Origin of the sequence: Neisseria sp. HMSC058F07 (genome assembly GCF_001810035.1) — a bacterium.
Taxonomy (GTDB): domain Bacteria; phylum Pseudomonadota; class Gammaproteobacteria; order Burkholderiales; family Neisseriaceae; genus Neisseria; species Neisseria perflava.
In genome coordinates, this window is record NZ_KV799706.1 from 73,211 (window position 1) to 130,881 (window position 57,671).

Genomic DNA, 57,671 nt, shown 5'->3' on the forward strand with positions numbered 1-57,671 from the left:
AAGGCCGTCTGAAAGTTTTCAGACGGCCTTGCTGATTATCGGGCCAAAAGAGCGGCCTGCTGGTGTTGAACCAATTCAGCAATGCCTTTATGCGCGAGGGCAATGAGTTTGCCCAATTCTTCGATGCTGAAGGGTGCGCCTTCGGCTGTGCCTTGGATTTCGATGATTTTGCCGGATGCGGTCATGATGATGTTAACGTCGCTGTCGCAGCCTGAATCTTCTGGATAGTCCAAGTCCAAAAGCGGTACACCGCCCACCACGCCGGCGGAAACGGCGGCAACGGCTTCACGGATGGGGTTTTCGCTGATAAGGCCGTTTGAAAGGAGTTTGTCTACGGCGATTTGCAGGGCAACGTAGGCACCAGTAATGGAGGCGGTACGCGTGCCGCCGTCGGCTTGGATGACGTCGCAGTCAATCAGGATTTGGCGTTCGCCGAGTTTTTCCATATCGACGACGGCGCGTAGAGAGCGGCCAATCAAGCGTTGGATTTCTTGTGTGCGTCCGGATTGTTTGCCCGCGGCGGCCTCGCGGCGCATACGGGAGGCGGTGGAAGCCGGCAACATACCGTATTCGGCCGTTACCCAGCCTTGTTCTTTACCGCGCAGGAACGGTGGGACATTTTCGTCGATGGAGGCAGTGCAAATCACTTTGGTGTTGCCGCACTCAATAAGGCAGGAGCCATCGGCATGGGGGAGGAAATTGGGGGTAATTTTGATGTCGCGCAGGCTGTCGGCGGCGCGGCCGGTGCGGGTGTAGTTACTCATGATGAACCTTTGGGGGGAATAAAAAATAGGTTGCCTTGAATTATAGAGGAATTTGGCACCAAAGGCCGTCTGAAAATCGTCGGTCGGGTGTGTTATAGTGTCCATACTTTCACTCGTATTTGGAAACGGAGTAAAACCATGGCTACAAGACGAACTATTCAAATCCACAGCATGACCGGCTTTGCCAATGCCGCAGGCGAATGCGGAGGCAAGCGGATTAATTTGGAAATCCGCGCGGTCAACCATCGTTATTTGGATGTTCAATTCCGTATGCCGGAAGAATTGCGTTATTTGGAAGGCGCGTTGCGCGAGCAGATTGCCGCGGCTGTGGCGCGCGGTAAATTGGAATGCCGCATCCAGCTGCAGGATGCCTCCTCGGGCGGACAGACTTTGGAGGTCAATCAGGATTTGGTTGCCCAACTGGCGCATTTGAACAAAGAATGGCGCAAGGAACACAATTTCGGCAAGCTGAGCGTGGCAGACGTTTTGCGTTTCCCCGGCGTTTTGGCAGGCCAGGGCGAAGATGCCGAGGCTTTGGCCAAAGGCGTTAAAGATTTATTGACCAGCGCTTTGAAAGAGTTTACAGCCGCCCGCAAACGCGAAGGCAAAAAACTGGGTGAGCACCTGCTGCAACGCCTGGATGGCATGGAAGAGATTGTGGACGCTTTGAACGAATTGTTCCCCAGCCTTCTGCAAGCGCATATGGATAAAGTCAAAACCCGTTTGGCAGAAGCCGTCGGCAATATCGACAACGACCGCTTGCAACAGGAATTTGCTTTATTCATCCAAAAATCCGATGTGGATGAGGAATTCAGCCGTTTGCGCACCCATATCGCCGAAGTACGCCGTATCGTTACCGAAGGCAAGGGCAGCGTAGGCAAACGTTTGGATTTCCTGATGCAGGAGTTGAACCGCGAAGCCAACACTTTGGGCAGCAAAGCCATCGCCGCCGAATGCACGCAAGCGTCGGTTGAACTGAAAGTCTTAATCGAACAAATGCGCGAACAGGTTCAAAATATCGAATAAATCGATAATGAACGGATAAAACAAGGCCGTCTGAAAAGGTTTCAGATGGCCTTTGTGTTGATATTGGGTGGAGTTAGTGTGGTTTGTTTTTAAACATTATTGGATGATGGATTTCCTGTTTCGTTACTGTCATTGCGCACAAGAGTTAATATGTGTTAAATTATGGCAATTATTGTCATGATAAAAACATACAAAGGAGTAAAATATGAACTTTCTGACCGCTATCAGTCGGCAAATGACCCGCTTCACCGCCTTGATTATCGTCCTTGCCTCCATTATCGCCTTTATCGAACCTGCTACGTTTTCATGGGTAAAAGGCGATACTCAAGTCGTTGTACTCGGTATCATCATGCTCGGTATGGGCATGACTTTAGGCAAAGAAGATTATCAAATTCTGGCGCAACGTCCGCTCGATATTTTTATCGGCGCCATCGCCCAATACACGATTATGCCCCTGCTCGCTATCGGTATTGCCAGAGCCTTTGACCTCTCGCCTGGATTAACGCTGGGTCTGGTTTTGGTCGGCACCTGCCCGGGCGGTGTTTCGTCCAATATCATGAGTTTTTTGGCTAAAGGCGATGTCGCCTTTTCAGTCGGTATGACCACCGTCTCCACCGTCCTTGCGCCTGTGATGACGCCGCTGTGGATGACTTATTTGGTCGGACAAACCGTCGAAATGGACGGCTGGGGTATGTTCAAATTTATGTTGCTCGTTACCTTGTTGCCTGTGGTTATCGGTTCTGCCGCCAATATATTGCTGCATAAAAAACACTGGTTTGAAGACGTGCGCGCGATTATGCCTGCTGTTGCCGTTGTCGCGTTTGCCTGCATCGTCGGCGGCGTTGCTGCCGTTCACGGCCACCGCTTTGCTGAATCCGCCTTCGTTATGGTACTCGCCATCGCTACCCACAACATCGGTGGCTACATCCTCGGCTATTACAGCGGCGCACTGACCGGCATGAACACCGCCAAAAAACGCACTCTTGCCATCGAAGTCGGCGTACAAAATGCCGGACTTGCCACCGGTTTGAGTGCTAAATTTTTCCCCGGTAATGCCGAATCTGCCGTTGCCGCCGCCGTTGCCTGCGTTTGGCACTCTGTGTCAGGAACGGTTTTGGGCAATTTGTTTGCCTGGTGGGACAAGCGTAAGCAATAAGCTGTAAACATTGCCAGATAGCAAAAGGCCGTCTGAAATATTTCAGACGGCCTTTTGATTGCCTTTTATTATCAATGCGCTTTATGCGTCGTGCTGTACACGATTTTGTCCGTTAAAGCCATGGCGAGGGCGGAAATCAGGAAGCAGATGTGGGTAATACATTGCCACATGATTTGTTTTTCCGACAGATTGGCGGCGTTGAGGAAGGTTTGCAGCAGATGGATGGAGGAAATGCTGATGATGGACATCGACAGCTTAACCTTCAAAACCGAAGCATTGACATGGCTGAGCCATTCGGGCTGGTCGGGATGTTCGTCAACGTGAAGGCGGGAGACGAAGGTCTCGTAGCCGCCGACAATGACCATGGTCAGCAGGTTGGCAATCATCACAACATCAATCAGGTTCAATACGGCGATCATGATGGTGTTTTCATCCATGATGCTGAAATTGGATACCAAGTGCCACAAGGATTTGAGGAACTTACAGGCATAAATGACTTGGGCGATAATCAAGCCTATATAAATCGGCAGTTGCAGCCAGCGGCTGGCAAAAATGAAATGCGCGAAGATGCCCATTCGGTCGTGGGCTGTGCGTTTGGTCGGGGTGGAATGTTCCATAAAATGTGTTGTGTGTAGGAAAGATAAGGGGCGGCATTTTAATGGAAAAATTTTTAAGCCGCAATTTGAGCGGTTGAATTTAAAAAGAAAGGCCGTCTGAAAACAGGATATCGTTCCTTGTTTTTCAGACGGCCTTGTAGGTTGTCAGGACAGGCAAATACGCGCAAAATCGCTTTGCTTTTTAGAGATGGACATTATGCTTGCAGATTCGTTTTTTTATTATCTGGTGTTGGTCGGCTTTGCCGCAGGGCTGATGGATGCGGCGGTTGGCGGAGGCGGGCTATTGCAGATTCCCGGATTATTCAACCTATTGCCAAACGCTACACCTGTGGCCTCGGTAATGGGTGTCAATAAATTTGCTTCCTGCTGCGGCACGCTGACTGCGACGGGGCAATACCTGCGCCGAATCCCCGTGCCGTGGAAAATGCTGCTGCCTGCCGCGGTGTTGGCATTTGTCGCTTCATATTTGGGCGCGAAAACGGTGGTGTATTTCCCCGTGCAATACATGAAACCGACGATGTTGGTCATCATGATTGCCATGTGTCTGTACACTTTTTTGAAAAAAGACTTGGGACAGACGGTGCGCACTGAAAAGCTGACGCGCCGCGAAACTTTATGGGGCTTATTTTTCGGCGCGTTAATCGGGTTTTACGACGGCGTGTTCGGGCCGGGAACGGGCAGCCTGCTGGCTTTTGTGTTCGTCCGCTTTTACGGCTATGATTTTTTAGCGGCTAACGCCTCGGCAAAGGTCATCAATTCGACCACCAATCTTGCTGCGCTGACGTTTTTTATTCCGCAAGGCCATGTTGTGTGGGCATGGGCGATACCGTTGGCGGTGGCGAATTTGTGCGGCGGCGTGGTCGGCGCGCGCTTGGCAATGCGCGGCGGAACCAGGCTGCTGCGTTATGGGTTTATGTTGCTGCTGTGCCTGACCATCGGAAAGTTTGCTTGGGATTTATTGGGTTGATATCGAATGAAAAAAAGGCCGTCTGAAAGTTTCAGACGGCCTTTGCGTTTTACAGTTTAACCGAATGCTCGCGCGTTTCGTGGAACACGATGTCCGGCCAGCGTTCCTGCGTCAGGTTTAAGTTGACGCGGTTAGGCGCAAGGTAGGCGAGGTTGCCGCCTGCGTCTATCGCCAGATTGCCTGCGTTAGCTTTTTCAAATTCCGCCAGCTTTTTCTTGTCTTCGCACGATACCCAGCGCGCCGACCAGATGGATGCGCTGTCGAACACGGCTTCTACGCCGTATTCGTTGGCCAGCCGCGAGGTAACGACTTCAAACTGCAACACGCCGACCGCGCCCAAAATCAAATCTGCGCCGCTCATCGGTTTGAAGACTTGTACCGCGCCTTCTTCGCCGAGTTGCTGCAAACCTTTTTGCAGTTGCTTGATTTTCAGCGGATTTTTGATGCGGACGCTGCGGAACAGTTCGGGTGCGAAGAAGGGAATGCCGGTAAATGCCAGTTGTTCGCCTTCGGAGAAGCTGTCGCCGATTTGGATGTTGCCGTGGTTCGGGATGCCGATGATGTCGCCGGCGTAGGCTTCTTCCACCAGCTCGCGGTCGTGCGACATGAAGGTTACCACGCTGGAGGCGGCGATTTCGCGGTTGATGCGCAGATGTTTCATCTTCATGCCGCGCTCGAATTTACCGGAGCAGACGCGCAAGAAGGCGATGCGGTCGCGGTGTTTCGGGTCCATATTGGCTTGGATTTTAAAGATAAATCCGGAAAACTTCGGCTCATCTGGCTCGACCATGCGTACGGTCGCATCGCGCGGTTTCGGCGCAGGCGCCCATTCAATCAATGAATTGAGGATTTCCTGAATACCGAAGTTGTTAATTGCCGAACCGAAGAACACGGGCGTGAGTTCGCCGGCGAGGAATTCGTCGAGATTGAACTCGTTGGAAGCCGCCTGTACCAATTCGATTTCGTCGCGCAACTGTTGGATTTCCAACGGAAAGCGTTGTTCCAATTCGGGATTGTCGATGCCTTTGATGATGTCGAACTCGTGCGGCAGGCGTTCACCGCCCGCTTCAAAGAGATAGATTTCGTCGTTCAGGATGTGGTACACGCCTTTGAAGTTTTTGCCCATGCCGATTGGCCAAGTTACGGGCGCGCAGCGGATTTGCAGGATGTTTTCTACTTCGTCCAAGAGTTCCAGCGAATCGCGCACTTCGCGGTCGTATTTGTTCATGAACGTAACAATCGGCGTATTGCGCAGGCGGCAGACGTTCAAGAGTTTGATGGTTTGCGCTTCCACGCCTTTTGCCGCGTCGATGACCATCAAGGCGCTGTCGACGGCGGTCAATACGCGGTAGGTATCTTCGGAGAAATCTTGGTGTCCCGGCGTGTCCAAGAGGTTGACGGTATGGTCTTTGTAGTCGAACTGCATCACGCTTGATGCCACGGAAATGCCACGCTGCTTCTCGATTTCCATCCAGTCGGAGGTGGCGAATTTGCCGGTTTTCTTGCCTTTTACCGTACCCGCGCTCTGAATCGCGCCTGAAAACAGCAACAGTTTTTCGGTCAGCGTGGTTTTACCCGCGTCAGGGTGGGAGATGATGGCAAACGTGCGGCGGCGGCGCACTTGGTCGAGGATTTCTTGGGACATGGTTTTCTTTGCAAAAAGTTTCAGGCCGCTTTTTCAGACGGCCTGAAGGGTATGGGTGTTGGAAAACAGGCTAAAATAAGGGCGTGTGCGACACGCCCTGCAATAGATTGAAAGATGCGGAATTGTACAAAAAAATGCTTGATAATTCAATGTTTGCACCAAACCAAAGGCCGTCTGAAAAGTTTCAGACGGCCTTGTGCTATGAATCGATGATTAAATATCCATCGGTTTCCATTCCGCGCCTTTTACCGGCGGCAGCCATGATTGCGTACCGCTGGAGGCAAATCCCCACAAGGTGTCGGGGAGGCCGTAATGGTCGGCGCGTGTCGGGTCGAGTTGCGTTTCGATTTCAGCTTCGCGGCCTTCGCGGATTTGCGTGGCGATGTGCGGATTAATCATCACGGTTTTGCCCAAGGCGATAAATTCTGCCCAGCCGGTTTCATAGGCGGCCAAAATTTGGTCGGCGGTAAACAGGTTGCCCACGCCGATAAGCGGCAGTTTGCCGTTGATGCGTTCGTGGATAAACTGCATACGGGTTTGGGCGGTATCGCCGCCGCGACGGATTTTTTTATCAAATTCCCACAGGGAAACGTGCAGATATTGCAGCGGTTTTTGTACCAATGCGTCAATCAGTGCGCCGGTTTCGGTCATGGTTAAGCCGTCTTCGCCCGGCTCTTCGGGGGAGAAGCGGTAGCCGATAATGAAATCGTCGCGCTGGTGTTTTTCTCGGACGGCAACCACGGCATCGACAACGGCCAGCGGGAAGCGCATTCTGTTTTCCAAGCTGCCGCCCCATTGGTCGTTGCGGCGGTTGCTTTGGGCAGAGTAAAACTGTTGGATTAAATAGCCGTTCGCACCGTGGATTTCCACGCCGTCAAAACCGGCACGAAGCGCCAAATCGGCGGCTTGCGCATAAGAGGCGATGAGTGCTTCGACTTCTTCTGCGGTCGCTTCGCGTGCGTGTTCGGCTTCGTTGGCGGAAGCGCTGATTTTGTCGAGACCGTCCAAAAGGTCATCAATGGCTTTGGAACCGCCGTGATGGATTTGCAAAATCGCTTTTGTGCCTTGTTGTCGCAGGATTTGTGCGGTTTCTTTCAGGCTGTCGAGGCAGTGTTCGCCTGTGGCTTCAGGTTGGCCGTGAAAGGCTTTGCCGTCTTTTTGAACCAAAGTGGCGGCCGTGATAAACAGGCCCATATCGCCTGCGCGGTTGCTGAGGAAGGTACGCTCTTGGTCGCTGATTAAACCGTCGGTTTGTGAACCGAAATGGGTCATGGGGGCGACGGCAAGGCGGTTTTTGATGGTTACGCCGTTATTGAGGGTGTATGTTTGAAAGAGTGGGGCGTATTTTGGATTCATGAGATTTTGCTCTTGATAAGTGAATGGTTGGCAGAGGATTGGGCCATTCGGGAATTTATCAAGTAAACAGGCCGTCTGAAAAGTTTCAGACGGCCTGTTTATTCTTTAAGCCTTAGGATTAAAGATTAGGATTAACAATGATTTTTACTGCGGATTCATTGTTGTGGATCAAGCGCTCGAAGCCTTCGGAAATCAATTCGTCCAGTTTGATGCGTTGGGTGATGAAAGGCTCAAGGTTGATTTTGCCTTCTTCAACCAATTTGATGGTTTCGGCGTGGTCGTTGCAGTAGGCGATGGTGCCGCGCACGTCCAGCTCTTTCATCACAACGCTGTGGACGTTGATGGTAGCGGGGTGGCTCCAAATGGATACGATGACGACTTTCGCAGTCGGACGGCATGCTTCGACCATGGTGTCCAGCACTTTGTTGACGCTGGTGCATTCGAATGCAACGTCTACGCCTTCGCCGTTGGTCAGTTTTTTCACTTCTTCAACGACATCGACTTCGGATGGGTCGAGGATGTAGTCGGCCACGCCGGCTTCGCGTGCTTTGTCTTTACGCGCTTTGCTCAATTCGGTGATGATGACTTTGATGCCTTTGGCTTTCAGTACGGCAGCCAACAGCAAACCGATTGGGCCTGCGCCGCCGACCAATGCGACGTCGCCTTCTTTCGCGCCACTGCGTACATAAGCATGGTGGCCGACAGACAGAGGCTCAATCAAAGCAGCTTGGTCCAATGGGATTTTGTCGGAAATAGGGTGTACCCAACGGCGTTTAACGGCAATTTTTTCAGACAAGCCGCCACCGCAGCCGCCCAAGCCGATGAAGTTCATGTCTTTGGAGAGGTGGTAGTTGCTGCCTTCGCCGGTCGGTACGTCGTCGCGGATGATGTAGGGTTCGACAACAACGTGTTGACCGACTTTGATGTCGTCCACGCCTTCGCCTACGGCATAAACCACGCCGGAGAACTCGTGACCCATGGTGACTGGCGCAGACTCGCCGGAGATTGGGTGCGGATGGCCGCAAGGCGGAATGAAAATCGGGCCTTCCATGAATTCATGCAGGTCTGTACCGCAGATACCGCACCAAGCAACATTGATGCCGACAGTACCCGGAGCTACGGTTGGCTCGGGAATGTCTTCGATGCGGATGTCGCCTTTGTTATAAAAACGTGCTGCTTTCATTGTAACGCTCCTTTTTTAAAGTGGAGGCCGTCTGAAAAAGACGGTCAATTGGGGAAAGGGAAGCAGTGTGGCGTGTGAAATGTTTTTATTGATATGTTTTATGTTTGTTATTTTACTACTGATAATATGGAAATGGTTTGTCTTTGCTCAAATTAAAGTTTGTAAATGAAAAAAAAGGCCTTCTGAAATGGATAATCTGTTTTCAGACGGCCTGGGCAATAGTTTGAATGCGTTATGGTGTAGGATTGTTACTTTTGCCGCGCTTCAGATGCTTTTGGTAGGCGATGACGTAATCGGCCTTGCTTAAGCCCGCCAATACGCGGATGTGGGCGGCGGCGGATTTGGACATGGATTCCAAGGTATAGCCGCCTTCCAGCACGGAAACAACACGTCCTTGGCAGCTTGCCGTTGCTTGGACGATTTTGTGCGTCAGCCAGGCAAAATCGGCTTCATGCAGGTTCAGACGGCCTGTTTCGTCTTGTTTATGCCCGTCAAAACCTGCCGAAAGCAACACCAACTCGGGGCGGAAGGCCGTGAGCTTGGGCAGCCATTGTTCGCGGATGGTCGTGCGGAAGATACGGCTGCCTGTGCCTGGTTTGAGGGGCGTATGCAGCATATTTTTATTGCCGGCGTATTGTTCCGCCTGAGGGAAGGGAAAGATATCGGTTTCAAACAGGTTGAAAAACATCACGCGCGGATCGTCTTGGAGAATCTCCGCCGTTCCATCGCCGAAGTGGACGTCGAAATCGATGACGGCGATGCGTTGCAAGCGGTATTGGGCAATGGCGTGCATCACGCCGGTGGCGGTGTTGTTGATCAGGCAAAATCCGCCGGCGCTGTTGCTGTGGGCATGGTGGCCTGGCGGGCGGATGGCGCAAAAAGCATGCCAGGCTTTTTTATTCATCACCATATCGACTGCCTTGACAACGGCTCCGGCCGCAAAACGGGCGGCTTGAAGGGAGTCGTGGCAGATGACCGTATCGTCATCGATGCGGTGGATTTTGCCGGGGAGCGGCTGGGCGGCTTCCAACTCGTGCAGATAGTTGCGCGAGTGGACCAATGCCAGCTGCGCATCTTTGATTTCCGGTGCTTCGGTGGTTTGCAGGCGACGCCAAATGCCTTCTTGTTTTAAGGCAGTTTGAATGGAGCTGATGCGTTCGGGCCTGTCGGGATGGTTAGGCCCCGGCTGGTGCTGTAGGAATATCGGATGCGAAATCCATACGGTGCGGGCGTTTTTGCCAAACAAACGGCGTAGGCGGGTGCTGATGCGCCAAAGGATTTTTTTGAACATGGAACAGTATGTGTCGGACAAGTCGTAAAGACTGCTAAATATGGTTAATAAATACGGAAATACTTGGAAATTTTTCAGACGACCTTTAGAATAGCTCAATTTTACAGTCCAACCAATGTATTTGATTGCAGTGTGCAGTTTTTTACTTAATCTAAAACTTGAAAGAACGGATATATTATGAATCAAGCAGTGGCTCAATTTGCCCCTTTAGTGCTGATCATGGTGGTGTTCTACTTCCTGATTATGCGTCCTCAACAAAAGAAATTCAAAGCGCACCAAGCGATGTTGGCCGCTTTGAAAGTCGGCGATAAAGTCGTTTTGGCGGCAGGCTTCAAAGGCCGCGTGACCAAAGTCGGCGAGCAATTCTACACTGTCGACATCGGTCAAGGTGCGAAAATCGAAGTGGAAGTTGAGCGCAACGCGATTGCCGCGAAAGCCGAATAATCCGTTTTTTTGCAAAAAGCCGCCTCATTTTCCGAGCGCGGCTGTTTGCCTTTATAAATAAAGCAAAGGTTTACCATGAACCGTTATCCTTTATGGAAATACCTGCTGATTGCGTTCACGATTGTGGTTGCGGCTGTTTACTCGCTGCCCAACCTTTTCGGTGAAACGCCTGCCGTACAGGTATCGACCAACCGACAAGCCATCGTTATCAATGAGCAAACCCAGTCTAAAGTGGATGCCGCGCTGAAACAGGCAGGTATTCAGACTGATGGTATGTTCATCGTCGACAACTCGCTGAAAGTGCGTTTCAAAGATACCGAAACGCAACTGAAAGCGCGCGACGTCATCGAAAATACTTTGGGCGAGGGCTATATTACCGCGCTCAACCTGTTGGCAGACAGCCCTGAGTGGATGGCGAAAATCAAAGCCAATCCGATGTTCCTGGGTCTGGACTTGCGCGGCGGCGTGCATTTCACCATGCAGGTGGACATGAAAGCCGCGATGCAGAAAACGTTTGAACGTTATTCCGGCGATATCCGCCGCGAATTGCGCCGCGAAAAAATCCGTACCGGCACGGTGCATCAGACTGAAAACGGTCTGACCGTGCCTTTGCAAGATGCTGCCGATGTACAAAAAGCCTTGCCTCAGTTGCAAAAATTGTTCCCTGAAGCCACGCTGCTGCCGGACGGTAACAATATCGTGCTGACTTTGTCTGAAGAGGCAATCAATAAAGTACGTTCTGATGCAGTTAAACAAAATATCAATACGTTGCACAACCGTGTGAACGAATTGGGCGTAGCCGAACCGGTTATCCAACAATCCGGCCTTGACCGCATTGTCGTACAGCTGCCGGGCGTGCAAGATACTGCCAAAGCAAAAGATATTATCGGTCGTACTGCGACTTTGGAAGTGCGTATGGTGGAAGACGATCCGATCAAACTGCAAGAAGCTTTGAACGGCAATGTGCCGACCGGTTACGAATTGCTGTCAAGCGGTGGCGATCATCCGGAAACTATCTTGGTCAACAAACAAGTTGAACTAACCGGCGACAACATCAACGATGCGCAACCTAGCTTTGACCAAATGGGCGCGCCTGCCGTGAGCCTGAGCCTGGATAGTGCGGGCGGCAGCATTTTTGGCGAATTGACTTCGGCCAATGTGGGTAAACGTATGGCTATGGTGTTGATCGACCAAGGTAAATCCGAAGTCGTGACCGCGCCTGTCATCCGAGCCGCCATTACCGGTGGCCGCGTGGAGATTTCCGGCAGCATGACGACAGCCGAAGCCAACGATACTTCATTGTTGCTGCGCGCCGGTTCGCTGGCCGCGCCGATGCAGATTGTCGAAGAACGTACCATCGGCCCGTCTTTGGGTAAAGAAAACATTGAAAAAGGTTTCCACTCTACCTTGTGGGGCTTTGCCGCTGTTGCTGCATTCATGGTGATTTACTATCGCTTGATGGGTTTCTTCTCTACCATTGCCTTGAGTACCAATATCTTGTTTTTGGTGGGTATTTTGTCTGCCATGCAGGCAACGCTGACCTTGCCGGGTATTGCCGCCTTGGCTTTGACCTTGGGTATGGCGATTGACTCCAACGTGTTGATTAATGAACGTATCCGTGAGGAACTGCGTGCCGGTGTCGTACCACAGCAGGCCATCAACCTCGGTTTCCAACACGCTTGGGCAACCATTGTCGATTCCAACTTGACCTCCCTGATTGCCGGTATCGCTTTGTTGGTATTCGGTTCCGGCCCGGTACGCGGTTTTGCGGTTGTACACTGTATCGGTATTCTGACTTCGATGTATTCATCCGTGGTCGTGTTCCGTGCTTTGGTCAACCTGTGGTACGGCCGTCGCCGCAAATTGCAAAATATTTCCATCGGTTCGGTATGGAAGCCGAAAGCTGAAATGGCAGAAGGCAAGGAGTAAAACATGGAATTATTTAAAATCAAACGTGATATTCCGTTTATGAGCTACGGCAAACTGACGACTTTTATTTCGTTGGTTACGTTTATCGCCGCCGTGTTCTTTTTGGTAACCAAAGGCCTGAATTTCTCCGTCGAATTTACAGGCGGTACGGTGATGGAAGTCCAATATCAGCAGGGCGTGGATGTGAATAAAACGCGCGAACGCCTCGATACGCTGAAAATGGGTGATGTACAGGTTCAGGCCTTGGGTACGAATAAACACATTATGATTCGCCTGCCGAACAAAGAAGGCGTAACGTCTGCACAGCTGTCCAACCAAGTGATGGATTTGCTGAAAAAAGACAACCCTGACGTTACCTTGCGCCAAGTCGAATTCATCGGCCCTCAGGTTGGTGAAGAATTGGTTACCAATGGTTTGATGGCATTGGGCTTCGTGGTGGCAGGTATTATTATTTACTTGTCCATGCGTTTTGAGTGGCGTTTTGCAGTATCCGCGATTATTGCGAATATGCACGATATCGTGATTATTCTCGGCTGTTTCGCCTTCTTCCAATGGGAATTCTCATTGACTGTCTTGGCAGGTATCTTGGCTGTTTTGGGTTATTCCGTAAACGAATCTGTGGTGGTATTTGACCGTATTCGCGAAAACTTCCGCAAGCCGCATATGCGCGGCCACACTGTGCCGGAAGTCATCGACAACGCGATTACTGCAACCATGAGCCGTACCATCATTACCCACGGTTCGACCGAGGCAATGGTTGTTTCTATGCTGGTGTTTGGCGGTGCAGCCTTGCACGGTTTCTCTATGGCGCTGACTATCGGTATCGTGTTCGGTATTTACTCTTCCGTATTGGTTGCCAGCCCGCTCTTGCTGATGTTTGGCTTGAGTCGTGAGAACATTGCCAAAGAAGTGAAGAAAAAAGAAGAAGTTGTAGTTTAATCGCTGCAATGCTGCGATAAAGGCCGTCTGAAAATTGATTGAATCAGTTTTCAGACGGCCTTTTGTATTTAAATTTCAGAATATTTTGTTTTAATGAAACAGGAGGGGATAAATGTGAAAGAAAAAGAAAAAATAGGAACAATATAATTTTGTGATGAATCAAGTTTATTGTCTGATATTCCCTTAATTGCTTGTCAGTCCCAATATTTTAAAACATAATACTTTTGCCCCCGATGCTGGAGTTTTACTACAAGTACATGATTTGCAAAAATCTGTCGGGTGTGCAGACCCTGCCAATCAACCTCAAAAAAGGAAGGCCAAGAATGAAAGTAACCAGTTTCGGCGAAGTGCTGTGGGACGATTTTCCAAACGGAAAGGTATTGGGTGGTGCACCCCTAAATGTTGCTGTCCGTTTGCAGTCTTTGGGTATCGATGCTGTCATCATCAGTCGTCGCGGCGATGATGCCGATGGCGAGGAATTGCTACGTCAAATTCAAAGTAAAAACGTCAATACTGATTATTTGCAGGTTTGTCACGAATGTGCGACCAGCTTGGTGAAAGTACACTTGGACAAGTCTGGCAGTGCGTCTTATGAGATTGTTTATCCTTGCGCGTGGGACAGGATTGCGGTTGATGATGCGGCAATCAAACGTGTGGCAGAATCAGATGCTTTCGTTTTTGGCAGCTTGGCAACCCGCGATGAAGTTTCGCGTAAAAGCTTGGCGGTTTTGCTGAAAGAAGCCAAATTCAAAATTTTTGACGTTAATCTGCGTAAGCCTCATTACGATATTGACCGCTTGCTTGAGACCATGAAACAGTCCGATATGGTCAAACTCAATGATGATGAGCTGTATGAGTTGGCTGCGGCTTACGGTTCTCCTTATCACAGTATCGAACAAAATATCGGCTACCTCGTTGAGCTGACCGGCGTCAAAATCTTGTGTGTGACTTTGGGTAGTCATGGCGCGGTTTTGTATAAGGACGGCGAGTTGTACCGTCATTGCGGTTTCCGCGTCAAAGTGGTGGATACTGTCGGCTCCGGCGACAGCTTTCTTGGTGGTTTGACTTACAAGCTGCTCAATAATGCGCCTCCTCAAGAAGCCATTGCTTTTGCTTGTGCGCTGGGTGCATTGGTGGCTTCACGTCATGGCGCGACGGCGGATATTTCTTTGGAAGAAGTTGAAGCGTTTATGAATCCTGCTTGATATTTTGACAAGAGACATAAAAAGGCCGTCTGAAAACCATTAAATCAGGTTTTTCAGACGGCCTTAGTATTTTCAGGCTTTACCAATAAGTTGTAAAACATTCTAAGTTGGTATTTTTCGGGCCGCTTCCTTCTTCGGTCGGCGAACCAATCATCATCAGGCCGATGATTTTGTCTTTGTCGGCACACTCAAATGCTTCGCGCAACAATGGGCTGTTGACCCACATGCCCGTAATCCAAACATTGTCGAAGCCTTGAGCAGAAGCAGCCAGTTGTAAAGCATAGGCGGCGCAGCCTGCAGTCAGCATTTGCTCCCATTCAGGTTTGGGTTTCGCCACTTCACGGTTTGGCGCAAATGTAACGCCAATAATCATAGGCGCCATGTTGCCGACGCGTTCGGCCTTTTTCATGGCATCATCACCGAAGTTGAGTTCGGTAACGGTCTTGCCCAAAAGCTCGCGGAAACGTTGTAAGCCGGCCTCGCTTTGAATTACAGTAAAGCGGTAAGGGCGCATATTGCCGTGATCAGGTACTTGTGTTGCCGCTTGCAGCATTTGTTCCAGTTGCTCGGCATTGGGTGCAGGAGCAGTCAGTTTTTTGGAAGAGCGACGAGTGGTGAGGAGATTTAAGGCATCCATTTTTATTCTTTCTTGTGAATTCGAATGAGAATAATTATATAGCAGAACGATAAATAAATCAGCAAAGGACTAAGGCCGTCTGAATTAAGGTTTCAGACGGCCTTTGAGTTTTACAGGATACCGTTGTTTTGTGTATTTTCAGTAATCAGTGCTTTGCTGATTTCATCGGCGGTGTAGCTCTTACCGTTTCCGAATACAAAGCTGTCGACATTATTGTTGGCAATGTCATGGATGGTCAGGGTGTCGCCTGTATCTTTGATGGTTAAGACCCAATCATCGCCGGTTTTCAACTGTAAATCTTTCAGCGTCAGCCCTTCTTTGAAAAGGACTTGGGTATCGCTGCCACCATACGGATTAAAGGTGTCGTTGCCGCTGTTTCTGCCAAACATGATAACGGTGTTGTCGGCACCCGGGTCGGTAATGGTATCGTTGCCGCCGGCCGTATCAACGATGTTGATGCCTCGGCCCAAAGTAATGGTTTCATCGCTTCGGTTGCCCCTGTATTCGACAACAGAAGTGTAATGCGACAAATCTAAATCGCTGTTGTCGCTATCGGCGTGGATGGTGTGATTGAAGTTGTTGTACACATCACGGTTGAGTTCTTCAACGGGTTGGCCTGTGTATTGGACGATGTTTTTGTTGCCGATCATGTGCGGGATAGACAGTTTGAAGTGGTTGATCAGCTCGCCTGTGCTGTATGAGGTATTGCCGTCAAACTGAAACTCGGAAATCGCACCATAAATACCGCTTTGGTTTTTGATGGTTAAAACATCGTCCGTGCCTTTAATGCGGATATGCCAAGTATCGCCATCCAACAGGGGGGGGGATACAAATTGGTTGCTGTCGGGTATGTCGGCAATCCCGGTTTTGTCGTAACCTTTTTCAACGGTAATTTCGAGGTCGTCAAGGGTAATGCCGCCGGTAAATTTAACGACATTAGCGTTGAGTCTGTGTAGGCTTGCCTCGCTATCAAAACCGAAGTTGTAGTCGAAAATGGTGTCGTGGCCGTAACCTTTTCCGAAAACATAGGTGTCGTTGTGTTCTCCGCCTTCCAGATAATCATTGCCTGCGCCGCCGTCGAGTAAGTCGGTGCCTACATGGGCATAGAGTTTGTCGTTACCGTTGCCGCCGTAGAGTTTATCGTCGGAAGCGGGTTCGTTGCCGTAATAGGTTTCGCTGTGTTCGCGCAAGATGTCATCGCCGTCGTGGCCATAGAGGATGTCGCGGCCGTCGTTGCCGCCGTCGATTTCATTGTTGCCTGCATTGCCATGCAAAGTGTCGTCGCCGTTTGTGCCGACAAAGTTAATGTTTTTGGCTTTCAGCGCTTGGAAGGCTTGTTGGAACTGTGCGGCAGTGTAAGTTTGGTCGCTGAACTGGAAACGGTCGATGGAAATGCTGCCATCAGCACCGATTTGGTTTTGAATCAAGGCTGAACCTTGATCCGAAGTAATTTCCCAGCTTTGGCTGCCATCATCGTTATGAATGGTCTTCAGGTTGAGCTTGGCATTGTTCAGGCCGTCTGAAAACTTGAGGGTATTGATGCCTTGGTTGTCGATAATGGTATCGTTGTCGCCGTAGATATAGGTATCGTTTCCGGCGCCGCCTTTCAGAATGTCTTTGCCGTTGCCGCCCATCAAAATATCGTTGCCAGCATCACCGTTGATGAGATCGTTACCGTCGCCGCCATCCAGATAATCGTTGCCGTCGCCGCCGTTGAGGTTGTCGTTGCCGCCCATGCCGTAAACGGTATCATCACCGCGTCCGCTGTTGAGGCGGTTGCGGCCTTCGTTACCGGTCAGGATGTTATTGCTGTTGTTGCCGGCGGCAAAAATATTGGCCGAGCCGGTCAAGGTAACATTTTCGACGTGGGTGGCGGCAGTATGGGAAATGCTGCTGAATACGGTGTCTTCGCCGCCGCCAGCCTGTTCGATAACCACGTCTTTTGTGTTATCAACATAGTAAGTGTCATTGCCGTCCCTGCCTTCCATAATGTCGGCACCGGCCTTGCCGTCGATAATATCATCGCCGGATGTGCCAATCAGGTGGTCATTGCCGTCGCTACCATCGATGGTCTTACCGCTTTCGGTATATTCAGTCAGGGAAATATCGAAATATTTGGCAAAGCTGTTTACATCCAGTTTTTGTGTGCCGATGATGAATTGGGAGACTGCCGGTGTTGTACCGTTTTGAGTGTATTGGTTTTTGATGGTTAAAACGGCGTTGCTGTTTTTCACGGCAATCAGCCAGTCTTGACCGCCGGTTTCGTTGTTTCGGGCTTCAACGGTTAAATCGTTAAGGCTTAGGTCGGTATGAAAGCGGATGCTGTTGTGGCCTTGATTGTCGATGATGGTGTCTTGCTCGCTTTTGGCAGAGAAAAGGTAGGTGTCGTCACCTTCGCCACCTTCAAGCACATCGTTGCCTGCTTCGCCATTTAGGGTGTCATTGCCTGTTTCGCCGAAAAGACAGTCGTTGCCTTCGCCGCCGTTGATGAAATCGTTGCCGCCGCCGCCGTAAACGATGTCGTCACCGCAACCGCTGTTGAGGCGGTTGCGGCCTTCATTGCCGATGAGGATGTTGTTACTGTTGTTGCCTGCGCCGAAGATGTTGGCTGTACCGGTCAAAACAAGGTTTTCAACGTGGTTTGGAAGGGTATAGCTGACGTTGCTGTAAACCGTATCATCGCCTCCATTTGGGTTTTCAATGATTTTATCGTCGCTGCGGGTTACATAATAAACGTCATCTCTCGAAGTACCTGTTGTTGCTTGTGCAAGGGCGGAAGGTTGTAATTGCTCTAAATGTCGTAATTCAAATTGCGCATTGCGAATGCGCATTGCTTTTTCGATTGTCATGATATTTTCTTTAGATATTGATGAGAGTAACAAGGAAGTAAACGTATCCGGCATATGGCCGGTATTGCTTAATTTGTATTGTGTTTAGGCTGTATATACTAGTGCCGAAATTTGAGAAAAACAACTGAAACGTTAAGATATGACAATATATAGAGAGCCTTATCAGGCTTAGTTTGCCGTCTATTCTTTTGCCAAATGGCTTTGCCTTGTGCGGCTGTTTTGTTTCTTATATACCACACATCAATTTCCATAGTTTCAAACTATGAATGGTTGTAAAAAGGCCGTCTGAAAAAAAGAAGCAGGTTTCGCATTGCAAAACCTGCTTCTGATTTTTCAGACGGCCTGTCTGATTACAGAGTACGGGCAACTTCGACGATGTCGAAACATTCGAGTTGGTCGCCTTCCATAATCTCGTTGTAGCCTTTGAGCATCAGACCACACTCGAAGCCCATGCGGACTTCTTTGACGTCGTCTTTGTAGCGTTTCAAAGAAGACAGTTCGCCGGTATGGATAACCACGTTGTTGCGGATGAGGCGGACATGGGAATCGCGTTTGACCACGCCGTCGGTAACCATACAGCCTGCAATATTGCCGACTTTGGATACGCTGATAACCTGACGGATTTCGACCGTGCCGGTTACTTGCTCTTTCTCTTCCGGAGAGAGCATACCACTCATGGCGGCTTTCACGTCGTCAATGGCATCATAAATGATGTTGTAGTAACGGATTTCCACGTTTTCATTCTCAGCTAGTTTGCGTGCGGAAGCATCTGCACGGACGTTAAAGCCGATGATGAATGCGCCGGAAGCAATGGCCAAGTTGACATCAGATTCGGTAATGCCGCCCACGCCGCTGTGCAACACGTTCACTTTCACTTCGTCGGTGGACAGTTTTTTCAGGCTGCCCGCCAAAGCTTCGTAAGAACCTTGTACGTCTGCCTTAATGATGACAGACAAGGATTGGGCTTGGTTTTCGCCCATGTTGTTGAACATGTTTTCCAGTTTCGCGGCCTGTTGTTTGGCCAAGCGCACGTCGCGGTATTTGCCTTGACGGAAGAGGGCGATTTCGCGCGCTTTTTTCTCGTCGGCCAATACCATTGCATCTTCGCCTGCGTTCGGTACGTCGGATAAGCCGAGGATTTCGACAGGGATAGACGGGCCGGCTTCATTGATGGCTTTGCCGTTTTCGTCAACCATTGCACGGATTTTACCGAATGCAGTACCGGCCAGCAGCATATCGCCTTTTTTCAGCGTACCGCTTTGAACCAGTAATGTGGCAACCGCGCCACGACCTTTGTCCAAACGTGCCTCAACGATGATACCTTTGGCAGGTGCATCGACTGGGGCAGTCAGTTCCAAAACTTCGGCTTCGAGCAAGACGGCTTCGAGCAATGCATCGATGTTCAGACCTTTTTTAGCGGAAACGTCGATAAACTGTACATCGCCGCCCCATTCGTCAGGCACGACTTCGTGCGCAGTCAGCTCTTGGCGGATACGCTCAGGGTTGGCAGCCTCTTTATCGATTTTGTTGACGGCAACCACCATAGGCACGCCCGCAGCTTTAGCGTGGGCAATTGCCTCGATGGTTTGCGGCATCACGCCGTCGTCGGCTGCTACCACAAGAATCACGATATCGGTTGCTTTCGCACCGCGCGCACGCATGGCGGTAAATGCTTCGTGACCCGGAGTATCCAAGAAGGTAATCACGCCGCGTGGAGTTTCAACGTGGTATGCACCGATGTGTTGGGTAATGCCGCCCGCTTCGCCTTGTACCACTTTGGCGCGGCGGATGTAGTCCAGCAGGGAAGTTTTACCGTGGTCAACGTGACCCATCACGGTAACAACCGGCGGACGCGGTAATGCTTCGGCTTCTACTGCTTCAACGCCTTCATCCAAGAATGCTTCAGGATCGTCGGCGGCGGCAGGTTTGCCGATGTGGCCGAGTTCTTCCACCACAATCAGGGCAGTGTCTTGGTCGATAGATTGGTTGATGGTTACCATCATGCCCATTTTCATCAGGGCTTTCACCACTTCGACGCCTTTAACGGCCATTTTGTGTGCCAAGTCAGCAACGGTAATGGTTTCAGGTACCAAAACTTCGTGTACGACAGGTTCGGTCGGCGCTTGGAAGGCATGTTGGTTTGGCTCAAGTTTGAGTTTTTTGCCTTTTTTACCGCCGCGTACGCGCTCGTCGTCGCCATTGCGCGCATTGTTGCGGTCACGGCCGCCTTTTCCGCCTTTGCCTTTGGCATTACGGCCTTGGTTTTCTTCGTCACGCTCACGACGGTCTTCTTTTTTACCGCGCGCGTTATGTTCGGATTTGCCTTCGCCGGATGCCGCTTTTGCTTTCTCGGCAGGTTTGCTGCGTTCGCCTGATTTGGCTTCTTTAGTAGGTTTTGAGTCTTGATCGGCCTGTTGTTTCATGGCTTCACGGCGTGCTTGACGCTCTTGTTTTTCTTTCAACAAGGCTTCTTGATGCGCACGCAGGGCGGCGGCACGACGAGCCTCTTCATCGCGTTGAGCCTGTTCTTCCACGCTGACGACAGGTTGCGGTACGGCAGGAGCGGCAGGTTTGGCTGCCTTTTTCGCTTCTTTGCCTTTGCCACCTTTGTCTTGTTTGGCTTTGGCAGGTTTTTTGGCTTCGGCTGGTTTTTCAGCTTCAACGGATTTTTCAGACGGCTTGTTGTCTGCTTGAGCTTCAACTTTTGCTTCGGCCTTGGCTTCTACGGCTTCAACCGGTTTGGCTTCTTCTTTTTGGGCTTCGGCAGGTTTACCTTCTGCTTTTGGTGCGGCTTTGGCTGCTTTCAGTCTGGCTGCTTCAGCCTCTGCTTTGGCACGGGCTTCGGCTTTGGCGGCAGCTTCTGCTTCAGCTTTGGCTTTTTCTTCGGCAGCTTGGGCGGCTGCTTTTTCTGCTTCGGCTTTTTGGTTTTCCGCTGCTACTTTGGCTTTGGCTTCCGCTGCCAATTCTTCGGAAGAAGGAATGGTAACGGCACGGCTGCGGCGGCGTGTTTCCACTTTTACGCCATCAACGGTGCTGACTTCGGTTTTTTTGCGGCGGATGCTGATGGTGCCGCTGTTGCTGCCGTTTTTCTTTTGCAGGTAAGCGGTCAGCAATTGTTTGTCGTCAGTGGTTATGCTGTCATTACCGCTGTTTTTATTGACCCCGGCTTCTTTCAATTGTTTAAGCAAATCATCGACGGGGCGGTTTAGTTCGGCGGCAAATTGCGCTACGGTTGTATTACTCATTCAGTACCCCCTTAGTTGTTTTCTTCAGTAAACCAGTGTTCGCGTGCAGCCAAAATCACTTTTTTGGCTTCTTCTTCGTCAACACCGGTAATTTCGACCAATTCGTCAACAGACAATTCGGCCAGATCATCGCGTTGGGTAACGCCGGCTTCGGCCAGTTTGCGCAACATGTCGGAATCTACGCCGTCTAAATTGCGCATGTCTTCAGACACCTCACCCAGTTTTTCTTCTGCTGCGATGGTAATGGTCAGGATCGCGTCGCGTGCGCGGTTGCGCAGGGTTTCAACGATTTCTTCGTCAAAGCCGTCAATGGCGAGCAATTCTGCCGCTGGAACGTAAGCAACTTCTTCCAAAGTGGCAAAGCCTTCTTCCACCAAGATATCGGCGGTTTCGTCGTCGATGTTCAAGTGGGTGGTGAAGAGGTTGCGGATAACGGCGTCTTCGGCGGCATTGCGCTCGTCGGCTTCTTCAACGGTCATGATGTTCAGCTGCCAGCCGGTCAGGATGGAAGCCAGGCGGACGTTTTGACCGCCGCGGCCGATGGCCAGCGCCAGTTGGTTTTCATCAACAATCACGTCAACGGCGTGTTTGTCTTCGTCAATCACGATGCGGCTCACTTCGGCAGGAGACAGCGCGTTCATCACGAATTGGGCTGTCTCAGGAGACCACAATACGATGTCAATGCGTTCGCCGGACAATTCGTTGCTCACGGCGTTAACACGGGAACCGCGCACGCCGATACAAGTACCTTGCGGGTCGATACGTTGGTCGTTGGCTTTAACGGCAACTTTGGCGCGTTGGCCGGGGTCGCGTGCTACTTCGCGGATTTCCAACAGGCCGTCTGCAATTTCAGGTACTTCGTTGGCGTAGAGTTTGGCCAAGAAGTCGCCGCTGGTACGGCTCAAAATGACTTGTTTGCGGCCGGTATTGCCGATTTCGTCCACACGCAGGAAGAGGGCGCGGATGCGGTCGCCGCTGCGGAAGTTTTCGCGCGGAATCATTTCTTCGCGCGGAATCAGTGCGTCGAGTTTGCCCGCGACGACTTCAACGATGATGCCGTGGCGCTCGACACGTTTTACCGTACCGGAAACGATGTCTTCTTTAGAAGCGAGGAACTCGTTCAGGTTTTGCTCGCGCTCCGCATCGCGGATGCGTTGCAGAATGATTTGTTTGGCAGTTTGAGCTGCTTGGCGGCCGAAGCCTTCGTTTGGCAGCTGCTCTTCGTAGTATTCGCCGATTTGGATGGTTGTGCCGGGAATTTCTTCTTGGATTTCCTCGATGGTTTTTTCTACGTCAGGGTAGGTGTAGTCTTCATCGGCAACAATCAGCCAGCGGCGGAAGGTTTGGTATTCGCCGGTATCGCGGTCGATTTCGACGCGCACGTCCATGTGCTCACGGTCGGCTTTTTTCTTGGCAGCAGTAGAGAGGGCGAATTCAAGGGCTTTGAATACGACTTCCGTTTCAACGTTTTTTTCACTTGCCAGCGCTTCGGCCAGCTGTAACATTTCGCGACTCATTTTCTAGAATCTCCAAGTAATCGGTTTTTAAAATTTAAATTCGGGGCGCAAACGGGCTTTGTCGATGTTGCTCAATTCGATTTGGGCAGTTTTGCCGTCGAAAGAGACGGTAACGATGTCGTTTTCGCAAGATTCGATGCGGCCGATGAAGTTTTTCTGACCATCAATCGGCAGGCGTGTTTTGATTTTGGCGTTCTGGCCGGCAAAGCGCACGAAGTCGGCGGCTTTTTTCAACGGACGGTCAAGGCCAGGGCTGGAGATTTCCAAACGTTTGTAGTCGATGTCTTCAACCATAAACACGCGGCTCAGATGGTTGCTGACAGTGGCGCAGTCTTCGACGGTGATACCGCCTTCTTTATCGATGAAAACGCGCAAATCGCCTTGTGCGGTCAGTTCGAAATCGACCAGCTCGTAGCCCAAGCCGGGCAGGGTTTTATCAAGAATGCTTTGAATATCCATGCTTCTCCTGAAGTACATAAACAAAAAAATGGCCGCGCGGCCATTTTTCGTGTGATTTGAAAAATTGGCCTATTATAACTGTTTTCAAGATAAAAGAAAAGTGTTGATTTGGCGTGGATTTTTTGAAGTGATTGCTTAAATGTAAAGGGTAGGGTTGAGGCCGTCTGAAAAGGGAATTGTTGACAAGTTTTGATATGATAGTTTTGAAATTATTTTGGAAAACAAAGAATTGGTATTGCTTTGTTTTCAGACGGTCTTGAATTTCCGGATTTTTCGTGCTTGCACAATGTGCAAGGCGGTTCTACAATTTCTTCATACCCACCGAATAAGAAAGAAGGCCGCCATGTCTGCACATCCGATTTACAATTTTTCCGCCGGTCCTGCCGTATTGCCGGAAGCGGTATTGCGTACCGCACAACAGGAGATGCTCGACTACAACGGTACGGGATTCCCCGTGATGGCGATGAGCCACCGTTCGGATATGTTTTTGAGTATTCTGCATCATGCCGAACAAGACTTGCGCCAGCTTTTGAATATTCCGTCCAACTATAAAATCTTGTTTTTACAGGGCGGTGCGACCACGCAATTTAATATGGTGGCCATGAATTTGGCGCACGGTTTTGCGACTGCCGACGCGGTGGTAACGGGCAACTGGAGCCGTATTGCCTATGAACAGATGAGCCGTTTGAGCAATGCCGAAATCCGTTTGTCCGCGCATGGCGGCGAGCAATATGCCTATAAAAACCTGCCTGCGGTTGAGGATTGGGATGTCAACCCGAATTCTGCGTTTGTTCATTTTGCGATTAATGAAACCGTAAACGGCTTGCAGTATCAAAACGTCCCCAAACTTTCAGACGGCCTGCCGCCGTTGGTGTGCGATATGTCAAGCGAGATTTTGTCTCGTGAGTTTAATGTGTCCGATTACGGCTTGATTTATGCCGGCGCGCAAAAAAATATCGGTCCTGCCGGTGCAACCGTGGTCATTATCCGCGAGGATTTGCTGGAGCGTTGTCCAAACGATATTCCCGATGTGTTCAACTACCGTTCGCACATCAACCGCGACGGTATGTACAACACGCCTTCCACTTATGCGATTTATATGTCGGGTTTGGTGTTCCGCTGGCTGCAAACGCAGGGCGGTGTGAAAAAAATTGAAGCAGTCAATCGAATAAAGGCGCAAACCTTGTATGAGACGATAGACGGCAGCGGAGGTTTTTACATCAACGATATTCATCCTGATGCGCGCTCCAAAATGAACGTGGTCTTCAAAACCGCAAGCGAAGACTTGGACCGCCGTTTTGTGTTGGAAGCCGAGTTGCAGGGCTTGTGCCTGCTCAAGGGTTATAAAACCGTCGGCGGTATGCGTGCCAGCATTTACAATGCGATGCCGCTTGAAGGTGTGAACGCGTTGGCCGACTTTATGAAAGATTTCCAACGACGTTACGGTTAAGATGAAGATATAAAAAGGCCGTCTGAAACTGGGTTTCAGACGGCCTTTTGATTTGAACAAGCCTTATTCGGTCACTTCTTCAGTGATGCTGTCGCGGTAGATGGTGCTGTCGTAAGTCGGAACAGGAGGCGGCAGCAGGCTGTCGAGTGTCAGCGCGGACGGGTTCAGCGTAGGATAGCCGCTGAAGGTTACGGAATAACCGCCGTTGCCGGTACTGCGGACTTTGGTATGCGCGCCCAAAGGGAAAGTGGTTTTGTTGGTGATGTGGCCGAATGGGAAACCGGTCAATACAGGAATCTTGGCGGTGCGCGAAATGTGGTTGACGACGGCGGAGAAGTCGTAGCTGGAGTCGTACACGTCGCGGATGGTGCCCATGCGGAAATCGCCGAAGATGATGGCGCGTTGTTTTTGCAAAACACCTGACAGATAAAGCGTATTGAGCATACGCTCGATGCGGTAAGGCTGTTCGCTGACGTCTTCGATAAAGAGGATGCCGCCTTGAATATCGGGCATGTAAGGCGTACCGGCGAGGGAGGCGAGAACGCTGAGGTTGCCGCCCCATAATGTGCCTTCGACGTTGACATCGGCGCGTTGGATGGTCGGAACATCAACGATGTTGACGTTGTTGGTCGTGCCGCGGATGAACGAATCCATGGTAAAGACGCTGGGGTCTGCTTTGCCGAATTCGCTGTACACCATCGGGCCTGCAAAGCTCATCATATTGCCTTTGGCCAACAGGGCGAGTTGGACGGCGCACACGTCGCTGAAACCGAAGAACAATGTGCCGCGTTCGCGCATTCTGGCGCCGAGTGAGGCAAAGTCGATTTGCGGCAGGATGCGTGCTGCGCCGTAGCCGCCGCGCAGGCCCATCAAGACTTTGGGCGTTTCGACGCGGCCGCTGGCAACGTCTTGGAAGTCGGCGGCGCGTTGGGCGTCGCTGCCGGCAAAGCGTTGGTAACGGCGGCTGCCTGCCTGTTGGTTGGTCACGGTAAAGCCTGCGTTGTAGAGGCGGGTCAGGCCGGTGGTCACGCGGTTGGAGTCTTCGGCGAAGCCTGACGGCGCAACAACGCGCAGGAGGTTGTCGCCGGAACGTGGCGGATGGGGTTGCTTAGGTTGCACGGTTTTGGCTTTCGCGGTGGTAGATGTGGTTTTAGTTTGCGGCGTGGTGGTCGTGCCTGTGCCGCAGGCTTGCAACAACCCTGCGCCTGCCGCGGCAGAGCAGGTACGCAGGAAATGGCGGCGCGTGGTGGAGTTCATTGAGGTTTTCCTTTCGTTATATGTTCAGACGGCCTGAAGCTTGGCGTGTTGGACCTTACAGGCCGTCTGAAAGTTTAAGCGATTAAGTTTTTGATTTGTTCCGGCCAATTTTCGGGCAAGGTCATACCGTGTTCGCGGACGGGTGCGGCCCAAATCGGCGCGGGGAAGTTGGCGTCGTTTTCAAAGCGGGCGATAACGTGCCAATGCAGATGGGGCACAACATTGCCGAGGCTGGCCAAATTGATTTTGGCCGGGCGGAAGACTTGGCGCATTGCGGCTTCAACTTGATACACCATTTCCATGATTTCGTTGCGTTCGGCAGGGGAAAGGTCGGTCATCTCGGAAACATGGTTATTCCAAATAACGCGGCAGAATGCCGGTGCGCCGGCTTCGTTGTGTACGGCGATAACGCGCAGATTGGGCGTTTGCAGCAAAATGTCTTCGTTGTCTGCGGTGCAGATGGGGCAGGTCATGGGTTTTTCTTTCTCAGTCTGAATAGGAATCGGATGATTTCAATCAGGATTTTTAGAACGAGGTAAATGGCACTCAGAGATATGAATGCGAAAAGCCACGGTTTAGGTATAAACCACCAAAATAAATAGGCGGGCGTGATTAAGTCGTCACATTCTTCGGCACTCTCAATGTGATCGCACAAGCCAAAGCGAAAAAAATCATCGACATCATGAAAGGGCGAATAGGCGAACATAAGCGCTAGGGGCGTCACACAAATCAATGCAATGATGGCAATCCAAAAGAATGGTTTGAGATGTTTGAGTGCAGTCATGGATGAAATGTTATAAAAATTTTGCCGCGCCTCGGTTGGCGAGCTCGTCGGCTTTTTCGTTTTCAGGGTGTCCGGCATGGCCTTTTACCCACGTCCAGCGGACATCGTGTTGTTGAACCAAACTATCCAGCTCTTTCCATAAATCGTCGTTTTTAACCGGTTTTTTGGCGGCGGTTTTCCAGCCGTTTTTTTTCCAACCGCGTATCCAGCTTTCCATGCCGTTTTTGACGTATTGCGAGTCGGTGCAGATGACGACTTGGCAGCGGCGTTTTAGGGATTTCAGGCCTTCGATGACGGCAGTCAGTTCCATACGGTTGTTGGTGGTTTCGGCTTCGCCGCCGAACAGTTCTTTTTCGTGTGTGCCGTAGCGCATAAATACACCCCAGCCGCCTGCGCCGGGGTTGCCTTTGCATGCGCCGTCTGTGTAGAGGTAAACGGGTTTATCCATGGGCATGTCTTTGTCGAATAAGGCGGTATCATTATCATAACATAAGGCCGTCTGAAATATCGGCAAATACGGTTTACGCGTGTAAAATACCCTGCGCTTTATCACTCGTATAGAAAGAAGGCAGATATGGGATTGTTCAGCGGCCTTTTGGGCAATGCTTCGCAAAAAGACGCCGATGCGGTGGAACGCGATTTGGCGAATATCCTGATTGATGGCGAACAGGTAAAAATGGCATTCAGCCTGGTGCGCGATTTGATTGTGTTTACCGAATATCGGCTGGTGTTGGTGGACAAGCAGGGGTTGACCGGCAAGAAAGTGTCTTACCGTTCGATTCCATACCGTTCAGTATCGCGCTTTTCGGTGGAAACCTCGGGTCATTTTGATTTGGATGCCGAGCTGAAGATTTGGGTTTCTTCCGGCGAGGTGCCAACCGAAACCTTGCAATTTAAAAGCGACAAGAGCGTGATTGCCATTCAAAAAGCCTTGGCAGAAGCTGTGTTGAAACCGTCAAAATAGAAAGGAAACATGATGAGCGAACAGCAAGAATTGTTTTGTTACAAGCAGATGCCGGTGTGGACGGCGGACGAGATTCCCGAAGCCTTGTTGTCCAAACACAATACTGCCGCCGGTACTTGGGGCTGCCTCAATGTCCTCCAAGGCCGTCTGAACTTCAATGAAGTGGACGAGGCGGGCAATGTTACGTCCACGCACGAGCTGACGCCTGAAAGCGATGATTGGATTATCCATCCGCAAGCATGGCACTTTATCGCGCCGCAAACGCAAGACACGGAAATCCAACTGTCGTTTTACTGCGAGGCGGCAGACTATTTCAATAAGAAATACGGCATGAGCGCGACACATTCGGCCGTCCGTGCTGCCGAAGGCATCGTACCTGTCGGCAAGGTTTTGGATATGGGCTGCGGTCAGGGCCGCAATGCGCTGTATCTGGGTTTGAAAGGTTTTGACGTTACCGCTGTCGATAATAATCCCCATGCGGTTCAAAACGTGGAAGAGCTGGCGCGTATCGAAGAGTTGAATGTCCGCGCGTTTGAATACGACCTCAACGCCGCCAATATTCAGGAAAACTTCGATTATATGGTGGCGACCGTGGTGTTTATGTTCCTGATGCCGCGTTACGTTCCTGACGTGATTGCCAATATAAAGGAACACACCAACCCCGGCGGCTACAACCTGATCGTGTCTGCGATGGATACGGAAGATTTCCCTTGCCCGATGCCGTTCCCGTTCAAGTTTAGTGAGGGCGAGCTGCGCGAATACTATAAGGATTGGGAATTGGTGGAATACAAGGAAGAGCTGGGTTCGATGCACGCGAAAGACGAATTCGGCAATCCGATTCAGTTTAAATTCGTTACCATGCTGGCGAAGAAACCGGAATAAAGGTTTTGCCGTCAAAAGGCCGTCTGAATTCAGTTTTCAGACGGCCTTTGCCGTAATCAATCCACAATCCTTTTGCCCAAAATCACCACGTCTGCCAACATGGTTTCCAAGTCGCAGACTTGTGGCAGCCGCCCCCATTCTTCAAAACCGAAACGGTGAAACAGGTTCAGGCTCGGATAGTTGTGGCCGAACACAAGCGCGATGACGTTGTGGATGTCTAAGGACGGTGCGCGTTCGAGCATGTGCCGCAACAGGATTTTGCCCACGCCTGCGCCGCGCATATCGTGGCGGACATAAATGCTGACTTCCGCGCTGATGTGGTAGGCGTAGCGCGGATGGTAGTCACTGAAACTGCCCCATGCCAATACGGTGCCGTCGGCATCGTAAAGGGCGTAGATCGGGCGTTTGTCCGTGTGCGCGGCAAACCACATTTCACGCTCGGCAACCGTGGTCGGCGACAAATCGGCCGTGGATTGGCGCGTGGCCACGGTGCTGTTGTAAATATCGACGATGGCGGGCAAGTCTTGGCGCAGGGCAGGACGGATGGTGTATTGCATTTCAGACGGCCTGTTATTGAATTAGTTTGGAGATAGTCTTAAAGGCCGGATGTTTGGCATCGCCGAGCAGTTGGAACAAAATACTTTCGACATTGGAAACGATAATGCCTTGACGGCTCATTTGCGCCAAACCATTGTCGCGGTTGGCCGTTGTGCGCGAGGCGGTGCATTCGAAAGGCAGGAATACGGCGTAACCTTGCGCCTTCAAATCCAAGGCCGTCTGAAGCATACAGATATGCGCTTCAGCACCCATCAAAATAACGTTTTTAATGTCGTTTTTGCGTAAGATTTCCTGAATTTCGGGCAAAAACGCCGAAAATTGGGTTTTCTCGACAATCGGCGTGCCTTCGGGCAACAGCAGCGATACGGCGGATACGGTGCTGCCCAAACCTTTCGGATATTGTTCGGTTACGGCAAAGGGGATGTCCAAAGCCGTCAAACCTTGAATCAGCAGGCGGCAGCGTTCCAACATTTCATCCGCGCCGGAAAGGGCGGGTAGCAGGCGTTCTTGAATATCGACAATCAGACAAAGCGTATTTTTCGGGTTCATGGCTTTTCCTTTCAGACGGCCTTTACAGCAAAATCGTTGAATCAGAATGCAATCATATAACAAGCCGCTGGAAAAGTATTGCAGCTTGCCCTGTTTTAAAGCCCGAAATTCTTTTAAAATACCGCCTGATTTGAATTGATAGAGACCGACAACATGAATTTATACCAAACCGTCGAACGTGAAGCCCAAGCAGCCTTTGCCGCCGCAGGCATTGCCGACAGCCCCGTTGTTTTGCAGCCGACCAAGAATGCCGAACACGGCGATTTCCAAATCAACGGCGTGATGGGTGCGGCGAAAAAAGCCAAACAAAATCCGCGCGAGTTGGCGCAAAAAGTGGCCGAAGTATTGGCGGACAACGCTGTGATTGAAAGTGCGGAAGTAGCCGGCCCGGGCTTTATCAACCTGCGCCTGCGTCCTGAGTTCCTCGCCCAAAACATTCAGACGGCCTTAAACGACGCGCGTTTCGGCGTAGCAAAAACCGACAAACCTCAAACCGTCGTTATCGACTATTCTTCGCCTAATCTTGCCAAAGAAATGCACGTCGGCCACCTGCGTTCCAGCATCATCGGCGACAGCATTTCGCGCGTGTTGGAATTTATGGGCAACACCGTTATCCGTCAAAACCACGTCGGCGACTGGGGTACGCAGTTTGGCATGTTGGTCGCTTATTTGGTTGAGCAGCAAAAAGACAATGCCGCGTTTGAGCTGGCTGATTTGGAACAGTTTTACCGTGCCGCCAAAGTACGCTTTGACGAAGATCCTGCCTTCGCTGACACTGCACGCGAATACGTTGTGAAGCTACAAGGCGGCGATGAAACCGTTTTGGCGTTGTGGAAACAGTTTGTCGATATTTCGCTCTCGCACGCCCAAGCCGTTTATGACACGTTGGGCCTGAAACTGCGTCCAGAAGACGTGGCGGGCGAATCGACATACAACAACGATTTGCAGCCCGTGGTCGATGATTTGGCTCAGAAAGGTTTGGCAGTCGAAGACGACGGCGCGAAAGTCGTGTTTTTGGACGAGTTCAAAAACAAAGAAGGCGAACCTGCCGCATTTATCGTGCAAAAACAAGGCGGCGGCTTCCTTTATGCTTCCACCGACTTGGCGTGTTTGCGCTACCGCGTCGGTACGCTTCATGCCGACCGCCTGTTGTATGTCGTCGACCACCGCCAAGCCCTGCACTTTGAGCAACTCTTTACAACTTCCCGCAAAGCAGGCTATCTGCCGGAAGATGTAAAAGCCGAGTTTATCGGCTTCGGCACCATGATGGGCAAAGACGGCAAACCGTTCAAAACGCGCAGTGGCGACACCGTGAAACTGGTTGATTTACTTGATGAAGCGATCAATCGAGCCGAACAAGTCGTAAAAGAGAAAAATCCAAAATGGCAATTAACAACAGAATTAGAAGATGGATTAAAAAAGATTTCTTCTTTAACTAATTCTGATAATTTAAAAAATAAATTAAAGTACAACTTAGAAAATAAAAAGTTGGAAATTACTTTGGAAAACGATGTTGTGTATCATCTTCCTATCGATAAGATTGACAAGATTGTCAGAGGAGCAGAGGAATATACTGATACAGCATTAAGTGATGCAGAGAAAATTGCCCGAGTTGTCGGCATCGGCGCAGTCAAATATGCCGATTTGAGTAAAAACCGCACCAGCGATTATGTGTTCGACTGGGATGCCATGCTTTCGTTTGAAGGCAACACCGCCCCCTACCTGCAATACGCCTACACACGCGTGCAAAGCGTGTTCCGCAAAGCAGGCGAATGGGATGCAACCGCGCCAACCGTTTTGACCGAACCTTTGGAAAAACAACTGGCCGCCGAGCTGTTGAAATTTGAAGACGTACTGCAAAGTGTGGCAGATACTGCGTATCCGCACTACCTCGCCGCCTACCTCTATCAAATTGCCACTCTGTTCAGCCGCTTCTACGAAGCCTGCCCGATTTTGAAATCAGAAGGCGCAACCCGCAACAGCCGCCTGCAACTGGCGAAGCTGACCGGCGACACGCTGAAACAAGGCTTGGAATTGCTGGGTATTGATGTATTGGATGTGATGTAAGTTTTTGAATAAAAACGATGAAAGGCCGTCTGAAACTTTGCGGGTTGCAAGGTTTCAGACGGCCTTTTTTTATGCTTTGAAAAATATTGTGATACCGTTGATTTTGAGCCTAAGCGGTTTTGAATTTGCTCAGGTAATGCGTTTAGACGGCCTTATCTTTATTTCAAATTGCTTGCCAACAACCAAGCCTGTGCTTCGGCAGCATCGCTGAAATATTTGGGATGTTGGTTGGTCAAGAGGCTGGAAAGGCGCGCGCCGAGTTTGATCCAAATGTCGTCGGTAATGACGGCAACGCGGCCGAAGTCGGTTTCGTGTTGGTTGAGGAATTTGATTTGCTCAACCGCCATATCGATGGTGAAGTCTTTCAGCATGGACAAGTCCAACAGGATGTCGGGCAGATGGACTTTTTGTTTCGCGGCCAACAAGGCTTCTTCCAATTGGCGGAAATCGTCCAAAGTGAACTCGTTGTACAGCGCTACGTTTAAGCCGTAAGATTGTTCGCGGATGGAAATCATGGTGTTCTCCTTGTTAAATTATTGCTTCATCAGAAATTTTTTGATTGAGGCCGGAGTAAAACTGCTGAACACGCCGCCTGCAACAATGATAACCATGCCGACAGCTTCCTGCCAAGTGATTTTATCGCCGAAAAGCAATACGCCGGATAGGGCGGAGAAAACGACGGTCAGGTAGGAAAGCGAGGCAACGGTAAATTTCTTGCCGACCTTATAGGCGCGGGTCATGGCCAATTGTGCAATCATGGCGGAGATGCCGTTGCCGGCCAGATAGGGCAGGGAAGAGATGGTCAGCGGATGCCAGCCTGTGATGGTGCTCCAGACTGCGCCCATAATCAGGCCGGTAAGCGAGAGGTAAAACACCACGCGCCAGCCCGGCTCGCCCAAAAGAGAGAGTTCGCGCACCTGCAAATACGCCCAGCCCGACATGGCGCCACCTGCCAAACTGACCAGCGCGGCAAATTCTTGTCCGCCTTGAAAAGATGGGTTGAGCAAGAGGATAACGCCGATAAAGCCCATAACCAAAATGGCTTGGGTATAAAGCGTAATTCTTTCTTTTAAAATGAAAAATGAAAAGATGGCCAGCCAGATGGAGGACGTGTAGTTGAGCGTGACGCCTGTTGCCAGCGGCAGGTGCATGACGGAATAAAACGTGCACATCATGGCAAGCGTGCCGATGACGCTGCGGTTGAGATGGGTTTTCCAATGCGGCGTGGAAAACGTGTTGCCTTGCGCTTTGGCCATGATGCCTAAGAACAGGGTGGAGACCAGCATGCGCCAAAAGACCAGCTCGCCGCTGGAAAAGCCGAATTGCGTTGAGGCGGCTTTGATGGAGAGGTTCATGACGGTAAAGCCGAGCGCGGCAATAACCATCCATGCCGAGCCGAGCGGATCTTTTCTGACGGTTTCCATTTGATGGGTATATAAAGCGATTTTATTAATAAGAAAATATTATACAGATCAATCAGGCCGTCTGAAAAATATCGTTGGGTTTCAGACGGCCTTTAGATTAAGAAATGAGAATTATTATTGAACAATATAGTGGTTTTTTGTAGAATGAAAGCCCTATTTTCAAGAAAGGCTTGTCATGAAAGTTGCCAATATTTCTGCCGTATTGCTGTCTGCTTTGTTTTCCGTTGCTGTTTCTGCCGCGCCTTTGGGAGAGGTTTCTTCAGAAAACGGTAAGATTTTCAGCGGCGAAAATTACATGGTCGTTAAGAAAGACATGAAGAAAGGGGAGCAGATTAAGCCGCACGATCATCCGGGTTTTAAAACGTTGATTTTTGCCGTTGGAAAAGGAAGCTTTGACGTAACCTTGAATCAGAAGGAAAAACATACGGTTGGCGCAGGCTCGGTGCTGCGATTTGGCGGAGATGTCGTGATTGAGGCCGTTGCAACTGAAGATGCGAATGTGGCAATTACGTTGATTAAGTAAGCCGATAGATGATAAAAGGCCGTCTGAAGATGATGTTTCAGACGGCCTTGTTTATTCAGTCAACCATTGCCATTAAGCGCAAATCAAATAGATGAAGCCGGAGCCGAAGATATCTGCCAAGGCGTGAATCAGGAAAAACGGCAACAGGTTTTTGACTTTGTATTTGTAGAAGAAGTAGTACATCAAGCCGAAAACAACGCCGATAACGGTCGCCCAAAGCATGCCTTGGTAAGTATGGAAGGAGACACGTACCAAGGTTGAATAGGCCAATGCCTGCCATTTGTATTTGTCTTCCACGCAGGTTAAAAGGCCGAGGAAACAGAATTCTTCGTAAAAGCCGTTTAAAAGGCCGTAGAGGATGGCCATCGGCGCAAGGGCGGCGAATTTGTCGAAAATGGATAATGGTTTGATGTATTGGAAGATTTCAGTGGTGAAGTAATTATAGCCGCCGCTTAACGAAGTTACCGCATCGGCGGTCAGACCCATCAGGATAAAAATCACAGGCGTCCAAAACAACACGCCTAAGTTAAAACGAATCGGCAATTGTTTGAAGTCGAAACGGCGGATAACGAGGTAAATCAGAGCAATAGCAAGCAGCGTCAACTGCAGGCTCATGTTTTCAGAATAAGCCACGCCGGTTACCGCAGTATCGCGCGCCTCTTCGGCAACCGCGGCTGTTTCCACTTGCGGCATCAGGCTGGCGATATAAAGTTGGGTAGAACGGTAGGCAAATTGACCGAACAGGATAGCGGTCACAATCAGCATGTCAAACCAGCGCAAATGGCGCAAAGGCTCTTTAGGGCGGATAGCGGCGAGTATGCTCATATTCTCCTCTTTGCTCTAATAAATAACGGTGCGCAATAGTTACATAAACATACAAAAATCGTCAACGATTATCACAATAAAACATGAATTAAAAATCAGACCGTTTCAGACGGCCTGAAGCGCTTCTAAAAATGCCATATTTTTCGAAGGGTTTATCTTCAAAAATATGGCATAATCACTTTATTGCAAACCAAGGAATCTTATCGTGAGTATTTCTCTGTCCCAATATCTGCTCTACCTGCAATACATGTTGGCAGGTATCGCCATGACCGTTGTTTTTGCTGCCGTATATCTGCGGATTACACCCGTTGAAGAATTGCGCCTGATTAAAAACGGCAACCTTGCCTGCGCCTTGTCATTTGGCGGCGCGTTGGTCGGTTTTTGTCTGACGCTTGCCTCAAGCATTGCACACAGCGTCAGCTTCATCGATTTTATCCTGTGGGCCCTTGCCGCAGCCGTAATTCAGATTTTTGTCTATTTCGCTGCGACAATGATGATTAAAGGCGCTACCGCAGAACTCATCGGTAACAATGTTGCCGTCGGCGCGTTGTTTGGTGCAGTGTCCATCTCGATCGGCATTTTGAATGCGGCTTGCTTGACTTGATTTTGATGGTCGGTTGGATAGCAAAAGATGTGCTGTTCCTGACTCCTACCTAGAAAAATTATCGGTAGATTTTTTTGACTGATAAGGTCTTATGTCTGATGGTATTGGCGTTATAGTGAAATTCTGAAAGCATCAAAAAATTCAGACGGCCTGTTATATACAAGGCCGTCTGAAATGTTTTAACTACTTAAGTTTGCTAAATTAGAACGAGTATTGCAATCTTATGCCTGTTTCACGGGTGCGGTTTTTAGGTTCGATCGCGCCCAATTGAATGAAGCCATAGTCTTCTGTAACGGTGAAGTTTGAATCTTTGACTTTCCAGCCGCGATAGAACGGGGTCAGACTGATTTTAGAACCGTTAGAGAATTTTTTAGATACAGGTACTTCAACCTCAATACCTTGTCCACCGCCTTGTTTCATTCTGGTTTCTTCTCGATCTGGCTCGTAAGAATACTGGCGGCCCTTAACGGCACGATTGTAGGCAATACGAGGAGCAATCTCAAAGTTTGCTGGAAGTGCGATATTTACACCGGCATTGATTTGCGCATATGTGGTTCGGTTTTTGCGGTCATAATCATCAGGATCGACACGTCGGCTCAAATCTCTCAGAACACGGTGTCCCAAGCCTGCACCGGCAGTCAGGCTAAAGCGATCGTTAATTGGATGTGTATATTCATATAAGGCACGGATATCGTATGCGCGGCGAGGTGCATTTTTGAGTGTGGCAGAACCATAACCTGTGGATTCACCAAATCCATTTTGGAAGCTTCCTGTGTAATCTGATTTACCACGGGAATAACGGCCTTCCAATTTTGCCGCATGGCGATCGTTGAAACGGTATTTAACCCCCGCATTAATAGACCACAGGTTGCCTTTTTGTTGCATTATTCGACTACCATCTTGTTCATATTCGCGATAGGTTTCGTTGTAATATTCGCTGCCAACGGTAAATTCAACAGGGCGGGCAGCCTGTGCGCCTACTGCAGCAGACAGTGCTAACACAGCAAGACAGAAATGAGCAGAATTTTTCATGTAAATTCCTTTTAGTTTGGGAAAATCAGTGTGATAATTTAATGTTATTGCATGGCAAAGTTTATAATATTTAATGAACATTAACAATGCTGATGGGGTAATATATTTACTTTTATTATATTCTTTAATGATTTATCGCAAATATTTGTCTTTTTTATGAGACAGTATGGATAAAAAACCTGGAAATAGTGTAAAACTGAGTCGGTAAGAGGTTTAATTTCGAAGTTTTCAAAAGTTAATATCTATATAGTTATTATTTAGTTTGCGATAAAAGTATATGCAGCCACCCACTCTATTCCCATGCATAAAGACATTTTGAATGTTTATATCATATGACATTCTATTTGTATAAAATAAGCGATATAACCGATCAGGCAAATTAACCTGACTGCCCATAAGTTATCCCTTCTTCTTCAAATAAGGAACTGCGATGTTCAACTTTATCAAGAAACAGTTTATCGACGTTATTCAATGGCCAAATCCCGATGACAGCCTGCTGATGTGGCGTTTTCCGATTGCCGATGAGGAGATTCAAAACGGTGCGAGCCTGACTGTGCGTGAGGCGCAGATGGCGATGTTTGTCGATGAAGGCGTAACCGCCGACGTGTTTGGGCCGGGGCGTTACACGCTCAATACGCAAACGCTGCCAGTGCTGACCAACTTGAAAAACTGGGACAAGCTTTTTGAGTCTCCGTTTAAATCGGATGTTTACTTTTTCAACACCAAACAACAGCTTGCACGTAAATGGGGTACATCCCAACCTGTTACCGTGCGCGATGCCGAGTTTGGCGCGGTGCAACTGCGTTCGTTCGGTATGTATTCTTACCGTATCAGCGATCCGGCAAAATTCTTCAAAGAAGTCAGCGGTGTGGCGGCGCAATACAGCGGCGTAGATTTGGAAAACCAGCTGCGCAATATTGCAGTCACTCAACTGGCTGCCGCGTTTGGCAGCTCCGGTATTCCGTTTTTGGATATGGCTGCGAACCAAGTTTTGTTGTCGCAAAAAATCGGCGAATTGCTCGGCGCAGAATTTGCCAAGCTGGGTTTGGCGCTGGAAAATTTCACTGTTGAAAGCATTACCTTGCCCGCGTCTATTCAGGCTGCGTTGGATAAGAAAATTTCGATGGGCGTTATCGGCGATTTGGGACGTTACACCCAATATCAAACCGCCGAATCTATCCCGCTTGCGGCACAAAATGAAGGCGGACTTGCCGGAATCGGTGCCGGTTTGGGCGTGGGTGCCGGTATTGGTCAGGCGATGGCGGGTGCCATGGCAGGTATGATGCAGCCGAATGTGCAACAGGCTCAGCAAAATGTTCAGCCGGTTGCCGAAGATCCGCAGGCGAAATTGTTAAAACTCAAGTCTTTGCTGGATGGCGGTTTGATTTCGCAAGAAGATTTTGACAAAGCCAAGGCTGAAGTGTTGAAACAGCTGATTGGTTGATCAATTGAAGGCCGTCTGAAAAATATCATTCGAAAGAAGCATTGAGCTGCCTCTGTGGAAAAGGTTTCAGACGGCCTTTCAAATGATTTGATTAAGCCTGTCCGACTTCAAGAACGTTAAGGCCGTCTGAAACATCCCAACTTATTCTAAAAAAGCAAACCCATGTCTCAAACTCCTTTCTTCAAAACCGACTGCCCAAGCTGCGGCGCGCCTGTCGAGGCGCATTCTGCTTCTGCCGTGACGCTGGTGTGCGGCTATTGCAACAGCATGCTGGTGCGGAAAGATAACGGCGTTGTCGATTCCGGCCGCGATTCCGCATTGCTGGAAGATTTTAGTCCGCTTCAAATCGGAACCAGCGGCACATTTGTCGCTCAACGCTTTACCTTGGTTGGACGGCTTCAGGTGCAATACGATGATGGTGCGTGGAATGAATGGTATGCGCTGTTTGACGACGGCAGGGCCGGTTGGCTTTCTGAGGCGGGCGATTTGTATGTGATGACCATGCCGGTCGAAATCGATAATCCGCCGAAATTTGAAGACACGCGAGCCGGATTTAGCGAGCTGACTTTTCAAGATAAGCACTATATTGCTTCCGATGTCCGCAAAATCAGCTTGAAACGCGCCGCCGCGCAGGGCGAATTGCCGTTTGTTTTGAAAGAGGATACAGAAAATCGGGTTTCCGACTGGCGTTGCGAAAACCTTTTCATCACGCTCGATTACAACAATGAAACACCCGAAGCCTTCTTCGGGCGGATGGTAAACCTAGATGATTTGAAGCTGGAAAACACGCGCCACGAAGATGAAATTAAAGAAAGCGCAGGCCGTCTGAAAGGCAGTATTACTTCAGAAAACTGTCCTAACTGCGGCTCGTCCATTCATTGGGTAAACGGGCTGACTTCCCATCTTAACTGTCAAAGTTGCGGCAGCGAATTGGCGGTTGGCAAAGATAAAGCGGAGCTTATTACCGCGAACAATCTGCGTTTGTCACAAAATACGATGTTTACTTTGCCTGTCGGCTCGACAGGCCGTCTGAAAAATAAAGAATTTCATGTTATCGGCGCAATCCGATATTTAGAAACAGATGCGCAGGAAACATTTGATAACTTGTTCAAAGGTGCCAAACATACATTGGCACCAGAAGGGCAATGGACGGAGTATCTGCTTTACAACCCAACTCAGGGTTTCTTATGGCTGGTTGAAACTGATGAAGGTTGGAATATTTCCGAAACCTTGAACGATTGGCCGCGCCTTGACCGCAACTGCCAACCGCAAGGATATGGCAAACTTTATGACTATGGCGGACGGGTCAGGATTGCCAGCGGCGCGTTTTATTGGCGTGTCCGAAACGGTGATTTGAACTATTACAGCGATTACCGAGACGGACAAAGCCGTAAGATTGGCTCCGAACTAAACAGTCACGAAATGGCATGGACTAGAAGTGCCCCAATTGCTTATCGGGAAATTGCAGATGCGTTTAATCTGACCAATAAAATATCATCTTATACCGTGAAAATGAGTGCGGATGATATCGATGAAAAATTACGACTTCTGATGATTGCTATTTTGGTTATCGTCAATATTCCGTCATTGTTTATGAATGGCTTCGATATACTGTTCGATATATTTCTTATCGGTTGGGGTGTCTATACTCTTTTTATAGTTGGACGGAAGAGAGATGAAAATGGCGAACAGAGTATCTCTCGAGTGGGATATGTTATTTGTGCAATGGCTTTGATTGTTTTTGTTACGATGATGAATTATGCAGATTTGTCTGATTTGGATGATGACAGCAGCCGAGTTCATTCAGGCGGAAGCTACGGTGGCTTTTCCAGCGGTAGCTATTCTGGAGGCCATAAATGACCCACATGCCCGGTAATCATGGCCTATTGGACTTATATGGCTGCGATGAAGCCATCTTAAAAGATGAAGGCCGTCTGAAAACCGCTTTGATGGCTGCTGCACAGGCCGCAGAAGCCACCATATTGACCGAACACTTCCATACCTTCGGCGGCGCAGGCGGCGTAACCGGTGTTTTGCTGCTTGCCGAGTCCCATATCAGTATCCACACTTGGCCGGAACACCGCTTCGTCGCCATTGACGCATTTATCTGCGGTGGCATGAAATTGGAAAAAGTGAAGGAAGTGTTGTGCAGGGAGTTGGCGGCGGAAAGGGCTGTTTGGACGGTTGCGCAACGTGGCGAAGGTATACTGGACGATATATAACCATCGGTTGAACAATAAAATCTGTCAGGCCGTCTGAAAGCATATTCAATCCGTTTTCAGACGGCCTTAAACCTTGTTCTGATTAAACTGAAATATTGACGTTATATGGAAAAAACGCCTTTTTTTAAAACCGATTGCCCAAGCTGTGGTGCGCCTGTGGAGGCGTATTCCGCTACTGCCGTGACGCTGGTGTGTGGCCATTGTCACAGTATGCTGGTTGCTAGAATCGGTAAGGGGAGGAGCGGATATTTTGTTGCCAATTCAGGGCGTGATTCTGCGTTGCTGGAAGATTTCAGTCCGTTGCAGATTGGAACGCGAGGCGTTTTTGATGATCGGAAATTTACGCTGATTGGGCGATTGCAGGTGCATTACGATGTCGGCGCATGGAATGAATGGTATGTCTTGTTTGATGACGGGCAGACCGGCTGGCTTTCCGAGGTTGGCGATTTATATGTGATGACATGTTTACTTGCCCAGAAGAGGAGACGGGGGCCGAAAAATTTTAAGTCGGTGAAAGCCGGTTCCAGTTCGTTGATCTTTAATGGCCAAACCTTTATTGCGTCAGATGTCCGCACCATACATTACCGTAATACCGATGCGCAAGGCGAGTTGCCGTTCAACTTATCTGAGAACCAAGCGGCAGGCGAGGTTTGCGACTGGCGACGGGGCAATTTGTTTTTGACCTTGGATTATTCGACGTTTCCAATGGACTCCTACTTCGGACGCATAGTCAGTTTGGACAGTTTGAAGCTGGAAAATAAGCGCAGTGATGATGAAATCCATGAAAGTGCAGGTCGTCTGAAAGGAGAGATTCTTTCTGAAAACTGCCCGCATTGCGGCTCTCCTGTTCATTGGCCAAGGGGTGTTACTTCTTTCCTTTTATGTCAGTCTTGCGGCAGCAGTTTGAATACGACAAAAGATACTGTTGCGTTGATGGAGGCAAATGCCCAAAGGAAAGAACAAGAAAATCTGTTCACACTTTCCATTGGTACGAAAGGCCGTCTGAACGATACAGAATATCTGATTATCGGGGCTGTAAGATTTGTCGAGATATCGTCCTATAATCAAAATCAGTCCGAATACTGGACGGAATATCTGCTTTATAACACTCAACAAGGTTTTGCCTGGCTGATTGAGTCTGGAAAACGCTGGCGGCTGTCAGAAACCTTACAAACATGGCCGGACTTTGATTCAAGTGGCAATCCTGCCGGTGAAATGTTGATTGATCATTACCGCGGGCAGGTCGAGGTAGCGGCTGGTGCTTTTTATTGGAAAGTCAAACAAGGCGATTTGCTTCATTACAAGGAATATAGCGGCAAGAAAAGTTATGGCCGGAATGTCATTCTGTGTTCCGAGCAGAGCAAGGACGAAATTGTCTGGAGTAAAAGCAGTCCTGTGTCTTACCGTCAAATGAGAAAGGCATTCGGTCTGTCTTTTGATACTAAGGAGATGCTCTCTTACTGGCTGAAGGGCGACAATAGAAATGTTGGGAGTAGAGATAATGTAGCCCGTATCATTGCTATGCTGATTCTTATCATCGTCAACCTTCCGGCCTGGCTGTCGCCGCATCTACGTAGTCCTGTCGGTATAGTGGTCAGTCTGTGTGCGTTGGTATGGATATGGATTTCTGACAGATATAAAAACGATCGTGATTACGAAGAAGAACGGGTAGGGATGATTATTTTCTTTGCTTTCATCATTTTTCTTACCGTCTTATTCAACTATGTCCAAGCGGAAGACAGTGATTCATCGCATTCCGGCAGATCCTATCATGGTTATTCGGCAGGGCATAAATAACGTGAGATCTGCTTAACCTCGTTGTATCGTTTTACTTTTATTTTTTCAGACGACCTTTTTATAAAACATGCTAACCCGCCGTCAATTTCTCAGCTATACCGCCGTGCTTGGTGCCGCCTCTGCTTTCTCTTGGCAGACTTATAAGTACCTCAACCGCAAACCGCCGGTTTCTATTAACCGTGTCGGCTTGCCGTTGGGGCATTTGTTGCGTGACGGGGAATTGCTCAGTTCGCCGACCCGTCGTTATGAATGCAATACGTTGATACTCGGCGGCGGTGCGGCTGGGTTGGGAGCATTGTGGTATTTGGCGAAGCATAATCACCGCGATGTATTGTTGGCAGAAGGGTTTGAACGTAATGGCAACAATGCCGCCTATACGTCTTCAGACGGCCTGAAAGCGCCGAGCGGTGCGCATTATTTGGCTTTGCCGTCGAAAGAAAGCGTGTATGTGCGCGAGATGTTGGCGGATTTCGGTATTTTGCAGTCGGATGGCAGCTTTAGGGAAACCGATTTGGTCTATGCGCCCGAATCGCGCCTCTTATATCAGGATAAATGGGTAGAACATTTATTGCCGAAAGAAGATGCGGATTCCAAACGGTTTTTTGATTTGATAGGCCGTCTGAAACAGGCTTACGGCAATGACGGTAAGAAAATTTTTGCCATTCCGATTGCGCTGTCATCGATAGATGAAACATGGCGAAAGCTCGATCATCTGACGTTTCAACAATGGCTTGATCAGGAAGGTTACCATTCGCCCGAGCTTTTGTGGTATCTCGATTATTGTTGCCGCGACGATTACGGACAAGGCATCGGGCAAGTATCTGCCTTTGCCGGATTGCATTATTTTGCCGCCCGCAACAATGCAGAAACTGTCCTCACTTGGCCCGAAGGTTTGGCACATCTTTCTGAAAACCTGCGCCGTCATGCCGATTTGCAGGAAGGCTGGCAATGGCCGTCTGAAAACAGTATCCGTTTGGAGAAACCTGCTTCGGTTAATGCTTCTGCCGTCAAAATCAAACCGCTTTCAGACGGCCGGATTGAAGTGTGGCTGCGTGATAATGCAAAAGGGGAAACCGTTGCCGTCACCGCGCAACACGTTATCTCCGCCATGCCGCTGATGGTTGCCGCCCACATTATTGAATCTCCCGAACAATTTGGTCTGAATATTCCCGAATACGCGCCATGGCTGGTTTCCAATTTTGAACTGCACAGTTTTCCGAAAGAAAAAAACAACAGCGAACTTGCGTGGGACAATGTGGTTTACGGCAGCCAAGGACTGGGCTATGTTGTTGCGACCAACCAGCTTATCCGGGTTGCCCGTCCTGAACGTACGATTTTTACCGCCTACGCCGCGCTCAATCACGATACGCCACAAGCCGTCCGCCGCCAGCTGCTTGAAGCAAGCGATGAAGAGCTGCTCCAGTTTGCCGCACAAGATCTGCTTACCGCTTACGGCGAAGGCTTTTGGCGGCATGTTTCCCATGTTGACATTACCGTTCGCGGGCATGGCATGAGCGTGCCGAAACCCGGCTATTTAAGCGATGAGGCTTTATTAAAAATCAGAAATCGAAATACTGGATTATTATTTGCACACAGTGACTTAAGCAGCTATTCGGTGTTTGAAGAGGCTTTGTATTGGGGTGTGGAAGCGGCGCGGAAAGTATTGGCTTAATTGATATAAAAAGGCCGTCTGAAATCATATTCAGACGGCCTTTTCTCTTTTAACTTAATAACCTGATTAGGCTTTTGGTTTCAAAGCGGCAGCTTCGCGAGCCAGACGGGTGATGGTATCCCAGTCTTTGTTTTTGATGGCTTCTTTTGGGGTCAGCCATGAGCCGCCGACGCACAAGACATTAGGCAGCGCCAAGTACTCGGGAGCGGTTGCCAGGCTGATGCCGCCGGTCGGGCAGAAGCGAACATCGGCGTAAGGGCCGTACAGGGCTTTGAGCATGGCTTTGCCGCCAACGACTTCGGCAGGGAAGAGTTTGAGGGTGTCGATGCCGTGTTCCAAAGCCAGTTGGACTTCGCCAGGAGTGGCAACGCCCGGAATCAGGGGGATGCCACTGTTGTGGCTGGCTTTGGCGAGGGATTCGTGCAAACCCGGGCTGATGGCGAAAACCGCGCCTGCGTCTTCGACGGCTTTGAGCTGTTCGGGATTGGTTACCGTACCCGCGCCGACGATGGCGTTAGGAACTTCTTTGGCAATCAGGCGGATGGCGTCGAGACCGACAGGGGTGCGCAGGGTGATTTCGAGGGTGGGAATGCCGCCTTCGACAAGGGCGTGGGACAAATCGACGGCAGTACTCAAGTCGTCAATCGCCATTACCGGCACAACTGCGCCGGCAGTCAGAATTTCACGAGGGGTCAGTTTAGACATTTTAGGTCTCCGTTGGGGACTGTATCGTAATAGGGTCGTTAACATGGTTTCAGACGACCTGATTGTTTTAAGAGGCCGTCTGAAAAGGGTTTAGGCAAATTCGCCGCCGAAGCTCATGGCACCGGTTTCTGCGCTGCTGGTCATGCTGCGGAAGTTGGCGAAGAGTTCGCGGCCGCAGCCTTGTTGATTCGCGCTCAAGTCGATACGTTCGACTTCGCGGGCGTTCCATTCGGCTTCGTTGATCAGGACGTTGAGTTCGCCGGTAACGGAGTCGAAGCGGATCAAGTCGCCGGTACGGATTTTGGCGATGTTGCCGCCCATCAGGGCTTCAGGCGTCATGTGGATAGAGGCCGGAACTTTACCGGACGCGCCGGACATACGGCCGTCGGTCAGCAGTGCCACTTTAAAGCCGCGGTCTTGCAGGATGCCCAAAGGAGGGGTCAGTTTGTGCAATTCGGGCATACCGTTGGCGCGCGGGCCTTGGTAGCGGACAACACAGACGAAATCGCGTTCCAACTCGCCGCGTTCAAATGCGGCCAATACTTCGCGTTGGTCGTTGAATACGATGGCAGGCGCTTCGATGATGCGGCAGCCTTCGCGCACGGCGGACACTTTAATCACGCCGCGACCGATGTTGCCTTTCATCAGGCGCAGACCGCCGTCCGGGGAGAACGGATTATCGGCTTTGCGCAGGATGTCGTCGTTGCCGCTGGTTTCGGGGGCTTCGCGCCATTCGAGTTTGCCGTCGATGAGGAAAGGCTCTTTGGTGTAGTGGCGCATACCGTGTCCGACAACGGTATCGACATCGTCATGCAACAGGCCTGCGTCCAGCAATTCGCGGATAACGAAAGGCAGGCCGCCTGCCGCGGTAAAGTGGTTCACATCGGCTTTGCCGTTTGGATACACACGGATCAGCAATGGGATGATGGAAGAAATTTCATCGAAGTCGTCCCAGTTCAAAATCACGCCTGCAGCACGCGCCATAGCAACGAGGTGCATGGTGTGGTTGGTCGAGCCGCCGGTTGCCATCAGGCCGATCAGGGCATTGATGAAGGATTTTTCAGTCAACATTTCGCCCAATGGTTTGATGGTGCCGTTTTGATACCGCGTGCGAGGTGTCCGGCTGCGTAGCGAGTCAGGGCCTCGCGCAGGTCGGTGTAAGGGTGGACGAAGGCGGCAGCAGGAAGGTGTACACCCATCATTTCCATCATCATTTGGTTGGAGTTGGCGGTGCCGTAGAAGGTACAAGTACCCGGGCTGTGGTAAGAACCCATTTCGCTTTCAAGCAAGGCATCGCGACCGACTTTACCTTCGGCAAAAAGCTGGCGGGTACGGGCTTTTTCTTTATTGCCGATACCGCTGGACATCGGGCCTGCCGGAACGAAGATGCCTGGAATATGGCCGAAAGACAACGCACCGATCATCAGGCCGGGAACAATTTTGTCGCATACGCCCATAAACAGGCTGCCGTCGAACATTTGGTGCGACAGACCGATGGCGGTACTCATGGCAATCACGTCGCGGGAGAACAGCGACAATTCCATGCCGGCGTAGCCTTGCGTAATGCCGTCGCACATGGCGGGCGTGCCGCCGGCGACTTGGGCGGTCGCGCCGTTTTTCTGTGCTTCGTCTTTGATTTGGTCAGGGAAGTCTTTAAACGGCTGGTGTGCGGAAACCATGTCGTTGTAGGCAGTGATGATGCCTAAGTTGGGGACGGTTTCCTGAAGCATTTCGATTTTGATGCTCTTAGGCATGGAGGCATAGCCGTGTGCCAAGTTGCTGCAGCCGAGCTGGTTGCGCTCTAAGCGTCCCATCTGTTTGGCGCTGCGGATTTTCGCCAGATACTTTTCACGCGTCGGGCGGCTGCGCTCGATGATGCGCTCGGTAATTTCGGCGAGTTTCGGGTGAATAGGAGTGGGGTTCATGTGCGGTCTCCTGGCTAAACGATATGATAGGGATTTTGTTTGCGCGTTTCTGATTTTTGTATTGGGTGTTTTCTTCAGACGGCCTTGAGCTATGGGAATGAATAATATGGGCCGTCTGAATATTTGAAGATTTTCTCTTCGAAGCGTCCGCATATTATAGTACAAAATCTGTAATTTTGTTACAAAATAATTTACTAAGTGGAAGAAATTTGATTTAAATCGAGGTATGGTCAATTCGTAAAATGGCAGGCTGCAAAAGTCATCAAACTTTTATGTTAAATCAAACAATTTGTAAAAATGAGAATAGACAAAATGTGTAGCCATGTGTAGTATTACTACTCATTAGCCCGCTTGTTTGAAATTTTGGTGCAGGCGATTGGTTTTTTACTGCTTATTGCTTAAAGGCTTTTGATTCTAATCGATTTTTATAGATGACGACAGTCCAAAAGTTTTGAAGCAAGCTTCCTCAACGAGAGATGAAACAATGAGTACACAGACAAATTTTGATTTGGTGTTGTTTGGCGCGACCGGCGATTTGGCAATGCGTAAACTTTTGCCTTGCCTGTATCAGGCGCATGTAGCCGGTTTGCTTCATCCCGAAGGTCGTATTTTGGGCGTAAGCCGCAGCGAATTGGATACCGCCGGCTTTTTGGCTAAAGTGGAAACAAATTCTAAAATCCATGTCAAACAAAACTTCTCAGATGAAGCGTGGGCATCGTTTATCCAACGTCTCGAGTATTTGAAAGTCGATGTTACAGAGAAAGGCGATTTCATTGCCTTGGGCGACTTGGTAAAAGCACGCAAGAATACTGAAAATGTCGTGATCTACCTCTCAACTGCGCCGAAATTCTTTGCGCAAGCCTGTGAAAACCTTGCTGAAATCGGTTTGAATGCCGATAACGTGCGCGTGGTTTTGGAAAAACCGTTGGGTACGGACTTGGCCTCTTCACAGCAAATCAATACAGATGTCGCCCGTTATTTCAAAGAAGAGCAGATCTACCGTATCGACCATTATTTGGGTAAAGAAAGCCTGCAAAACCTGCTGGCCTTGCGTTTTGCCAATGTGATGTTCGAGCCTTTGTGGAACAACAAATATATTGAAAGCGTACAGCTGACCATCGCCGAGCAGTTGGGCGTGGAAGAACGCGGTGAGTTTTACGACATTACCGGCGCGTTGCGCGATATGGTGCAAAACCACTTGATGCAAATGCTTTGTATGACTGCCATGGAAGCACCGGCGAGCTTGGATGCCGATGCCGTACGCGACGAGAAAGTGAAAGTCATCAAATCGCTGAAACCCCTGACTATCGAGTCCGTCAACGAAAATGTTATTCGTGGTCAGTATGTTGCAGCAAACGGCATGAACGGCTATCTGGAAGAAGTCGCTGTACCGAAAGACAGTTTCACTGAAACCTATGTCGCCATCAAAGCTGAAATCGAAAATGAGCGTTGGAAAGGCGTACCTTTCTACCTGCGTACCGGCAAACGCATGGCAGGCAAAGTGGCGGAAATCGTGTTGAACTTCCGTCCGCTGCAAAACCATATTTTTGACAACAGCCAACCTGCGCCGAATCGTTTGGTTATTGAACTACAACCGACCGAGTCCGTCCGCCTTTACACGCAAGTAAAAACCCCGGGTGCAGGCAACAAAGTCGAAGTGACACCGATTGGCGTGGACTTGGGCACAGCCGTAGAGGGGCGCCGCGCTGAGGCTTATGAGCGTCTGCTGCTGGACGTGATTAACGGCAAACTCGCTTTGTTCAACCGTCGTGACGAACTCGAAGCCGCTTGGGAATATGTGATGCCGATTTTGGAAAACTGGGCGAACAGTACAACGCCTCCACATGCTTACGAAGCCCATTCTTGGGGTCCTGAAGCTGCGCGCGCGCTGTTGGCGCGTGACGGCAACAAGTGGCACGAAGAGCAATAATATTTCTTTCAGACGGCCTTGTTTTCCAACAAAAGGCCGTCTGAAACCATGAAAGGACGAAACATGTTTGTTTGGCACGAACAAGAAAACGCTGCAACTGCCGCGCAAGCTCTCGCCGATGCCGTTGCCGCCGCATTGCAAGCCGCGTTGAATGAGAAAGGCCATGCGGTTTTGGCTGTTTCCGGCGGTCGTTCGCCGATTGCGTTTTTCGAGGCTTTGTCGCAAAAAGATTTAAATTGGCAAAACGTCGGCATTACTTTGGTGGACGAGCGTATTGTCCCGACCACGCATGCCGACAGCAATACAGGCTTGGTACGCGAATATCTGCTCAAAAATAACGCGGCCGTTGCCACATGGATTCCTGTTGTTGAAGACGGAAAGTCTGAAACTGAATTACAACCTGAAGTTGTCGTTGCTTATGCATTGAAACATTACAAGCAACCTGACGTGCTGGTGTTGGGCATGGGTTCAGACGGGCATACGGCGTCGTTGTTCCCTCAAGCGCCTCAATTACAGGCAGCAATCAATGAAGCCAATGACCCGACATTGATTCATACTACGCCGGTTACCGCGCCGCATGAGCGCGTAAGCATGACTTTGGGTGCAATTGCCAAAACGCCAAATGTGTTTTTGGCTATTCAAGGCGCAGAGAAAAAAGCAGTATTTGATAAAGCTGCCGCAAGGGCCGATACCGAATATCCGACCAGTCTGATTATCAATCACCAAGGAATTAACTGCCATGTCTACTATGCACACTGAAGCTTATCCTCGTTTGGTTGCCGATATCGGCGGTACGAATGCCCGTTTTGCACTTGAAACTGCACCACAAGTGATTGAAAAGGCTGAAGTCTTGCCTTGCCAGGATTACGACACCATTGTCGATGCCGCCAAAACTTATTTGGAACGCGCAGGCAGTCCGAAAGTCTTGCACGCCGCCTTTGCGATTGCCAATCCGATTTTGGGCGACTGGGTGCAGATGACCAACCACCACTGGGCATTCTCCATCGAAACCACCCGCCAGGCTTTGGGTTTTGAAACGTTGATTCTGTTGAACGACTTTACCGCCCAGGCTTTGGCGGTAACAAAAACCGATAAGAAAGACTTGATACAAATCGGCGGTCAAAAACCAATCGAATTTGCGCCTAAAGCCGTTATCGGTCCGGGTACCGGTTTGGGTGTCAGCGGTTTGGTGCACAGCGCTGCCGGCTGGGTAGCGTTGGCAGGCGAGGGCGGCCATACCAGCTTCCCGCCGTTTGACGATATGGAAGTATTGATTTGGCAATACGCTAAAAACAAATACGGCCATGTTTCTGCCGAGCGTTTCTTGAGCGGCGCAGGTTTGAGCCTGATTTACGAAGCATTGGCCAAACGCGACAACATCAAACAATGCCGTCTGAAGCCTTCTGAAATCACCGATAAGACATTGAGCGGAACATCGCCGATTTGCCGTCAGACTTTGGATATTTTCTGCGCCATGCTGGGTACGGTTGCTTCCAATTTGGCTTTGTCATTGGGTGCGCGCGGCGGCGTGTATTTGTGCGGCGGGATTATCCCGCGCGTGTTGGATTACTTTAAAACGTCTCCATTCCGCAGCCGCTTTGAAAACAAAGGCCGCTTTGAAGCTTATCTTGCCGCCATTCCCGTGTATGTCGTATTGAGCGAATTTCCGGGCATCGTCGGCGCGGCGGTTGCATTAGACAATCATTTAAATAACGTTTAATCACACAAACGGCGGTGCAGGGCAGGGGGTGGAAAAAAACCTTGTCCTGAACGTCAAAAAATCAAAGGGTAGAGTATATGTTAAGCAAAATCAGCGAATCATTGTCCAATCTCTCCGGCGCGGAACGCAAAGTTGCCGAATCTGCGCTGGCCGAGCCGAAATGGTTCGTTCATGCTGCTGTGGCGGAAATCGCCGAGCGTGCTTCCGTCAGTCAGCCGACTGTAATCCGTTTCTGCCGCAGCTTGGGTTACAAAGGCTTGCCTGAGTTCAAACTCGCTTTGTCTGCCAGCATCGGCCACGAAGGCATGCCTTACGTTCATGAAGAATTAAACGCCGATGACAACATGGGCAGCGTGGTCGAAAAAGTATTGGGCAATGCCGCAGCCTCCCTCTTGGGTGAGCGCCGTTTCCTGAAAGAATCCGAGCTGGAAAACGCGATTGCCATTCTGATGCACGCGCGACGCGTTGAGTTTTATGGTGTCGGCAACTCCGGCATCGTTGCCCAAGATGCGCAACACAAATTCTTCCGCTTCGGTATGTCCACCGTTGCCTATGTCGATACACATACCCAGCTGATGGCGGCTTCCGTATTGACCGAGCAGGATGTGTTGGTGGCGATTTCCAATACCGGCTCATCTATCGAATTGTTGGATGCGGCCAGTATCGCCAAAGAAAACGGCGCAGCCGTTATCGCGCTGACCCGCAATGATTCACCGTTGGCTCAAATGGCCGACTGTGTATTGAGCATTGCTACTCAGGAAAATGCCGAGCTTTATACGCCTATGGTGTCCCGTCTTCTGCAGCTGGCCGTTATCGATATTCTTGCCATCGGCTTGGCCTTGCGTTTGGGCGATACTGCCAGTACGCAACTGCAAAAAAGTAAAAAAAGCATACATAACAAGCACATCGAATACGATAAAGATTGATTCTTCATTGATATCTTCAGACAGCCCCAACCCACATCAAGGCCGTCTGAAACCTCAAAAAACGGAAACCACCCCGTTCCCGTTTCAGACGACCTCACGGCCGTTTTCTCAACAAAACTGTCCACTATCCAGGAGAGCATCCGATGAAACACCTTCACGATTTACCAGCTTGGTCAAAATTATGGATACATTTTGACGAAACCAAAGAACAACACATGCGCGAAATGTTCGAGCAAGATCCCGAACGTGCCGAGCGCTACTGGCTGCAGGTTGGCGGCCTGACTTTGGATTATTCTAAAAACCGTATCAACGACGAAACCATGGCACTGTTGTTCGAGCTGGCGCGTGAAGCAGGCGTACCGGAGCGGATGCAGCAAATGTTCCACGGCGAAAAAATCAATACGACGGAAAACCGCGCCGTTCTCCACGTCGCCCTGCGCAACCGCACCAACGCCCCTATCGTCGTGGATGGCGAAGATGTCATGCCTAAGGTCAACCATGTCCTGCAACGCATGGGCGAGTTCGCGCATGAAGTCCGCAGCGGCAGCTGGTTGGGCTATACCAATCAAGTCATTACCGACGTCGTCAACATCGGTATCGGCGGCTCTGACCTCGGTCCTCTGATGATGTGTACCGCGCTCAAGCCTTTCGGCCATCCGCGTTTGAACATGCACTTCGTCTCCAATGTGGACGGCTCCCAACTGCGCGACGTATTGTCCAAAGTCCACCCTGAAACTACGCTGTTCATCATTGCGTCCAAAACCTTTACCACCCAAGAAACCCTGACCAACGCCCTGACCGCGCGTAAATGGTTCTTGGATCATGCAGGCGATGAAAGCGCCGTGGCCAAACACTTCGTTGCCGTATCGACCAACCAAAAAGCCGTTGCCGAATTCGGTATCGATACCGCCAATATGTTTGAATTTTGGGACTGGGTCGGCGGACGATACAGCCTGTGGTCGGCCATCGGCCTGCCGATTATGCTGTATCTCGGCGAAGAAAACTTCATCGAAATGCTCAACGGCGCGCACTTGATGGACCAACACTTCATCAACACGCCGCTAGAGCGCAACATGCCCGTCATCCTCGCCCTCATCGGCATCTGGTACATCAATTACTACGGCGGCGGCAGCCATGTTATCGCGCCTTACGACCAACATCTTCACCGCCTGCCCAAATTCATCCAGCAGCTCGACATGGAGAGCAACGGCAAACAAGTTACCCTTGACGGTAAACCGGTCGGTTACGAAACTTCGCCGATTATTTGGGGCGAAACCGGCATCAACGGCCAGCACGCCTTCTTCCAACTGCTGCACCAAGGTACGCACATCACGCCGATTGACCTCATCGCCTCCCTTGAAAAACGCAGCAACCTGCGCGGTCACCACGAAATCCTGCTGGCGAACGTCTTTGCCCAAGCCGAAGCCTTTATGCGCGGCAAAACGCCTGACGAAGTCCGCACCGAGCTTCAAGCCCAAGGCATGGAAGCAGAGCGTATCGAAGAGCTGGTTCCGCACAAAACCTTCTCAGGCAACCGCCCGACCAACCTCATCCTAATGGACAAAATCAACCCGCGCAATATGGGCAGCCTGATTGCCATGTACGAACACAAAACTTTCGTTCAAGGCATTATTTGGGGCATCAACAGCTTTGACCAATGGGGCGTAGAACTCGGTAAACAACTGGCCAAAACCATTCTTGCCGAATTGACCGGCGAGACCGAAGTGCAAAAACACGACAGTTCCACTACACGCCTAATTAATCTTTATTTGAACGCCAACAAATAAAGCATTTATTTAAAGCTAAGGCCGTTTGAAAGTTTCAGACGGCCTTTTGTTTTATTCCGGATCATCCGTAAACGCATTTTCCCGAAATATCGGTACAAACGTGAAAAGATACAGTACGAACACGGCGATGGTCAGAATCGTAGGAATGGTGATGAAGAATATCGGGTTCACGTTCATTAAAACAGCGCGCGAGACGGCGGCGGCGAAGAGGATGGGGACGGCAATGCGGCAGAGCTTGGGGTAGTCGAGTTTGGTAAAGCCGCTGTGCCACAGCCCGGCGGTCAGCCACACCATCATCACGCCCCCCATCATGCCGCCGAGGGTAATCAGGTGTAATGGGGCGGAGGAGGGCAGATTTTGCAGTTTCGCCGCGCCTGTCCACAGATAGCCTGCGGCGGCAAAGAGTTGGAGCAGGTAATAAGTGCGGACGTAGTGTTTGCGCAGGAGTTCGTGATGGTGAAGCTCACTCAGCTTGGCGAGCAGGATGAAGCCGACGGCAAGCGCGGTAAAACCGGCGGTTTGCGCGGGCAGCCAAAGTTCGGCGGCGGCGTGCAAGAGCAGGAAAGTAATGGCGATGTTTTTATAGACGACGTTGGGGATGAATACGGGGTCTTTCAGACGGCATTCTTTAAGGGCTTCCGCGCCCAAAAGAATGCTGACACGCACGGATACAAACATCACTGCCGCCATGTTCAGATGTACTTGCACGCGCAGTAAGTTCAAATCGCCGCTGACAGCATAGACCGTCTGAAAAATGGTAAACGCGGCAAGCAGCATCAGCAGGGCAAAGTTGTCGGTGTTGCGGTCGAGCCAAATCAGCCAGGCGCAAAACAGCAGCAATACCAGCCAATAGGCGGCAACGAAAAACGAGGCAGTTTGTGGCGAAAAGGGCAGTATGGCAGATGCGGCGAGCAGTAATGCCGCCATCAAAGTAGCGACAGGTTTCAGACGGCCTTTATAACCCGTCCATTCGAGCATGGCTGCAGTCAGGAAGCCGCCGTATGCCGCAGGCAGCATGAGTTCTAAGAAGATTTGGCGGTGCAAAATGACGGCACCGGGGCTGATGAAAAACACCAACGCGCCGAATATGGCAAGTACCGCCGCACCGACAAAAAACGGCCGCATGGGGTGGGTGAAAAATTTATTCATGGCTTGGCTTGATTCTGCATGAAGATGCTTTCGGATATGGATTTATTGGGCGGACAGGGTTGTATTTTTCGCCAAAGAGGCAAGCCTGCGGCTTGCTTGCCCTCTCCCTAGCCCTCTCCCACGGGGAGAGGGGATTAGGCTGTCGAGCGCCCTCTGATTTTCAGAAACCTGATTCCCTCTCCCCGTGGGAGAGGGTTAGGGAGAGGGCAACGAACCGCAAGGTTTGTCAGATACTCAAATGCCCGTATCATTCATATTATTGATATTATTGTTCGAATTGTATTATTTTCAATAATAATAAATAACCCTAAACCAATATAAATAACAGCCATTATCCAACGACTAAACTTCTCTACAATTTCACCAACACCTGAAATATTAGCCAATCTTTGTGCTGTATATACTAAAACAAAAATCAATATTAAAAATACAAGAAGAGTAACTAATAAGTCGACAAGATCTAAAGTCACAAAGTAAGGAACAAAAAGTCCAATATTATCTGCACCACAACTAGCAACTGTAACCAAAGCAACAATACCGACTAATTTTGACAACCCTTTTTCATCCAATTCTTTTTTAGCTCTTTTTTCGCCCTCACAATCGTCGTAAATAGCAACTTTAATACCTAAGTAAATCGGTATTAAACCTAATAAACCCAACACCCATTTTTCCGGAACATAATGCAAAACAAAAGCTAGAAATAAACTAACTAATATTAAAATTACAGAACCTAAATATTGTCCGATATAAATATCTCGATATTCTTTTCTAGTATTTGCTCTAGCAAAAAATATTAATAGTATTACCAACAAATCTACTGCTGTAGCAATATATAAAACAGCAGCAGTAATCACAGTCGAAAACATAAAGCACCTCATAATGAATCCCCTGCCCCCTTGGCACCACGGCTTTTTCAAAAACCGAATCGCGTTCGGATAACAGATTCGTATCTTTCGCTAAAGAGGCAAGCCTGCGGCTTGCTTACCCTCTCCCTAGCCATCTCCCACGGGGAGAGGGAATTGGGCTGTCGAGCCTGAACATTTTCAGGTTTACCTGACATCTGATTCCCAATTCTACGGCTCTCTGATTTTGAGAAACCTGATCCCCTTTCCCCGTGGGAGAGGGTTAGGGAGAGGGCAACGAACCGCAAGGTTTGTCAGAAATTTAAATTCCTATCACTCATAATAATGAATCCCCTGAAACTCTCTTGCCACCACGGCTTCTTCAAAAGCCGAATCGCGTTCGGACAGCGGCGTAGGCAGGGTAATCACGTTTTGCACGTTCATGCCCTTAGTGGAAAGCAGCATGATTTCATGGCTCAGGCGTGCGGCTTCGAAGCGGTCGTGCGTTACCAGCATACACGCCATGCCCTGCCGCTCGATTTTTTCCACCAGCATGGCGACCAAAATATCGCGCAAATCACGGTCCAAACCGACGAACGGCTCGTCCAGCAAGGCAAGGTCGCAGCCGCACAGCAGCAGGCGCAAAAATGCTACCCGTTTCGCCATGCCGCCGGACAATTCGGTCGGATATTTGTTCAAATCGCCCGCAGTCAGCCCGACTTTCGCCGCCAGCGCGATGATTTCGCCTTCATCGGGTTTGTCCATAAAAATAGCGATATTCTGCATCGCGGTCAAGTTTCCCGGCAGGCGGTTTTCCTGAAACAGAAAACCCGTTTTGCGGAAAGTATTGCGTATCGTGCCCGATTTCGGCGTTTCCAAGCCCGCAATCAAACGCAAAACCGTCGTCTTGCCACAGCCGCTCGGCCCGAACAAAGCTTTCACTTCGCCATGTTGCAGGTTCAAACTGAAATCGCGCACGATGGGGTCGCGGAGAATTTCAAAACGCACGTTTTCAAGACAGAGCATCATCTCCTCCACGGCATAAACAAAATTTCCAAAGGTTTGGTAATCAGGTATTCAAACAGTGACACAAACACGATAACCAACACCACATAAGCCATCACCGTCGAAGTCTCCAGCATCGCCCTCGCGTCTGCAATCCGCGCGCCTACGCCTTCGCCCGCGCCCAAGAGTTCCGCCATAATCACCACCTTCACCCCCATCGCCACCGCCACGCCGATGCTGGAAATCACATAACCCGTCAGATGCGGGATATACAGATAACGGATTTTTTTCAGACGGCCTAATTTATAAGCGTCAAACAATTCCTCATGCTGCTTGTTCACGCTCGCCATCCCGACCGCCGCACTCGCAAACGTCAGCGGCGCAACCAACACAATGATGGTAAACAGCACGCTCGGATTGCCGAACCCGAACCAAAACAGAGCCATCACCACCCAAATAATCGGCGGCATCGCCAACAAAGTCGTAATCACAGGTTTAAGCAATGCCATCGCCGTCTTAAAACTGCCCGCCACCAGTCCCGCCGCCAATCCCGCTACCAGCGCAACCGAAATCCCCACCACCGACCGCCACAGCGAAATCCCGATTTCGTTTTCCTGAAAATGTTTCAATAAAGCCAAAGATTTTTGAAACACCTCCACCGGCGCAGGCAGCATAAACTCGCCGAACACGGCACTGCCCCACGCCCACAACGCCACCACTACCATCGCCACGCCTAGACCGGCAAAGCCGCTCCAAAGGTAGTCGATGATGTAAAACAGCGCAGGCTGCGGTTTGCGGATTTTGTCGGTTTTAATCATGGTTTGGGTGTTGGTTTGTCGTTATGTTTTGGCAAGGATAGGCCGTCTGAAAAAAGTAGGTCGGATACTCGTATCCGACAGCCCCCATTTAGCCGAAATGTCGGATTCAAGAATCCGACCTACGCTGCTGATAATGTCCTAACAGGCCGTCTGAAAAATGATAAGTCAAATTTCAATGGCTTTCACTATTTTCAGACGGCCTCTCTCCTCTTTTAAGCTAAGAAGAACCCGTTATCCGGCAGCTTGCCGCCCAAGAGTTTCGGGTTGAACTGCATCAGGATTTCGTAAAACTTCAAAATCTCGTTCTTCACTTCGCTGCCTTTGGTTACCGTCAGCCGCGCGCCGTCCAAGCCCATGACTAGGGCGGGTTCGGGGGCGGGGAGGTAGTTTTTGCCGATTTTCGCGGCGCTCTGACGGTTGGCGAGTATCCAGTTGAGCGCGTTTTTCAAATCCTGATGGAAGATGTCGAACTGCGCTTTGTGTGCGTGGAAATATTCTTCGTTGGCGATGATGCCTGCCATCGGAATCAGCGGTTTGGTGTCAAACGCCTGTCCCCATGCTTTCACCAAGTCAAATCCACGCACGACGTTTACGTCCATGGTTTTGCCTTTAAGTAGGCTGGCGGTTGCCATCGGTTCGGGCAGGATGGCAGCGTGGTAGTCCTTGCTCAAAAACAGTCCGACTGCTTCCGGCGGCGTGGCGGTGTAAGTGATGCCGACTTTGTGCGCGTCGATTTTCAGTTTTTTCAGTAAGGCTTGCAGCACGATGTCGGGCATATCATTTTTAAACGGTACGAGGATTTTTTTGCCGACCAAATCCTGAGGCGAGGCAATCGCACTGCCTTTGCACATCAGCTGCGTGATGCCGTTGGTCAAAATATTGACCATGCCGACTTTCTGCCCTTGGTTGCGCAGGTTTACGCCGACATTGCTCGGGCTCATCATCACTTTAAATTGTCCGCTTGCTACGCCTGCGCGCAGTTGGTCGGGCGAACGCCAGATTTTCAGCGATACATCTGCCTGTTTCGCCAGCTTGCCTTGCAACGCCGCTACGGCAATGGTTACGCTGGGCATTGCCGGTGCGCCGTACACGGTAAATTGTTCTTTACCGGCTGCCAACAATGAAGGCGAAACGCCTGCGGCTGCCAGAGCGGCGGTCATTTTTAAGAAATCGCGTCTTTTCATGTCCATTTTTTATCTCCTAATTCTTAATAAGCCAGTGTAGGCATTCTTTCAGACGGCCTGATTTTAAAAAGCCGCATGCAAACTCAACCAATATGTCCTGCCCGGTGCATACACCACACTGGGCGACAGGGCGAGGACGTGGTCGCCGCTGATGTGTTCGGCGTATTTTTTGTTGAACACGTTGTTTACGCCCAAGCGCAAGCCGTATTTGTCTTTGATGTTTACGCCTGCGTAAAGGTCGGCAACGGTAAAGCCTTTGGCGGCTTCGCGTTTGTCTATGCCCAGACCTCTTGCCGCGTCAAAATCGCCGCGCGTTTGTTTGGCGACAAAGCGTGTTGCTGCGCCGATGTTGTAGCTGCCGTGGGCAAAGTAGTTTTTGTAGTCGGCTTGGACGGCG

At 50.1% G+C, this 57,671-nt stretch carries 51 protein-coding genes and 1 pseudogene (1 of these 52 cut by a window edge); 23 read left to right on the forward strand and 29 right to left on the reverse strand.

What is annotated here, in order from left to right:
* Positions 1-35: 35 nt before the first annotated feature.
* Positions 36-764, reverse strand: coding sequence for a ribonuclease PH (gene rph, locus HMPREF2696_RS08450; RefSeq protein ID WP_039861956.1), 729 nt, complete (start codon positions 762-764; stop codon positions 36-38).
* A 138-nt stretch (positions 765-902) separates the two neighbouring features.
* On the opposite strand from rph, the gene HMPREF2696_RS08455 reads away from it, so the two are divergent.
* The gene (locus HMPREF2696_RS08455; protein ID WP_283116877.1) at positions 903-1,790 is read left to right on the forward strand and encodes a YicC/YloC family endoribonuclease; all 888 of its coding nucleotides are present in this window, start codon (positions 903-905) and stop codon (positions 1,788-1,790) included.
* A 205-nt stretch (positions 1,791-1,995) separates the two neighbouring features.
* Positions 1,996-2,946, forward strand: coding sequence for a bile acid:sodium symporter family protein (locus HMPREF2696_RS08460; RefSeq protein ID WP_070588307.1), 951 nt, complete (start codon positions 1,996-1,998; stop codon positions 2,944-2,946).
* A gap of 71 nt (positions 2,947-3,017) precedes the next feature.
* Here HMPREF2696_RS08460 and HMPREF2696_RS08465 read toward each other — a convergent pair whose 3' ends face one another.
* Positions 3,018-3,563, reverse strand: coding sequence for a TIGR00645 family protein (locus HMPREF2696_RS08465; RefSeq protein WP_004519303.1), 546 nt, complete (start codon positions 3,561-3,563; stop codon positions 3,018-3,020).
* A 196-nt stretch (positions 3,564-3,759) separates the two neighbouring features.
* Between HMPREF2696_RS08465 and HMPREF2696_RS08470 the strand changes: the two genes are divergently transcribed.
* Positions 3,760-4,530 carry a sulfite exporter TauE/SafE family protein gene (locus HMPREF2696_RS08470; RefSeq protein WP_039862025.1) on the forward strand — a complete coding sequence of 257 codons (771 nt, stop codon included), beginning with the start codon at positions 3,760-3,762 and terminating at the stop codon, positions 4,528-4,530.
* A gap of 49 nt (positions 4,531-4,579) precedes the next feature.
* Here HMPREF2696_RS08470 and HMPREF2696_RS08475 read toward each other — a convergent pair whose 3' ends face one another.
* The 4 genes from HMPREF2696_RS08475 to HMPREF2696_RS08490 all read right to left on the reverse strand — a co-directional run bounded on the left by HMPREF2696_RS08475 (position 4,580) and on the right by HMPREF2696_RS08490 (position 10,005).
* Entirely contained in the window at positions 4,580-6,175 is a 1,596-nt protein-coding gene (locus HMPREF2696_RS08475) for a peptide chain release factor 3 (RefSeq protein WP_070588308.1), read from the reverse strand.
* 213 nt (positions 6,176-6,388) lie between these two features.
* Positions 6,389-7,531 carry an NADH-dependent flavin oxidoreductase gene (locus HMPREF2696_RS08480; protein ID WP_049335376.1) on the reverse strand — a complete coding sequence of 381 codons (1,143 nt, stop codon included), beginning with the start codon at positions 7,529-7,531 and terminating at the stop codon, positions 6,389-6,391.
* Positions 7,532-7,649: 118 nt separating this feature from the next.
* Positions 7,650-8,714 (reverse strand): 2,3-butanediol dehydrogenase, encoded by a 1,065-nt coding sequence (locus HMPREF2696_RS08485; RefSeq protein WP_003745670.1) that lies wholly within the window; start codon positions 8,712-8,714, stop codon positions 7,650-7,652.
* A gap of 232 nt (positions 8,715-8,946) precedes the next feature.
* Positions 8,947-10,005: a histone deacetylase family protein gene (locus HMPREF2696_RS08490; protein WP_049335378.1), complete on the reverse strand. Its 1,059-nt coding sequence runs from the start codon at positions 10,003-10,005 to the stop codon at positions 8,947-8,949.
* 177 nt (positions 10,006-10,182) lie between these two features.
* Between HMPREF2696_RS08490 and yajC the strand changes: the two genes are divergently transcribed.
* The 4 genes from yajC (at position 10,183) to HMPREF2696_RS08510 (ending at position 14,522) form a co-directional block, all read left to right on the forward strand.
* Entirely contained in the window at positions 10,183-10,449 is a 267-nt protein-coding gene (yajC, locus tag HMPREF2696_RS08495) for a preprotein translocase subunit YajC (RefSeq protein WP_003675720.1), read from the forward strand.
* A gap of 75 nt (positions 10,450-10,524) precedes the next feature.
* On the forward strand, positions 10,525-12,378 hold the full coding sequence (gene secD / locus HMPREF2696_RS08500) for a protein translocase subunit SecD (RefSeq protein ID WP_004519309.1): 1,854 nt from the start codon (positions 10,525-10,527) through the stop codon (positions 12,376-12,378).
* A 3-nt stretch (positions 12,379-12,381) separates the two neighbouring features.
* Complete coding sequence (gene secF / locus HMPREF2696_RS08505; protein ID WP_003686183.1) at positions 12,382-13,317, forward strand: protein translocase subunit SecF; 936 nt, start codon at positions 12,382-12,384, stop codon at positions 13,315-13,317.
* Positions 13,318-13,640: 323 nt separating this feature from the next.
* A complete protein-coding gene (locus HMPREF2696_RS08510; RefSeq protein ID WP_049330901.1) occupies positions 13,641-14,522 on the forward strand; it encodes a carbohydrate kinase family protein in 882 nt (293 codons plus the stop codon).
* Positions 14,523-14,601: 79 nt separating this feature from the next.
* On the opposite strand, the gene HMPREF2696_RS08515 is transcribed toward HMPREF2696_RS08510, so the two are convergent.
* The 5 genes from HMPREF2696_RS08515 to rimP all read right to left on the reverse strand — a co-directional run bounded on the left by HMPREF2696_RS08515 (position 14,602) and on the right by rimP (position 23,229).
* A complete protein-coding gene (locus HMPREF2696_RS08515) occupies positions 14,602-15,159 on the reverse strand; it encodes a nitroreductase family protein (protein WP_049330902.1) in 558 nt (185 codons plus the stop codon).
* Between the two features lie 110 nt (positions 15,160-15,269).
* The gene (locus HMPREF2696_RS11960; RefSeq protein ID WP_004519313.1) at positions 15,270-18,008 is read right to left on the reverse strand and encodes a calcium-binding protein; all 2,739 of its coding nucleotides are present in this window, start codon (positions 18,006-18,008) and stop codon (positions 15,270-15,272) included.
* A 350-nt stretch (positions 18,009-18,358) separates the two neighbouring features.
* Positions 18,359-21,253 (reverse strand): translation initiation factor IF-2, encoded by a 2,895-nt coding sequence (infB, locus tag HMPREF2696_RS08525; protein WP_004519316.1) that lies wholly within the window; start codon positions 21,251-21,253, stop codon positions 18,359-18,361.
* 11 nt (positions 21,254-21,264) lie between these two features.
* Positions 21,265-22,770: a transcription termination factor NusA gene (gene nusA / locus HMPREF2696_RS08530; protein WP_004519317.1), complete on the reverse strand. Its 1,506-nt coding sequence runs from the start codon at positions 22,768-22,770 to the stop codon at positions 21,265-21,267.
* Between the two features lie 27 nt (positions 22,771-22,797).
* Positions 22,798-23,229: a ribosome maturation factor RimP gene (gene rimP / locus HMPREF2696_RS08535; protein WP_003685973.1), complete on the reverse strand. Its 432-nt coding sequence runs from the start codon at positions 23,227-23,229 to the stop codon at positions 22,798-22,800.
* Between the two features lie 343 nt (positions 23,230-23,572).
* Here rimP and serC point away from each other — a divergent pair, with 343 nt between their 5' ends.
* Positions 23,573-24,679: a phosphoserine transaminase gene (gene serC, locus HMPREF2696_RS08540; protein ID WP_039861958.1), complete on the forward strand. Its 1,107-nt coding sequence runs from the start codon at positions 23,573-23,575 to the stop codon at positions 24,677-24,679.
* A gap of 63 nt (positions 24,680-24,742) precedes the next feature.
* On the opposite strand, the gene HMPREF2696_RS08545 is transcribed toward serC, so the two are convergent.
* From HMPREF2696_RS08545 to rnhA, 4 genes are all read right to left on the reverse strand, one after another.
* A complete protein-coding gene (locus HMPREF2696_RS08545; RefSeq protein WP_004519319.1) occupies positions 24,743-25,936 on the reverse strand; it encodes an LD-carboxypeptidase in 1,194 nt (397 codons plus the stop codon).
* Between the two features lie 74 nt (positions 25,937-26,010).
* Positions 26,011-26,409 (reverse strand): HIT family protein, encoded by a 399-nt coding sequence (locus HMPREF2696_RS08550; RefSeq protein WP_004519320.1) that lies wholly within the window; start codon positions 26,407-26,409, stop codon positions 26,011-26,013.
* Positions 26,406-26,720 (reverse strand): hypothetical protein, encoded by a 315-nt coding sequence (locus HMPREF2696_RS08555; RefSeq protein ID WP_004519321.1) that lies wholly within the window; start codon positions 26,718-26,720, stop codon positions 26,406-26,408. The genes HMPREF2696_RS08550 and HMPREF2696_RS08555 overlap by 4 nt, the downstream gene beginning before the upstream one ends.
* Before the next feature lie 10 nt (positions 26,721-26,730).
* A complete protein-coding gene (gene rnhA, locus HMPREF2696_RS08560) occupies positions 26,731-27,168 on the reverse strand; it encodes a ribonuclease HI (protein ID WP_039861959.1) in 438 nt (145 codons plus the stop codon).
* A 126-nt stretch (positions 27,169-27,294) separates the two neighbouring features.
* On the opposite strand from rnhA, the gene HMPREF2696_RS08565 reads away from it, so the two are divergent.
* A complete protein-coding gene (locus HMPREF2696_RS08565) occupies positions 27,295-27,684 on the forward strand; it encodes a PH domain-containing protein (RefSeq protein WP_004519323.1) in 390 nt (129 codons plus the stop codon).
* A gap of 12 nt (positions 27,685-27,696) precedes the next feature.
* Entirely contained in the window at positions 27,697-28,566 is an 870-nt protein-coding gene (gene tehB, locus HMPREF2696_RS08570) for an SAM-dependent methyltransferase TehB (protein WP_039861960.1), read from the forward strand.
* 56 nt (positions 28,567-28,622) lie between these two features.
* On the opposite strand, the gene HMPREF2696_RS08575 is transcribed toward tehB, so the two are convergent.
* Both HMPREF2696_RS08575 and HMPREF2696_RS08580 read right to left on the reverse strand, forming a co-directional pair.
* On the reverse strand, positions 28,623-29,123 hold the full coding sequence (locus HMPREF2696_RS08575; protein ID WP_004519325.1) for a GNAT family N-acetyltransferase: 501 nt from the start codon (positions 29,121-29,123) through the stop codon (positions 28,623-28,625).
* A gap of 13 nt (positions 29,124-29,136) precedes the next feature.
* Entirely contained in the window at positions 29,137-29,673 is a 537-nt protein-coding gene (locus tag HMPREF2696_RS08580; protein ID WP_004519326.1) for an isochorismatase family protein, read from the reverse strand.
* 153 nt (positions 29,674-29,826) lie between these two features.
* Between HMPREF2696_RS08580 and argS the strand changes: the two genes are divergently transcribed.
* Entirely contained in the window at positions 29,827-31,740 is a 1,914-nt protein-coding gene (gene argS / locus HMPREF2696_RS11345; protein ID WP_004519327.1) for an arginine--tRNA ligase, read from the forward strand.
* Between the two features lie 158 nt (positions 31,741-31,898).
* On the opposite strand, the gene HMPREF2696_RS08590 is transcribed toward argS, so the two are convergent.
* Together HMPREF2696_RS08590 and HMPREF2696_RS08595 are read right to left on the reverse strand one after the other, a co-directional pair.
* A complete protein-coding gene (locus HMPREF2696_RS08590; RefSeq protein WP_003678720.1) occupies positions 31,899-32,255 on the reverse strand; it encodes a SpoIIAA family protein in 357 nt (118 codons plus the stop codon).
* Positions 32,256-32,273: 18 nt separating this feature from the next.
* On the reverse strand, positions 32,274-33,164 hold the full coding sequence (locus HMPREF2696_RS08595) for a DMT family transporter (RefSeq protein WP_004519328.1): 891 nt from the start codon (positions 33,162-33,164) through the stop codon (positions 32,274-32,276).
* A gap of 175 nt (positions 33,165-33,339) precedes the next feature.
* Here HMPREF2696_RS08595 and HMPREF2696_RS08600 point away from each other — a divergent pair, with 175 nt between their 5' ends.
* Positions 33,340-33,687: a cupin domain-containing protein gene (locus HMPREF2696_RS08600; RefSeq protein WP_004519329.1), complete on the forward strand. Its 348-nt coding sequence runs from the start codon at positions 33,340-33,342 to the stop codon at positions 33,685-33,687.
* A 72-nt stretch (positions 33,688-33,759) separates the two neighbouring features.
* On the opposite strand, the gene HMPREF2696_RS08605 is transcribed toward HMPREF2696_RS08600, so the two are convergent.
* On the reverse strand, positions 33,760-34,512 hold the full coding sequence (locus HMPREF2696_RS08605) for a CPBP family glutamic-type intramembrane protease (protein WP_049344393.1): 753 nt from the start codon (positions 34,510-34,512) through the stop codon (positions 33,760-33,762).
* A gap of 205 nt (positions 34,513-34,717) precedes the next feature.
* On the opposite strand from HMPREF2696_RS08605, the gene HMPREF2696_RS08610 reads away from it, so the two are divergent.
* Positions 34,718-35,116 carry a DUF350 domain-containing protein gene (locus HMPREF2696_RS08610; RefSeq protein ID WP_039861961.1) on the forward strand — a complete coding sequence of 133 codons (399 nt, stop codon included), beginning with the start codon at positions 34,718-34,720 and terminating at the stop codon, positions 35,114-35,116.
* A 201-nt stretch (positions 35,117-35,317) separates the two neighbouring features.
* Here the strand turns inward: HMPREF2696_RS08610 and HMPREF2696_RS08615 are convergent, their stop codons facing one another.
* Entirely contained in the window at positions 35,318-36,148 is an 831-nt protein-coding gene (locus tag HMPREF2696_RS08615) for an outer membrane beta-barrel protein (RefSeq protein WP_039861962.1), read from the reverse strand.
* 430 nt (positions 36,149-36,578) lie between these two features.
* Here HMPREF2696_RS08615 and HMPREF2696_RS08620 point away from each other — a divergent pair, with 430 nt between their 5' ends.
* The 5 genes from HMPREF2696_RS08620 to HMPREF2696_RS08640 all read left to right on the forward strand — a co-directional run bounded on the left by HMPREF2696_RS08620 (position 36,579) and on the right by HMPREF2696_RS08640 (position 43,283).
* Entirely contained in the window at positions 36,579-37,592 is a 1,014-nt protein-coding gene (locus HMPREF2696_RS08620) for an SPFH domain-containing protein (protein WP_070588310.1), read from the forward strand.
* Positions 37,593-37,754: 162 nt separating this feature from the next.
* Positions 37,755-39,452: a DUF4178 domain-containing protein gene (locus HMPREF2696_RS08625; RefSeq protein ID WP_070588312.1), complete on the forward strand. Its 1,698-nt coding sequence runs from the start codon at positions 37,755-37,757 to the stop codon at positions 39,450-39,452.
* Positions 39,449-39,814 carry an adenosylmethionine decarboxylase gene (gene speD / locus HMPREF2696_RS08630; RefSeq protein WP_070588314.1) on the forward strand — a complete coding sequence of 122 codons (366 nt, stop codon included), beginning with the start codon at positions 39,449-39,451 and terminating at the stop codon, positions 39,812-39,814. The genes HMPREF2696_RS08625 and speD overlap by 4 nt, the downstream gene beginning before the upstream one ends.
* Before the next feature lie 105 nt (positions 39,815-39,919).
* Positions 39,920-41,611, forward strand: a complete 1,692-nt coding sequence (locus HMPREF2696_RS08635) for a DUF4178 domain-containing protein (protein ID WP_049335408.1) — start codon at positions 39,920-39,922, stop codon at positions 41,609-41,611.
* Positions 41,612-41,678: 67 nt separating this feature from the next.
* Positions 41,679-43,283: an NAD(P)-binding protein gene (locus HMPREF2696_RS08640; RefSeq protein ID WP_049335410.1), complete on the forward strand. Its 1,605-nt coding sequence runs from the start codon at positions 41,679-41,681 to the stop codon at positions 43,281-43,283.
* A gap of 66 nt (positions 43,284-43,349) precedes the next feature.
* Here HMPREF2696_RS08640 and HMPREF2696_RS08645 read toward each other — a convergent pair whose 3' ends face one another.
* Complete coding sequence (locus HMPREF2696_RS08645; RefSeq protein ID WP_003745733.1) at positions 43,350-43,988, reverse strand: bifunctional 4-hydroxy-2-oxoglutarate aldolase/2-dehydro-3-deoxy-phosphogluconate aldolase; 639 nt, start codon at positions 43,986-43,988, stop codon at positions 43,350-43,352.
* A gap of 90 nt (positions 43,989-44,078) precedes the next feature.
* Positions 44,079-45,913 (reverse strand): annotated as a pseudogene (gene edd, locus HMPREF2696_RS08650) (phosphogluconate dehydratase).
* Between the two features lie 484 nt (positions 45,914-46,397).
* On the opposite strand from edd, the gene zwf reads away from it, so the two are divergent.
* From zwf to pgi, 5 genes are all read left to right on the forward strand, one after another.
* A complete protein-coding gene (gene zwf, locus HMPREF2696_RS08655; protein ID WP_070588316.1) occupies positions 46,398-47,843 on the forward strand; it encodes a glucose-6-phosphate dehydrogenase in 1,446 nt (481 codons plus the stop codon).
* 63 nt (positions 47,844-47,906) lie between these two features.
* A complete protein-coding gene (gene pgl, locus HMPREF2696_RS08660; RefSeq protein ID WP_070588318.1) occupies positions 47,907-48,602 on the forward strand; it encodes a 6-phosphogluconolactonase in 696 nt (231 codons plus the stop codon).
* Positions 48,583-49,563, forward strand: a complete 981-nt coding sequence (locus tag HMPREF2696_RS08665; protein WP_039861966.1) for a glucokinase — start codon at positions 48,583-48,585, stop codon at positions 49,561-49,563. The genes pgl and HMPREF2696_RS08665 overlap by 20 nt, the downstream gene beginning before the upstream one ends.
* A gap of 77 nt (positions 49,564-49,640) precedes the next feature.
* Positions 49,641-50,489 (forward strand): DNA-binding transcriptional regulator HexR, encoded by an 849-nt coding sequence (gene hexR, locus HMPREF2696_RS08670; protein ID WP_004519348.1) that lies wholly within the window; start codon positions 49,641-49,643, stop codon positions 50,487-50,489.
* Between the two features lie 143 nt (positions 50,490-50,632).
* The gene (gene pgi, locus HMPREF2696_RS08675) at positions 50,633-52,276 is read left to right on the forward strand and encodes a glucose-6-phosphate isomerase (RefSeq protein ID WP_049335414.1); all 1,644 of its coding nucleotides are present in this window, start codon (positions 50,633-50,635) and stop codon (positions 52,274-52,276) included.
* A gap of 51 nt (positions 52,277-52,327) precedes the next feature.
* On the opposite strand, the gene HMPREF2696_RS08680 is transcribed toward pgi, so the two are convergent.
* The 6 genes from HMPREF2696_RS08680 to HMPREF2696_RS08705 all read right to left on the reverse strand — a co-directional run.
* Positions 52,328-53,425, reverse strand: a complete 1,098-nt coding sequence (locus HMPREF2696_RS08680; protein ID WP_070588320.1) for an NnrS family protein — start codon at positions 53,423-53,425, stop codon at positions 52,328-52,330.
* A gap of 251 nt (positions 53,426-53,676) precedes the next feature.
* Positions 53,677-54,291 carry a CadD family cadmium resistance transporter gene (locus HMPREF2696_RS08685; protein WP_049335602.1) on the reverse strand — a complete coding sequence of 205 codons (615 nt, stop codon included), beginning with the start codon at positions 54,289-54,291 and terminating at the stop codon, positions 53,677-53,679.
* A 309-nt stretch (positions 54,292-54,600) separates the two neighbouring features.
* A complete protein-coding gene (locus HMPREF2696_RS08690) occupies positions 54,601-55,293 on the reverse strand; it encodes an ATP-binding cassette domain-containing protein (protein ID WP_009310824.1) in 693 nt (230 codons plus the stop codon).
* Entirely contained in the window at positions 55,293-56,090 is a 798-nt protein-coding gene (locus HMPREF2696_RS08695) for an ABC transporter permease (protein ID WP_070588321.1), read from the reverse strand. The genes HMPREF2696_RS08690 and HMPREF2696_RS08695 overlap by 1 nt, the downstream gene beginning before the upstream one ends.
* A gap of 212 nt (positions 56,091-56,302) precedes the next feature.
* A complete protein-coding gene (locus HMPREF2696_RS08700; RefSeq protein ID WP_070588323.1) occupies positions 56,303-57,280 on the reverse strand; it encodes an ABC transporter substrate-binding protein in 978 nt (325 codons plus the stop codon).
* Between the two features lie 57 nt (positions 57,281-57,337).
* Positions 57,338-57,671, reverse strand: the end of a protein-coding gene (locus tag HMPREF2696_RS08705; protein WP_049335422.1) for a TonB-dependent receptor. The gene runs 1,586 nt beyond the window's last position; the window shows 334 of its 1,920 coding nt (coding positions 1,587-1,920); its start codon lies off the right edge, out of view; its stop codon occupies positions 57,338-57,340.

Bases quoted from the DNA above. Each gene is read 5' to 3' on its own strand.
- secD (WP_004519309.1), top strand. From the start codon at position 10,525: ATGAACCGTTATCCTTTATGGAAATACCTGCTGATTGCGTTCACGATT.
- HMPREF2696_RS08545 (WP_004519319.1), bottom strand. From the start codon at position 25,936: ATGAACTCCACCACGCGCCGCCATTTCCTGCGTACCTGCTCTGCCGCG.
- HMPREF2696_RS08580 (WP_004519326.1), bottom strand. From the start codon at position 29,673: ATGAACCCGAAAAATACGCTTTGTCTGATTGTCGATATTCAAGAACGC.
- serC (WP_039861958.1), top strand. From the start codon at position 23,573: ATGTCTGCACATCCGATTTACAATTTTTCCGCCGGTCCTGCCGTATTG.
- HMPREF2696_RS08575 (WP_004519325.1), bottom strand. From the start codon at position 29,123: ATGCAATACACCATCCGTCCTGCCCTGCGCCAAGACTTGCCCGCCATC.
- HMPREF2696_RS08625 (WP_070588312.1), top strand. From the start codon at position 37,755: ATGTCTCAAACTCCTTTCTTCAAAACCGACTGCCCAAGCTGCGGCGCG.
- HMPREF2696_RS08550 (WP_004519320.1), bottom strand. From the start codon at position 26,409: ATGACCTGCCCCATCTGCACCGCAGACAACGAAGACATTTTGCTGCAA.
- secF (WP_003686183.1), top strand. From the start codon at position 12,382: ATGGAATTATTTAAAATCAAACGTGATATTCCGTTTATGAGCTACGGC.
- rnhA (WP_039861959.1), bottom strand. From the start codon at position 27,168: ATGGATAAACCCGTTTACCTCTACACAGACGGCGCATGCAAAGGCAAC.
- HMPREF2696_RS08490 (WP_049335378.1), bottom strand. From the start codon at position 10,005: ATGTTCAAAAAAATCCTTTGGCGCATCAGCACCCGCCTACGCCGTTTG.
- HMPREF2696_RS08635 (WP_049335408.1), top strand. From the start codon at position 39,920: ATGGAAAAAACGCCTTTTTTTAAAACCGATTGCCCAAGCTGTGGTGCG.
- HMPREF2696_RS08685 (WP_049335602.1), bottom strand. From the start codon at position 54,291: ATGTTTTCGACTGTGATTACTGCTGCTGTTTTATATATTGCTACAGCA.
- HMPREF2696_RS08555 (WP_004519321.1), bottom strand. From the start codon at position 26,720: ATGACTGCACTCAAACATCTCAAACCATTCTTTTGGATTGCCATCATT.
- HMPREF2696_RS11960 (WP_004519313.1), bottom strand. From the start codon at position 18,008: ATGACAATCGAAAAAGCAATGCGCATTCGCAATGCGCAATTTGAATTA.
- HMPREF2696_RS08700 (WP_070588323.1), bottom strand. From the start codon at position 57,280: ATGGACATGAAAAGACGCGATTTCTTAAAAATGACCGCCGCTCTGGCA.
- hexR (WP_004519348.1), top strand. From the start codon at position 49,641: ATGTTAAGCAAAATCAGCGAATCATTGTCCAATCTCTCCGGCGCGGAA.
- HMPREF2696_RS08605 (WP_049344393.1), bottom strand. From the start codon at position 34,512: ATGAGCATACTCGCCGCTATCCGCCCTAAAGAGCCTTTGCGCCATTTG.
- HMPREF2696_RS08665 (WP_039861966.1), top strand. From the start codon at position 48,583: ATGTCTACTATGCACACTGAAGCTTATCCTCGTTTGGTTGCCGATATC.
- HMPREF2696_RS08475 (WP_070588308.1), bottom strand. From the start codon at position 6,175: ATGTCCCAAGAAATCCTCGACCAAGTGCGCCGCCGCCGCACGTTTGCC.
- HMPREF2696_RS08600 (WP_004519329.1), top strand. From the start codon at position 33,340: ATGAAAGTTGCCAATATTTCTGCCGTATTGCTGTCTGCTTTGTTTTCC.
- pgi (WP_049335414.1), top strand. From the start codon at position 50,633: ATGAAACACCTTCACGATTTACCAGCTTGGTCAAAATTATGGATACAT.
- HMPREF2696_RS08690 (WP_009310824.1), bottom strand. From the start codon at position 55,293: ATGCTCTGTCTTGAAAACGTGCGTTTTGAAATTCTCCGCGACCCCATC.
- HMPREF2696_RS08565 (WP_004519323.1), top strand. From the start codon at position 27,295: ATGGGATTGTTCAGCGGCCTTTTGGGCAATGCTTCGCAAAAAGACGCC.
- pgl (WP_070588318.1), top strand. From the start codon at position 47,907: ATGTTTGTTTGGCACGAACAAGAAAACGCTGCAACTGCCGCGCAAGCT.
- speD (WP_070588314.1), top strand. From the start codon at position 39,449: ATGACCCACATGCCCGGTAATCATGGCCTATTGGACTTATATGGCTGC.
- nusA (WP_004519317.1), bottom strand. From the start codon at position 22,770: ATGAGTCGCGAAATGTTACAGCTGGCCGAAGCGCTGGCAAGTGAAAAA.
- rimP (WP_003685973.1), bottom strand. From the start codon at position 23,229: ATGGATATTCAAAGCATTCTTGATAAAACCCTGCCCGGCTTGGGCTAC.
- HMPREF2696_RS08455 (WP_283116877.1), top strand. From the start codon at position 903: ATGGCTACAAGACGAACTATTCAAATCCACAGCATGACCGGCTTTGCC.
- HMPREF2696_RS08680 (WP_070588320.1), bottom strand. From the start codon at position 53,425: ATGAATAAATTTTTCACCCACCCCATGCGGCCGTTTTTTGTCGGTGCG.
- HMPREF2696_RS08620 (WP_070588310.1), top strand. From the start codon at position 36,579: ATGTTCAACTTTATCAAGAAACAGTTTATCGACGTTATTCAATGGCCA.
- HMPREF2696_RS08695 (WP_070588321.1), bottom strand. From the start codon at position 56,090: ATGATTAAAACCGACAAAATCCGCAAACCGCAGCCTGCGCTGTTTTAC.
- HMPREF2696_RS08465 (WP_004519303.1), bottom strand. From the start codon at position 3,563: ATGGAACATTCCACCCCGACCAAACGCACAGCCCACGACCGAATGGGC.
- HMPREF2696_RS08480 (WP_049335376.1), bottom strand. From the start codon at position 7,531: ATGAATCCAAAATACGCCCCACTCTTTCAAACATACACCCTCAATAAC.
- tehB (WP_039861960.1), top strand. From the start codon at position 27,697: ATGAGCGAACAGCAAGAATTGTTTTGTTACAAGCAGATGCCGGTGTGG.
- HMPREF2696_RS08485 (WP_003745670.1), bottom strand. From the start codon at position 8,714: ATGAAAGCAGCACGTTTTTATAACAAAGGCGACATCCGCATCGAAGAC.
- HMPREF2696_RS08470 (WP_039862025.1), top strand. From the start codon at position 3,760: ATGCTTGCAGATTCGTTTTTTTATTATCTGGTGTTGGTCGGCTTTGCC.
- HMPREF2696_RS08595 (WP_004519328.1), bottom strand. From the start codon at position 33,164: ATGGAAACCGTCAGAAAAGATCCGCTCGGCTCGGCATGGATGGTTATT.
- zwf (WP_070588316.1), top strand. From the start codon at position 46,398: ATGAGTACACAGACAAATTTTGATTTGGTGTTGTTTGGCGCGACCGGC.
- HMPREF2696_RS08590 (WP_003678720.1), bottom strand. From the start codon at position 32,255: ATGATTTCCATCCGCGAACAATCTTACGGCTTAAACGTAGCGCTGTAC.
- yajC (WP_003675720.1), top strand. From the start codon at position 10,183: ATGAATCAAGCAGTGGCTCAATTTGCCCCTTTAGTGCTGATCATGGTG.
- argS (WP_004519327.1), top strand. From the start codon at position 29,827: ATGAATTTATACCAAACCGTCGAACGTGAAGCCCAAGCAGCCTTTGCC.
- HMPREF2696_RS08640 (WP_049335410.1), top strand. From the start codon at position 41,679: ATGCTAACCCGCCGTCAATTTCTCAGCTATACCGCCGTGCTTGGTGCC.
- HMPREF2696_RS08460 (WP_070588307.1), top strand. From the start codon at position 1,996: ATGAACTTTCTGACCGCTATCAGTCGGCAAATGACCCGCTTCACCGCC.
- rph (WP_039861956.1), bottom strand. From the start codon at position 764: ATGAGTAACTACACCCGCACCGGCCGCGCCGCCGACAGCCTGCGCGAC.
- HMPREF2696_RS08510 (WP_049330901.1), top strand. From the start codon at position 13,641: ATGAAAGTAACCAGTTTCGGCGAAGTGCTGTGGGACGATTTTCCAAAC.
- HMPREF2696_RS08515 (WP_049330902.1), bottom strand. From the start codon at position 15,159: ATGGATGCCTTAAATCTCCTCACCACTCGTCGCTCTTCCAAAAAACTG.
- HMPREF2696_RS08645 (WP_003745733.1), bottom strand. From the start codon at position 43,988: ATGTCTAAACTGACCCCTCGTGAAATTCTGACTGCCGGCGCAGTTGTG.
- HMPREF2696_RS08615 (WP_039861962.1), bottom strand. From the start codon at position 36,148: ATGAAAAATTCTGCTCATTTCTGTCTTGCTGTGTTAGCACTGTCTGCT.
- infB (WP_004519316.1), bottom strand. From the start codon at position 21,253: ATGAGTAATACAACCGTAGCGCAATTTGCCGCCGAACTAAACCGCCCC.